We start from the raw sequence: 57,671 nt of genomic DNA, 5'->3' as shown, positions 1-57,671 counted from the left end.
TCTACACGCGCGTGCCCGGCCTGCCGCCCGTCCTCACGGCGGGTTCGCACGAACTGCAACTGGCCGACGAGAGCGGCGCGCAGGTATTCGAGCCGATGACCGACGCGACGCTCTACACGGCCCACAACGCGATCGATTTCTACTGCTGGAGCGACGCACGCTGCTGCCGGCCGGCCGGCACGGTGTCGGCGACGCTCGCCGGGCATCTGCCGAATCTGCAAGCGGGCGACATCCTGCTGTTCCAGGAAGTGCTGGGCCCGGACACGGGCGAGCGCGCCGACGCGGACCCCGCCCATCGGTGCGCCGTGCGTCTCTCGGCGGTGAACGCCGCGGACGGCAGCGGCAATCCGCTCGTCGATCCGCTGCCGAACGGCGATGGCAGCTTCAATCAGATCACCGAGATCCAGTGGCAGGCGGAGGATGCGCTGCCGTTTCCGCTTTGCCTGTCGTCGGTGACCGACGCCGCGCACGGCGCGGTGCCGCTCGCCAATGTCAGTATCGCGCTCGGCAACATCGTGCTGGCCGATCATGGCCGCAGCATCGAGGGCGAGGACCTCGGGATCGTGCCCGAGCCCACGCTCGCCCTTGCGCAAGGCGGCGGCGACCGCTGCGCGCCGGTGACGCCGGCGATGCTGCCGCCGCGCTTCTCGCCCGTGCTCGCGAATGCGCCGCTCACCCAGGCCGCGCCGCTCGCAGTCGATGTCGATGCGCTCACGAAAGTCTGGCGACTCCACGCGGGGCTGCCGGCCAGCGCGGCGATGACCTGGAGCGCGCACGACGCCCGCCCCGCGATCGCGCTAGACGAGTCGCTCGGCACCGAGCACATCGCCTGGGAACCGGAGCCCGACCTGCTGGAAAGCAGCGCGCAGGCCACCGACTTCGTCGTCGAGACCGAATACGACGGCAGCGCGACCTTGCGCTTCGGCGACGACACCAACGGCCGCCGTCCGCCCTCCGGCGCCCGGTTCACCGCCGGCTACCGGGTCGGCAACGGCAGCATGGGCAACGTGGGCGCCGCGACGCTTTTCCATGTGCTGGCATCCGATGCGCGGATCACCGGCGTCGTCAATCCGCTGCCCGCGAGCGGGGGAGAGGACCCGGAGAGCGCGGACCAGATCAGGCGCCGCGCCCCCGAGGCGTACCGGACGCAGGAGCGCTGCGTGACGGCGGCGGACTACGAGGCCCGCGCGGGCATGTATCCCGGTGTCCAGCGCGCCGCCGCGACGTTCCGCTGGACCGGCTCGTGGTACACGGTGTTCATCACGATCGATCCGGTCGGCGGCGGCGCGCCGTCGCCGTCGCTCCTGTCCGGCCTTGGCGCCTATCTCGAGTCTTACCGCATGGCGGGCTACGACCTGCAGCTCGAAGCGCCGGTCTATGTCTCTCTCGAACTCGGTCTTCTGGTCTGCGTCGAGCCCGACTATTTCCGCAGCGACGTCGAAGCGGCGCTGATGGATGCGCTCGGCGCGCGGCCGCTCCCCGACGGCCGTCGCGGCCTCTTCGATCCCGACAACTTCAGCTTCGGACAAACGGTCTACCTGAGCCCGATCTACGCGGCGGCGCGCAGCGTGCCCGGCGTGGCCTCGGTGCGGGTCACGACCTTCCAGCGCCAGGGAATCGACGACGGCCAGTATCTGGCGCGCGGCGAGATGACACTCGGCCGTCTGGAGATCGCGCGCCTCGACAATGATCCGAACTTCCCCGAGAACGGCGTTCTCACGCTCGAAATGTGCGGAGGCAAATGATGGGATGCCTGGGAACCGCCCAATGCACTTGCGGCTGCTGCGCGGGCATCGCGCAGGAGACGCCCGAACCGGTGGTCAATCGCGCGGGCCTGTCGGAGATCGCTTACCGCGTCGGCGACCATGGGCGCTTTCTCGCGAGCATGCAGGCACGGCTGTCGAGCTCGGACTATCCGGCGCTCGCACGGCTCAGCTCGCGACAGAGCGACGACTTCAGCATGGCGCTGCTCGACTCGGCCGCTGTGATGTTCGATGTGTTGACGTTCTATCAGGAGCGGCTCGCCAACGAGAGTTATCTGCGCACCGCGCAGCAGCGCCGCTCGGTGCTGGAGCTCGGCGCGCTGGTCGGCTATCGGCTCAATCCCGGTGTCGCGGCGCAGGCCCGGCTTGCGTTTTCGCTCAAGCCGCAGGCAGCGGCCATCGTGATTCCGTCCGGCACGCAGGTGCAAAGCGTGCCGGGGCCCGGCCAGAAGGCGCAGACCTTCGAGACCATCGCGGACCTGGCCGCGCGGCCCGAGTGGTCGGCACTGGCCGCGCAAACCAGCCAGGGCTGGCAGCCCGCGCGCGGCGACACCAGCCTCTATCTCGCCGGCATCTCGACCCAGGTCAACCCCGGCGACGTGATCCTGATCGTGGGCGCCGAGCGGATCGGCCACCCGAACAACGAGAACTGGGACGCGCGCGTCGTCACCACGGTCGCCGCCGATCCCGTCAACGCTCGCACCTTCATCGCGTGGAACGAAGGACTGGGCGCGCCGAGCGGAACGGTCGGACCGACGCAGCTCGATCCCAAGTGCTTCGTGTTCCGCCAGCGGGCCGCGCTGTTCGGCTACAACGCCGTCGATCCCAACCTGCTCGCGACCACGGACGCCGCCGGAAAGCCCACGCCCATCACGCATCAACTGGTTTCCGACGGTTCGACGCCTCCCGTCTGGACGTGGGCGAACTTCAAGCTGGGCTCGACCATCGACCTCGACAGCGCCTATCCCAAGGTCACGCAGGGAAGCTGGGTCCTGCTCGAAAACGCCGAAACCTTCAGCGCCAGCCGTTCGCTGCAGGGCCGCGTCATGCTGTATTTCGCGCAGGCGGTCGCGCAGGTCGCGCGCAGCAACTTCGGCCTCTCGGCCAAGATCACTTCGGTGGCGCCCGACACCACTGCGTTCTTCTCCGATTTCGTGTTGCCTTCGACGGCCGCGTTCGCGCAGAGCGAACTGCTCGCGGTGGCGCCGCAGCCGCTCTTCGATCCGCTCTACGGCGCATCGCTCGCGTTTCAGACGCGTGTCGATGGCCTCGCGCCGGAGCAGGCGCTGGCGATCCAGGGCCAGCGCCAGAAGATCCGCATCCGCGCAGGCGTCACCGGCGTGCAGCTGGTCACGGACACGGGCGCGGTCCGCACGCTCGCGCCCTACGACATCCTGACCGTCGCGGCGCCGGTCGATTACCTCGACGCGGGCACGCCGGCTGCGCTCGATCCCGCCGGTTTCGGCGCCGCGCTGACGCCCGGCGCGGCGAGCCTTGCGCTCATCGTCGAGGCCGAGGACCGCGACGGAACCCGAGGCGTGCTCACCGACAGCGGGACGTCCGCGCCTTCCGTGTCCTCGGCCTCGCTCGAACGGGTTCCCGCCGACAAGAAGGACCCGATGGTGCAGGAGATCGCGCTGATCGCCACGGGCGCGGCCGCGGTCACGACCGACCGGGACCGGACCACCGTCGCGCTGGCCAGGAACCTCGGCTATTGCTACGACCGCGCCACGGTGACGGTGAATGCCAATGTCGCCATGGCCACGCAAGGCGCTTCGACCACCGCGATCCTCGGCTCGGGTTCGGCGTCCACGCCCAACCAGCGCTTCACGCTCGCGTCCTCGCCGCTCACCTACCTCAGCGCGAGCACGCCGTCCGGCGCGGTCTCGACCTTGCAGGTGCGGGTCGACGACCTGCTCTGGACGCCGGTCGCGAGCCTCTACGGCGCGGCGCCCACCGCTCGCGCCTACAGCGCGCCCGTGAACGACGACGGATCGACCACCGTGGTGTTCGGCGATGGCGTCGAAGGGGCGCGGCTGCCGAGCGGGCAGAACAACGTGCGCGCGTCGTTCCGGGTGGGCCTCGGCGTCGCGGGCAACGTCGCGGCCGGCGCGATCTCGAACCTGATCGACCGCCCGCTCGGCGTGACCGGCGTCACCAATCCCGAGGCGGCGAGCGGCGGCCAGGACCCGCAGTCGATCGCCGATGCGCGCCAGAACGTGCCGCTCACCGCTTTGACTCTCGATCGGGCGGTCTCCTTGCTGGACTACCGGAACTACGCGGCCTCGTTCGCCGGGGTCGCCAAGGCGCTCGCAAGCTGGACGCCGAATGGCCCGGGCAAGGGCATCGCCATCACCATCGCCGGCGTGAACGGCGCGACGGTCGATCCGGACAGCGATACGTATGGACATCTGCTCCAGTCGCTGCGCACCTATGGCGATCCGTTCGTGCCGATCACGCTCAGCTCGTACGCGCCGGCCACCTTCACGATGCGGATCGCCCTGAAGATCGCCGCCGACGCCGATGCGGCGGCCGTGCAGGCCGCGGTCGAAGCGGCGCTGCGCAGCCGCTATTCGTTCGCGAACCGGAGCTTCGGCCAGCCGGTGTCGATCGACGAGATCGATGCGCTGGTGCAGCCGATCCCCGGCGTGGTCGCGCTCGAAGTGCGGCAGCTTCGCCGCCTGGGTGCGGCGACCGGCTGGCTGCCGCGGTTGCAGTTCGGGCGGCCGTTCCAGATCACCGCGGACGCCGACGAAATCCTGACCCTCGACCCCGCGCCTCTCGCGTTCGGAGCGCTGCCATGACACTGCCCGTCGATCAAGTCTTCGAGCTGCTCCCGGCCTGGTTCCGCTCGCGCGACAGCGGACTCGTCGCGGGCGTCGCGCTGCTCACGGCGGCGGAGCAGGCCGAGCTCACGGCACTGCTCGCCGTCGTCAATCCCGATCTGATGCAGCAGGCGCGCCTCGACTACCTCGTCGCCAAGCGCGATCGCGGGCCGCTCGCGTCGCTGCTCGCGGTCATCGGCGAGCAGGTGCTGGTGATCGAGGAGAACCTCAGGCAGCGCTACGACGACCAGTTCATCGAAACCTGCGCGAACTGGGTGATCCCATACATCGGCGACGTGATCGGCTACCAGGGCGTGCATGCGGTCGCGCCGGACGTGTCGAGCACGCGGGCCGAAGTCGGGCACACGATCTCGTTTCGCCGGCGCAAGGGGACCGCCGCCATGCTCGAAGAGCTCGCGCGCGACGTCACCGGCTGGGGCGCCTGCGCGGTCGAGTTCTTCCAGCGCCTGGGCGACACCCAGCACCTGAATCACTTGCGCCCGCAGTGCCTCTACGCGCCGGACATGCGCCAATGGGAGCCGCTCTACTACATCGGCGGCGCGTTCGACACGCTTTCGCACACGGTGGACGTGCGCCGCATCGCGAGCGGGCGCGGACGCTTCAACATCCCGAACATCGGCATTTTCCTCTGGCGGCTGAACCCGTTCGCGGCCACCGCGGTCGTGCCGCGTGCCGATCCGGCGGCGCCGTGGCGCTTCTGGATGAGTCCGCTCGGCAACGACATGCCGCTGTTCAACAATCCGCAGACCGAGGAGCCGGTCACGCATCTGGCGCGGCCGATCGACGTGCCCGATCCGATCGGCCTGCGCGTCATGGACGCCCATCTGCCCGACTACTACGGCCAGAGCGTGCAGGTGCTGGTCAACGGAGCCGCCGTCGATCCGGCCGAGGTGCGGGTCTGCAACCTGAAGGACGATGCGCCCGCCTGGCTCAGCCAGCCCGGCGACGGGAAGATCGTGATCGATCCGCGCTCGGGCCGGCTCGTGCTGCCGACCAGCATCGCGCCGGGGGCGGGCGACGCGGTCACGGTCAGCTTCCATCGCGGCTTCAGCGCGGCCATGGGCGGCGGCGAATATGCCCGCGCGGCGAGCTTCGCGGTGGCGCCGAACGCGGGCGGTCCGGTGCAGCGCGTGCCGGCCGACCAGCCGACGATCCAGGGCGCGTTGAACGCGCTGGGCGGCGCGGGCGTCGTCGAGATCGCGGACAACGGCACCTATGCGGAGGCGCTGTCCATCGACGCCTCGGTCGCCAACGCGACGCTCGAACTGCGCGCCGCCGACGGCTTCATGCCGACACTGCTGCTGCAAGCCGGACTCGACGTGCGCGGCGCGGCTCACACGACGGTCGCGCTCAACGGCCTGCAGATCGCGCAAGCCCCGATCCGGGTGCCGGCCGCGCCCGACGCGAGCGGTCGGCCGAACCAGCTGAGCGCGCTCAGGATCACGCACTGCACGCTGGTGCCCGGCGGCGCGATCGACCGCAACAACCAGCCGACCGATCCTGCGGCGGCTTCGCTGGTGGTCGAGCTGCCGGACACGGCGCTGACCCTCGCGCAATCGATCTCGGGCGCCATCCGCTCGGACCCGTCCACGAGCACCACGGCGAGCGACAGCATCATCGATGCGACCGTGTTCACCAGCGTGGCCTATGCGGGCCTCGATGCGGCTTCCGCCGGCGGCACTCTGAGCCTGGACGCGGTGACCGTCATCGGGAAGATCAATGCGAAGGTCATGAAGCGGATATCGAACTCGGTGCTGCTCGCCGCGCTGTCCCCCGCCGACACCTGGACGGCACCCGTGCTCGCCGAGCGCCGCCAGCTCGGCTGCGTGCGCTTCACCTACCTGCCCGTCACGTCGCGCGTGCCGTCGCGCTATCGCTGCCAGCCGCCGCTGCCCGGCGAGAATGTCGCGGCGCATTGCGTCGTGGCGAACGAAGGGCTCCCGGTCTGTCTCGGTCCGCGCTTCACCAGCCTGCGCTTCGGCACGCCCGGCTATGCCCAGATGGAGCCCGTCACCGCCGATGCGATCCGCCGCGGCGCGAGCGACGAAGGCGAGATGGGCGCCTTCCATCAGCTTTATCAGCCGCAGCGCGAGGCCAACCTGCGCGTGCGACTCGTCGAGTACCTGCGTGTGGGGCTCGCGGCCGGAATCTTCTATGAGACATGAGGCGATCGCCCGGCCCGACGATGTGCGGCGCGCCGCCTGTGAGCGTTGAGAGGAACTGTCATGAGCTTCGATGCTAGCCGCTTCACCTTCGACCCCTGGAACGACTACGCCGGCGTCGTCATGCAGCAGGGACGCGTGCAACTCGACGAGGACTGGAACGAATGGGTCGCGGAGGTCATGCGCCGCATCCGGACCGGGACCGCCGACATGCTCGGCACCGCGGCCGTGCCGCGCGCCACGACGCCCAACGGGTTCGACATCACGCCGTCGGCGAGTGCGTCGGGCGCCTTCACGCTGACGATCGGGCGCGGGCGCATGTACGTGGACGGCCTGCTCGCCGAGAACCATGGCCTGCCGGCGCCGAGTCCGCTGAAATGGACCGACGGCAGCCAGAGCGCGCCGACGGCGCCCGCGCGGCTGTGGGACCCGGTGCTCGACGAGCTCACCGGCACCACCGACGTGCCGTACGACCAGCAGCCGTACTACTTCGCACCGATGCAGGCCGCGCTGCCGACGACACCCGGGCCCCACATCGTGTACGTCGATGTCTGGCAGCGCGAGCTGACCCATCTGCAGGCGCCCGATCTCGTCGAGAAGGCGGTCAACGTCGATACCACCGAACGCCTGCAGACCGTCTGGCAGGTCAAGGTGCTGGCGGACACCGGCGCGGGCACGGCCTGCGGCGCGGACCTTGGCGCTCTCCTGAACGCGGCCGGGATTCACCCGTCGGCTGCGCGCCTGACGAACGACGCGATCGACGTGCCGCTGCCGACCGACCCTTGCCAGATTCCGTCGGCAAGCGGCTTCAAGGGTCTGGAAAACCAGCTCTACCGTGTCGAGATCCATCAGGACGGCGCGCAGGCGGGCGGCGCCAGCTTCAAGTGGTCGCGTGACAACGCCACCGTCGCCACCCTCGTGCTCCAGATCACCGCCACCGATACGCTGGTGGTGCAGAGCGTCGGCCGCGACGATGTGCTGCGCTTCAATCCGCTCGACTGGATCGAGATCACCGACGACTGGCAGGAGCTCAACGGCCGGCCGGGCGAGATCCACCAGATCAAGTCGATCGAGGACGCGACGCGCACCATCACGCTGCAAACCCCGCTCGCCTCGCCCGCCAGCTATCCGGTCGATGCCCAGGGCAACACCGATGCGGCGCGCCACACGCGCATCCGTCGCTGGGACCAGTCCGGCAAGGTCCTGGCCGCCGATGGCGCGACCGTCTACTGGGACCTGGACAGTCCGGCCTCGGCGACGGTGCCGGCCGGGACCATCCCCTTGCCGCCCGCGGGCACCGAGGTGATGCTCGAGAACGGCGTGCTGGTCAGCTTCTCGCTCGACGCCGCGATTCCCGGCGGAACCTATGCGGCCCGGGACTTCTGGTGCTTCGCCGCGCGCACCGCCGACGGCACGGTCGAAAAGCTCGTGGCGGCGCCGCCGCGCGGCATTCACCATCACTACGCGCAACTGGCCGTGGTGACCTTTCCGGACGGCGTCTCGGACTGCCGCACCTTGTGGCCGCCGCTGCCCGGCGGCGGCGCGGGCTGCTGTTGCGACGTCACCATCGGCCCGGCGGACCTCAAGGGCGACGCGAGCCTGCAATCGATCATCAACGGGCTCAAGAGCAAGCGCGGCAGCGCAATTTGCCTCGAGGCGGGGGAGTACCCCCTCACGGGGCCGATCGTGCTGACCGGGGCCCATTCCGGGCTGTCGATCAAGGGTTGCGGCGACGACGTCGTCCTGTCGGTACGCAAGGGCTCGGAAGGGGCGTTTCAGGACGGCGTCATCGTCATCGTGGGCGCGAGCGATGTGCGGCTCTCGAAGCTGCGGATCGAGATTCCCGAAGTACCTTTCGTGTCGCCCAAGAAGACCTTCGCGGGATTGCCGCTCGCGGCCCTGCCGCCTGACGTGAGCTCGGTCATCGGGCAACTGGTCGTTTCGATCGGCGTGCGCGCGATCAACAGCACTGAGCTGACCATCAGGGACTGCCTGTTCGAGTTCGGCAACTTCGGCAAGGACATTCCCAACAAGGCCGGATTCGGTGTCGGCGTGTTCGGCGGCGGCAGCAACGACGGCCTGATTCTCGAGGGCAACACCTTCAGCGGCGCGGGTCCGTTCCTCGCGGGCTACCTGCTGGCGCCCGCCGTGCAATTCAATCCGCCCGGCAAGGAGAAGCCGACGGCGCGTCCGCCGATCCGGCTGCCGGGCGGCATCAACCGGTTTCCGCTGGCCGACCTGGCGGTGGCGACTTCGGCTAACACCGATGCAAAGGGCGCAAAGACCGCGAAAGCCGCCGATCAGGCGTCGCTGGCGGCCGTCACGCGGACCACCGGCGTGCTGCGCGCGATCGACGGGCTGCGCACCCTCGCCATCTTCGCGCCGCAGACCCAGAATCTGGCCGCGGCCGGCGGGCAGGTGCTGGCGCCGAGCCTGATGTCGGCCTCGATCCGGGACAACGATTTCTCGGGGCTGGATACCGCCGCGCTCATCCTGGCGCAAGCCGGCGCCATGGACTTCTCGGCCAATCAGGTCGATGCCGGCGGCGGGCTCTGGATCGTCGATCCGCAGGACCAGCTCGTGTTCGCCTACGACACCACCATGCTGCTAGGCAGCCTCGTGGCCTGTGCCTACCCGCTGCCCATTGAGCAGGGCATCGGCGACATTGCCGTCACCGCCGTGAAGGCGGCGTCGCCGCCGGTGCGCATCTATGCCGGCGCGAAGAGCTTCACCGACAGCGCGGGCGACGTGTGGACGCCCGACGCCAACGCCGCCGGGGTCGCCGTATCGGGAGGCAGTCTGAACCGGCCGGCCAACCCGGCGGCGATCGCCAACGCGCTGCCCGCCGCGTCGGATCAGGCGCTCTACCAGAGCGAGCGCTTCGGCAGCTTCAGCTACACCTTCTCGAATCTGCCCGAGGGCTACTATCAGGTGCGGCTCAAGTTCGCGGAGATCGCCGACAACAAGCCGGGGCAGCGCGTCCTCGATGTCTCGATCAACGACGATCAGGTGCTGACCAACTTCGACGTGTTCGCCGGTGCCGGCGGCGCGAACATTGCCGACGACCAGACCTTCGGCGGCATCGTGCCGTCCTCGGGCAAGATCGTGATCGATTTCAAGGGTGCGGGCAGCCCCGACCCGAACGCGAAGATCGGCGCCGTCGAGGTCGCTTCGCAGCTCTATCAGTTTCCGGATTCGCTCAACGAGATCGGGCAGTTCCTGGTGCAACTGACGACGCTCGGCGCCCAGCCCTTCGCCGGGGCGTCCGGACCGGCGCCGGACGTGCGCGTCGACGCGAATCACATGAGCGGTCTGGACACCGCCGGGCTCCTGATTTTCAGCTCGCCGGACCCTGCCCTGCAGGGCTCGGTGACGATGAACGGCAATGTCGTGCGCCTCGCGGCCGCGCGCGGCCAAGGCACGTTCTCCTTCTTCGTGTCGACGACCTGCCTCCTCGGGACGAAGATCGCCACCGTGACCGGCAACCAGCTGTTGAACGCGAACCTCGAAGGCCTGGGCCTCCTGATAGCGATGGCGGACCAGCAGTTCCCCAAGGCCGCGATCACTGGCAACGTGCTGAACGGGCGCTGCATGCTGCCGGCACGCAATCTGGGCACTGCCGTGCCGCCGCCGATGAACAGCTGGGAGTTCATGAACACACTGTTCTGAGCCGGGCACATCGCACCGGGATGCGGCCATGCAAGCGTTCGAACACGCCAGCCGGTCCGAAGGGGAAGCCGGGCGCGCGCCCGAGGCGCGCCAGTGCGAGGCGCCCGGGCGTGCCGTCGAGGGCCGGGCGGCCGCGAGCGCCGGGCCCGGCCGCGCGGCGGGTGAGGGCGGCGCGGCGGGCGCGCCGTGCGAAGGCGGCGCTGCGAATGCGGGCGCGGCGCGCGCCGCGTTCAGTCTCGCGCGCGTGCCGATTGCGCCCGGACAACGCGCCCTCGACGCGGAGGCCGAGGAGGCCGAGCGGCTCGCTCCGCGCGTCGCGCGCGTGACGGCCGAGATGTCGCGCGCCTTCGGACTGGACTTCTCGAAGGTGCGCATCCGCCACGATGCCGCCGCGGCACGCATGGCGGAAACCCGCGGCGCCCTGGCGCTGACCGATGGCCGCGAGATCCTCTTCGCCCGCCATGCGTTCGCTCCCGGCACGACCTGGGGCGATCGCATCATCGCGCACGAGTTCGCCCACGTCGCCCAGGCCATGGGCGGCACGAAGCGCGCCGGACGGCTGCGCGTGCGCGGCAGCACAGTAGCCGCGCTTGGCGCATTGCATTTCGACGGCGCACGTCAGGCGGCGTCCGGAAGCGCGCTGCGCGACATCGAGGAGGAAGCCGACCGCGCGGCGCAGGCGTACCTCGACGGCGGCGAGCCCGAGGTCGAGGCCGCCGCGCTCGACGCGCACGGCGCGCGCAAGGCGGCGTCGGAACCGTCCGCGCCGGCGAAAGCCCCGAAAATTCCGGCGCCGCCGCTTGGTGTGTGGATTCGCGTTGCCAACGGCGAGACGTTCTTCTATCTGTTCAACCCCGCCGACCTGTCGAGCAAAAGCGCGGAGCAGGCGGCCCGATGGGTTTACGAGGTCTATGCCGCCCAGGTGTTCGGCGTCGGCCGTCAGCTTGCGGACAAAAGCGCCGACGCCCAGAACGTGCGCTTAAAGAGCGGCGGGCGGGCTCCGGCTGACTACGCGCCCGACGAGGGCTTCTGGGTGCGAATCGAGCCGGGCTTGCACGAGGATACCGTCAAGTACTTCGCAGCGATCGGGATCCATCCCAAACTCAGTCCGACGAAGGTCGCGACGGTATACGACGAGCTCGGCAAGGGAAGCACCGGCGGCGCGGGCGAGAGCGGCGACGACACCGGCGCCGGCACCGAGCCGAAGTCCGACGATACCGCGGGCGGCAAGGCGCGCCAGAAGGAACAGGACTCGCCCGAACTCAGGAAGGCGCGTGACCTGCTTCAGCTGCTTCGCACGAAGTACCCGGAGATGTTCACCGCTATCAAGTCGGAAGACCTGACGGAACTCGACCTGCTCAAGTTCATCGCCCAGAACCCGACGCTCTTCGAGAACCTGCCGAAGATACCGATCGGCGCGACGCCGACCGCGGACCTGTCGAAGTTCAAGCAATTCCTGGAGAAGTGGAAGGGCGCCCACCAGAACGAGCAGGGAACCGGCGACACGCCCGGCCAGGGCGGCGGCACCAATCCCGAAGGCGAAGCCGTCAAGATGATCCATCCGGACGGCGAGATCGCGCTCGACCCGTCGCTGGATGCCTCGAAGGGCGACAAGTTCATCACCGGCTCCACGGTGGAAGCCAGCATGAAATGGAAGGGCGAGGCCCTCGGCTGGATGGATGCGTTCCCGCACTGGGGCCAGTTCGACTGGCGCCTCGTCGATACGCTCAAGAACACGGTCGTCGACAAGCCGTTCCACATCGGCCTCGGCGTGGGCGCTGACAGCTGGAGCGTCGATGTACCGAAGGGGGGCGGCACGTATCAACTGCTGGTCACGATCCAGAGCCCGCATTTCTACGGCTTTTCGTTCACGCCGAAGCCGGTGCTCATGCCCACCGTCAACGAAGCGACCCGCGACAAGGATGTCTTCAACGCCTCGTTGGTCGGCGACGACGACAAGTTCCCGTTCGAGCGCGACGAGAGCGGCAAGCTCCACCTCAAGCCGGGACAGAAGGCGCTGTCGCTCGATGACGAGATCACGAGCCTCGACACGCAGATCGGTGCCATCCATGCGCTCGAGGGCAAGGGCAAGCTCACCGCCGAGAACGCGAAGAACTACGCCGAGTACTTCGAAAACGAGAAGAAGGCGCTGGAGGAACTCAAGACCAGGACCGAGGCGGCGAAGGGAACGTACTTCGTGCGCATGACCTTCGTGTCGCGCGAGAACTCGTCGACCATTCCGCAGATGCGGGTGTACATGGTCGAACTCGAAGACTCCGTGACGCTCGATGATGACGAACAGGGGACGGCGACCTTCAAGGTCATCCTCTACGACACGACGCTGAACCAGGAGAACTACACGCGGCATCCTGGTGAGGGCGAGACGCCCATTCGCAAGGGCCACGAGGCGCGGGCGCACCAGCAGGCCGAGCTGGACGCGGTCAAGGACATGGCGGAGCACTTCCACAGTCACAACGACTACCCGAAGGGCACCATCCACATGGCGGTGAAGCTGCTGCTCACCAACGGCGTCTTCGAGGACACGCGCAACACCAACAACTGGAAGAAGCCGGCCGAAGCGGCCATCGGCTATATCGGCATGGCGGCCGGGATCGCGCTCATCCTCGCCTCGCCGCTGGATCTGGGCGCCACCGCGGTTGCGGGCATTGCGCTGATCGGCGCGGCCTCGGGACTCATCAGCGCCGGGATCGCGCTGGAAGAGCAGTTCGCGAAGGAAGGCCGGATCAAGGTGGATTCGCGCCTCGCGCTGAATCTCGTGACGATCGCCACCTCGCTCGTCGGGCTGTCGGAGATTCGAGGTGCGTTCACCACGGTGCGCCAGTTGTCGAGAGGCGTCGCGTTCGCGAAGATCGGCTTCAACCTCGGCGCGACCGGCATTCAGGCTGCAGTCGTCTATCAGCAGGTGCAGGACGAGCTCAATGCCCTCGAAGCCCAGTACAAGCCGCGGCTGCTCTCGATGGATCCGAACTCCGCCGAGTACAAGACGCTCGAGCGCGAGTACAAGTCCAAGGTCGCCCAGATCATGGGGGCGGCAGCGGCCAACGGAACCTTCATGCTGGTGGCGTTTGGGCAGGGTGTCCACGGGCTGGCGGAACTGCCGGCGCCGGGGATGATGTCCGGCAAGAACTTCAGCGTTCACGAAGACGTGATCGATCTGGTCCAGCAGTTCAGCGAGACCCGCGATCCGCGCCCGATCGAGAACCGGATCCAGTCCGGCGCGTCGACGCCGGACGAACTCAGCTATCTCAAGGAGGCGCTCGGCAAGATTCCCGCGAAGAAGGCGGGCGAGCTTCCGTCGACGCCCGAGCCCGCCAAGGGCAAACAGCCGGCGGCCGCCGCGGCGCCCGGAGCAGGCGCGGCGCCAGCCGCTCGGCCCGAGCCGCCGGCAGCGCCGCCGAAGCAGGAGCCTGCGCAGCCTTCGCAACCGGCACAGCAGGCGCAACCGGCGCAGCAGGCGGGCAAGCCTGCGGAACTGCCCGCCGAGCCGCTCAAGCACGAGGGCGCGGCGCCCGAGCCGCAGACGCAACAGCCAGCCGCGCCCGCTGAACAGAAGCCCGCGGCACCTTCGGCCGAAACGCCGCATGGTGCGCCGGCCGAGGAACCGTCGGCGGGCCATGCCGAAGCCCAGAAGAAGGCGGAACAACTGGCGCCCGAGGCAGAGGGAGAGGCGAAGGGAGAGGCGAAGGGAGAGGTAAAGGCAGCGCCCGAAGGCAAACCCGCCGAACCCGAAAAGCAGCCCGCCGAGACCCCTGAACCGGCGCCCGCGCCGCAACATCAGGCCGAAGCGCCCAAGCCCGAGACGCCGGAAGAACGCACAGCGCGGCAGACGGAGGCGGCGAAGCAAGCCTATCGGCTGGCGAAAAAGTCGAAATTCACCGAAGAGGAGTTCATCAAGCGCTATACCGATCCGGAGAACCCGAAGATCTTCGATCTGGAGTCACGCCATTGGGTCAACGAAAGCGCCGAGGGCAAGCCTTCCGACAAGATGGCGAGTACCAAGGGGGTCCTGGGGCAAGCGCGCGAGGATGCCCTCGATGCGGCCATGAGCAAGTTCACCGACATCGATTCCACTTCGAGCTTCAAGCCCTACTACGACATGCTCATGGAGGAGGGGCTCGCCACCGACGCCCATGTGAGGCGCGAGTTGCAGGCGCTGCTCGACGGCATCCCGAAGGGGAAGTCATACACGGTCGATACCATTCGCCATAACCTGAAGGCCAAATTCCGCCAGAAGATCGTTGACCGGATGTTCGTCAATGCAGAGGGCCACGCGCTCACGCCGCAGGAGAGCCATGCCGCGATGCGGCGCATGACCGAGGATCTGAACTCGTCGGACAAGGGCAATCTCACCGAGACCTGGATCGACGGCTATCGCAGCCTCGATCCCGACAACCCGAAGGGCGGCGCCGCCGAGCACGTCCAGTTGCCCGCCGAGGGCGCCGCCGCTCCCGAACAGGGTGTGCCGCCCAGGCGGACCACGGGGAAGCATGTGGAAGCCAGCAAGGGCGAGGGCGGCGCGGCGCCGTCGCAGGACCGCGTCCTCGACCGGGTCGAGTTCGATGAGCACAACGTCGGCACCATCAACGAGATCAAGTCCGGCGAAGGAAGGATGAACGAGCACGACCTGAGTCAGCACGCAGACAACATGGCGATGGTCAACAAGATGGGCGGGACGTCGGTCAATGTTCAGGATCAGCCCGTTGCATTGAAGGAAGTGAAGCTCACTTTCACGAGCCCCGAAGGGGCGAGCGCCAATGCCGACTGGATAGGCGACCAACTGTCGAGAAGTGGTAACCTCTCCGTCGAAGTCTTCAACAAGTCCGGCGAGCGGAAGGTGTTCACCAAGAGCAATGTCGGCAAGAATGCCAGCGAACTTCTCAAATTCCTGGGACCAGCCAAATGAAATACAGATTGGAGCTGGGCCTTGCGGGCCCGGATCTGACGGCCATTCTCGAAGCACTCGTCACGCAGGGATTGCCGCGCAAGGGCGAGCCCATCAGACTCACCGTCGATGCGTCGCCGAAGAAGCCGGCGGCGGACTGGCTCGCGCGCGGCCTGAAGTGCAAGGTCGAGTTCATGGCGCGATGGGATGACGCCTGGATCAGCATGGACCGGGACAGGGTCGTCAAGATCTCGATGGACGACTGCGAATTCGACCCGGCTGCGCTGCTGAAGATGATCGAGACGCTGCCCGTGACGCTCGTCTCGGCCGGCTCGATCCATGACGAATGGGAGGACGGAAGCCTCGGCGAGAAATACCTCGCACCCGGATTCGGCGACCTGCACTGGTCCCATGGCCCCTTCTGCGCATTCAAGGAAGCGGGGCACGAGCGGCTCGTGTCGCGCCGCTGGCTGGAATATGGTCCCTGGAAGCTGCTGCGGGGAAACGCCGACGTGAGCGTCGTGCAGTTTCACGAACTCGGCGCCGATGCGAAGACCGCCTTGCAGCAAGCGAGGCCGGGGCATGAGCGGATGGGCATCTCGCCGGCAGGCGGCTTCATTCAGCAACCGTTCCCCTATCGGTATGGACTGAAGGGGCGCTACCTGCCAGCGCTTCGGAAGCTCGATTTCGTGGTCAACGGCCGCCCGGTTCCTGAACTCGAAATGCTCGAGGCGGCCGCCTCGCGGCACGATCAGATTCTCGGCGCACAGAAGCCGATCGAATCCGTGGCCTACACATTTGTCGTCGAAGAGGAAGCCCGCGACCATTTGCACGAACTCTGGCTGCATGGCCTGGAATGCTGGGCCATCATCGAAGGAAAGGAAGCGCGGCTCGATGAGGATTACCATCCCGATGCATCGCCACCGGGTTGGGTGAAACAAGGCGCGTTCTGACCGGCCCCGATAGCGGTAGCCATATCTCAACGCTAGTCGCGAAGGATGCTCCGCTTGCATGATCGGTTGTCGAGGGTCGTTTGCTGTCCTTGCAACCGGAGCAGCCATTCGAACTAGCCTGCGCCCGACGTCGGCATTACTGGCCCTAACCGCCGTGGGCAGACGAACGCACCAGCGACTGCTTTCCGAAGACGGCTTCACAGGTGAAGGGCAAGGACTCGGTGTGGCCGTTCCACCCTAATACCTGCCGTTGGAACCACGACGATGCGACCGTCGGCAAAGGGGTCGTCAAGATTCATCCGCCGTTCCCGGAAGCCGACATCCGACCGCACAGCATCGTGAATGACAGCAACGAGGCGTCCTGCTGCCGCACGGCGGCTGAACGGCGAGCGTCGCCTATGGCCGATGAATTTCCTTCGAAGATGCATAAGCCGTCGGCAGGTCATTTGGCCTCGCGCTATCTTTTGATCGGTTTAGGGGATTTTCCACCCAGGGGCGATCGTCCTTTTCGTGCAAAATCTGGCGGTGCCGTCCTGCAGAGCCGCCTGCAGCAAGGCTCTGCAGTTCGGTGCCTTTCGCGCTATCTACGATTTTGCAAGCTGTTGATCCATTGGAATTTTCAGAATCAAAGCGCCAGATTTTGCACGAAAAGGACGATTACCCCGGGATGACGTCCTTGCCGAAGTCGGGACTCTTCAGGGCTCCCTCGAGCAGGTGATGCAGATACTACGCGTCGAACACGTAGATGCCCATGCACGCGAGCGACGCGTCGTCGTTGCCGGGCATCGCGGGCACTCGGCTGGTTTTTCGACGGAAGCGCTGATCTTGCGCGACTTGTCGATCGCCATCACGCCGAAGGCGGTCGCCTCGGCGCGCGGCACCTCGATGCAGCCGACGGTGCAGCCAGCGCGGGACTGCAAGTGGTCGAGCAGCACCAGCGAATAGTCCTGCTTGTGGATGTGATCGCCGGCCAGCACCAGTACGTACTCGGGGCGGTACGATCGGATGATGTCGAGGTTCTGGTAGATCGCGACGGCGGTGCCGCGATACCAGTGCTCCTCGCCGACGCGCTGCTGCGCGGGCAGCAGGTCGACTAACTCGTTCATCTCGCCGCGCAGGAAGCTCCAGCCGCGTTGCAGGTGCCGAAGGAGCGAATGCGACTTGTACTGCGTCAGCACAGCACGGCGCTGCGGCGCAGGCCGAAGTTCACGCAGTTGGAAATCGACGAGGCGGACTTTGCCGCCGAAGTAGACCGAGGGCTTCACGCGGCGGTCGGTCAACTGATACAGGCGCGAGCCGCGCCCGCCGGCGAGGACCACGGCGATGGTGTTGTTGCGGACTTCGCGGGCGCGGCGAGACTATCGACGACTCTGTTCATAGCGATCTCCTGATTCGGCGCTCTGATGGACGCGTGCGCGGCTCGATGCGTTTCGGTCGGTCAGGTCACGACGGTCGGCTCGGTCCTCCCGGTGCGAGCTGCGATGTCGGCGACGCGGCCGGCGATCGCGATCAGGTCAGCGAGCGCCGTCTGCGTGGGAATGTCGTGCTTCGTGAGATCGGCCTCGTATCTCTCCAGATACAGGCGCAGTGTCGCGCCCTCGGTGCCGGTACCGGACAGCCGGAACACGATCCGCGAGCCGTCCGCGAACACGATCCGCACGCCTTGCTGCTTCGACACCGACCCGTCGACCGGATCGGTGTACTCGAAGTCGTCGGCGAGTGCGACAGTGTAGCCGTCGAGGTCCCGGCCCGCGAGCGACGGCAGTTGCGCGCGCAAATGTTCCATCAGCGCGGCGGCCGCGGCGCTGTCGATCGCCTCGTAGTCGTGCCGCGAGTAGTAGTTGCGGCCGAAGCGCGCCCAGTGCTCGCGCACGAGCGTATCGACCGTCTTGCCGTTCGCCGCGAGGATGTTCAGCCAGAACAGCACCGCCCACAGCCCGTCCTTCTCGCGGATGTGGTTCGAGCCGGTGCCGTAGCTTTCCTCGCCGCACAGCGTCGCCATGCCAGCGTCGAGCAGGTTGCCGAAGAACTTCCAGCCGGTCGGCGTCTCGTAGCAGCGGATGCCGAGCGCGGCCGCGACGCGGTCCGCGGCGGTCGAGGTCGGCATCGATCGCGCGATGCCGACGAGGCCGTCCCGATAGCCGGGCGCGAGCGTCGCGTTCGCCGCGAGGATCGCGAGGCTGTCCGACGGCGCGACGCAGAAATCGCGGCCGACGATCATGTTGCGATCCGCGTCGCCGTCCGATGCCGCGCCGAAGTCCGGCGCCGCGGCGCCGCTCATATGCGCGATCAGGTCGGCCGCGTTCACCGGGTTCGGGTCCGGATGATGCCCGCCGAAATCCTCGAGCGGCTCGCCGTGTGTGACCGTGCCGGCCGGCGCGCTGAGCAGCCCTTCGAGGATCGTCTTCGCGTACGGGCCGCCGATCGCGCTCATCGCGTCGAAGCGCATCGTGAAGCCGCGCGCGAACAACGCGCGGATCGCGTCGAAGTCGAACAGGTCCTGCATCAGCGCCGCGTAGTCGGCGACCGGGTCGATCACGTCGATGGTCATGTTCTCGATCGCGTAGCGGCCGATCGTGTCGAGATCGACGTCCGGTGCGTCGCTGATCCGGTATTCGCGGATCGTGCCGGTCTTCGCGTAGATCGCGTCGGTGACCTTCTCGGGCGCGGGGCCGCCGTTGCCGACGTTGTACTTGATCCCGAAATCGCCGTCCGGGCCGCCGGGGTTGTGGCTCGCGGACAGCACGATCCCGCCGAATGCGCCGGCCTTGCGGATCACGCAGCTGATCGCCGGCGTCGAGAACAGACCGCCGCGGCCGACCATCACCCGGCCGAAGCCGTGCGCGGCCGCCATCTTCAGGATCGTCTGCACCGCGACGCGATTGTGGAAGCGGCCGTCGCCGCCCAGCACGAGCGTCTGGCCCTGGCTCCCTTCGAGCGAATCGAAGATCGACTGCACGAAATTCTCCAGATAGCTGGGCTCCCTGAAGATCGTCACCTTCTTGCGCAGTCCTGAGGTGCCTGGTTTCTGCCCGGGGATCGGCTGTGTCGAGATTGTCGTGGTCGCCATGTATGCTCCTTTTCCCGCGTCTTTCTTTATCGCCTGTCGTCGGGGCGCATGTGGCGCCGCCGTGCCTGTGTTTCGTTTTGTCTCGCCCTGTCGTTCGTCTCAGTGCGTTCCGTCCGTCAGCCAGCGTGCGTCCACCGTGAGTACCACGCTGTGCGCGGGAACCATCATCTCACGGGTTGCATCACGCGAGTGCGTTTGCGTATCTGCGTGCATGTGCTTGGCATGAGCGTCCGATGGTGTGCTATTAATCAGCACGCGCCACGTGTTCGCCGTCCCAACGCGTGCCAAGCGGGTAGGGCGCGCCGTCGGTCAGCGTGCCCACCAACGGCTCGTGCTTCGGGGGCACCTTCCGGCGAGCCGCCCTGAGCGCGGCCTCCCAACCTATTTTCCTTCGACATGGTTCGAGAGGTCCTTGTCACTCCGCGCTGCTCCTCGAAGGGTCGACGGTGCGAGTCCACGGTCGATTTTGAACCGCAGTCGTCGGCAGCGACCTTCCAAGCCGAACGCTATACCTAATTGTCATGGTCCGCCGGCAGCTGCGACAGAACCGATCTTATTGGGAGGCTGCCTCGCAACCGCAGGAATTGCGTATTGTGAAGGTGGGATCCAGCCGAATTATCACCGGTTTTCCTGTTGTGCCATCCATTCGGCTATTGAGTAAGGCCGCCGCCGTGGAGCCTATCGCGTGGCACGGCTGAACCATGGCAGTCAGGCGCGGCTCGAACGCGTCGGCCCAATCGAAATCGTCGAAGCCCGCTACGGCGACATCCGCCGACACGTGCATGCCACATCGGCGTGCCGCGAGCATGATGCCGATTGTCGTGAGGTTATTGCCGCCGATCAACGCGGTCACAGGGTTGGCCGATGTGAGCAGATGCGCCGCGGCATCGGTGGCGGTGGCAAGGTCGGTGTGGCCCATGGAAATCCGTTCTTCGTGGACCGCAAGCCCGCGGCTGCGCAATCCGTCGCGAAACCCTTCTGCGCGCTCCAGCGCGGTCGTGAAGTTGGCTTGACCTGCGAGGAAGCCGATCCGCTCGTGTCCATGATCGATCAGGTGGGTCACCATCGTCGCGAGAGACCGCCAGTTCTCGACTCCGACGCCGTCGAGGTCGACATCGGGGAGCCGGTCGACCATGACCGACGGGATACGTTGTTCGCACAGGTAAGTCAGTGCGCTGTTGTTGCAACCGCAAGATGGCGCGATGATGATCCCGTCGACCCGCCGCTTGTGAAGCGCAGCCACGATCTCGAGTTCCCGTTTGGGGTCGTCCTGCGTGTTCGCGAGCAGCACCATCATTCCGAGCTTTGCGCATTCCTCCTCGATGGCGTTGATGACGTCGGAAAAGTACCGATTTCTCGTGGACGAAATGGCAAGGCCGATCGTACTGGTGGTCGATCGCGCCAAGGCTCGCGCCACCGTGTTGGGTGTATAACCAAGCGCGCGAACGGCGTCGTGGACCGCTCGGGTCGTGTCGACGCTGACGAACCGTGTCCGGTTGAGGACGTGGGAAACGGTTGAGGTCGCGACCCCGGCGAGCCGCGCGACATCAGCGATAGTTGCCACTGCGTCCCCGCCACGGTCTGAAGTACGCGTAACTGGAACACATTTGTAATCCTTTGGTAAGCAGTTTTGAATGACTACATGCGTGCGCATTGCCAACCTCGACGCTTTCAGCATATGAGGGTAAACGACCCAAGGCAAGCGCTTGCGCAAGCGCTTGCCTGTGCCTAAGCTTCACTCGCGGCAGATAAGAACACGAATCCCCATTGATACGGGAGAAGACATGGAAGCGCACACCCGGCGGGCTAGGTCAGTCGCGCTATGACTGCGCTGCTGCTGGAACTGCGCGGCATCCAGAAGCGCTTTGGCGGTGTCCATGCGCTGAGGGGCGTCGACTTCGATCTCGCGGCGGGCGAGGTGCATGTCCTGCTCGGCGAAAACGGTGCGGGCAAATCGACGCTGATGGGGGTGTTGTCGGGCGCCGTCCTGCCCGACGCAGGGACCATCACGCTCGATGGTCGTCCCGTGAGTTTCGCGAGCCCTCGAGAGGCCCACGCCGCGGGCATCGTGATGATCCCGCAGGAACTCGACCTCGTGCCGGGCCTCGATATCGCGGGCAATCTGTTCCTCGGCAACGAGATCACCAGCAAAGGCGTGCTCGCGGCCGCCGACATGCGGCGCCATGCGCAGGACCTGCTGGCGCGCGCGGGCGTCTCGCTCGATGCGAGTCTGTCGGTCGCGAGTCTTCGCATGGGCGAGCGTCAGCTCGTCGCGATCGCCAAGGCGTTGTCGGCCAGGGCGCGCATCCTGATCATGGATGAGCCCACCGCGGCGCTCTCGGCCGTCGAGGCGGATCATCTCTTCACGGTCGTGAAGGAGCTTTCCGGGCGCGGTGTGGGGATCGTCTACATCTCGCACCGGCTCGAAGAAGTCACGCGCATCGCGCACCGGGTGACCGTGATGCGCGACGGCGCCGTCGTCGGGACCACGGCCCCCGACGCGCCGCAGGCCACGCTCGTCCAGTTGCTCGTCGGGCGTCCGTTTTCCGACCTCTTTCCGCCGCGCGCCGAGAACATCGGCGCGCCGATCCTGCGGCTTGAACACGCCGCATTCGATCCCGACATCGCGCGCGTCGGCTGGCAGGCCCCGCGCGACGTCACGCTGACGGTGCACGAAGGCGAGATCGTCGGCCTCGCCGGCCTGATGGGCGTTGGGCGCACGGAACTGCTCTCGACCCTGTACGGCTTCGGCACGAGCGGACGCTGGCGCGGCCTCGTCGAAGTGCGCGGCAAGCCGACGGTCCTGGGCGACATTGCGGCGGCGCGGCGCGCGGGAATCGCCTACGTTACCGACGACCGGCGCGGCACCGGTCTCATCCTCAATCACACGGTCGGGCAGAACGTCCTCATGTCGACGCTCAAGCGCGTCACGCCATTCGGTCTCGTGTCGCGCGCACTCGAGAAGCGCCACGTGACGCGCGCACTGAACGACTACGACGTGCGCCCGCGGCTCCCCGGCGCCAAGGTCGTGAACCTGTCGGGCGGCAACCAGCAGAAGGTCGTCTTTGCGAAGGAACTCATGAACGACCCCGGCCTGCTTCTGCTCGACGAACCGACGCGCGGCGTGGACGTCGGTGCCAAGGCTGAGATTTACCGGCGTCTGCGCGGCCTCGCGAAAGACGGCCTGGGTGTGCTCGTCGCGTCCTCTGAACTGCCCGAGCTCATCGGACTGTGCGACCGGATCGTCGTGATGCACGCCGGATGCACGATCCACGAATTCGGCCCGAATCCGGCCGAGGAAGCCGTGCGGCGCATCAGCGAAGGCGAGGGGATCGCCGCATGAGCACGACGCCGACTTCCACCGCCAAGGCCGTCGAAAGTCCGCGCAGCCTGCTCGCCTGGCTGGTGCGTTTCCAGAGCCTGCTTGGGCTCATTCTGGTGGTCGTGGCGGGCATCGTCTTTTCGCCGCGCCGGCATGGACACATCCTTTTTCTCGGCGCCGACAACGTCGCCAACATCATCCGCTCGATCTCCGAAACCGGCATCCTCGCGCTCGGCATGACCTTCGTCATCATCGCGGCCGGTATCGATCTGTCGGTCGGCGCCGTGCTGGGCCTTTGCTCGGTGCTGACCGCGACGCTGCTGGTCAACGAAGGATGGGGACTGTGGAGCACCTTGTCCCTCGTCATCGCGACCGGCGTGATCTTCGGCGCGGTCCAGGGACTGATCTCGGCCCGCCTGCGCATCCAGGCCTTCATCGTCACGCTGGCCGGGCTTCAGGCGGCGCGAGGCTTGTCGCTGATTGCGTCGAACAATGCGTTCATCAACATCAACTACGGCACCGGGCCTGGCAGCGCGCCACCGGCGTTCGGCGTGCTCGGCGAGCGGATCGGCGGCGTTTTTCCCGTCGCGACGCTCGTCTTCGTCGTGCTCGCGGTCGCTGCCGCATTCCTCCTCAACAACACGCGCTACGGACGCTACGTGGTCGCCGTCGGCGGCAACGAGAAGGCGGCGCGGCTGTCCGGCATTCCGGTCAACGCGATCAAGATCTCGGTCTACGCGCTGACGGGGTTCGCCTCCGCGATCGCAGGCATCGTTCACGCGGGGCAGTTCTCGTTCGGCAGCCCCAACGACGGCACCGGCTACGAGCTCAACGCGATCGCCGCGGTCGTGATCGGCGGCACGGACCTGTTCGGCGGCGCCGGTTCGATGGTGGGCACCATTGCGGGCGCGGTCATGCTCGGCGCACTCGCCAACATCCTGCAACTCAACGACGTCAGCGCCGCGATGCAACTGCTCGCGACCGGCGCGATCATCGTGATCGCCGCGGCCTTGCAGACCTACGTCGTGGGACGCGGCGGCGCGAAGCGGTGAACCCTCGCGCGCAACTCGGGGCGCGCGACGCATGCAAAACGAAAAGGAGACAGGCAAATGAAAAATCTTCCGAAAGCGACCCTGCTCGTTGCCGGCGTCGCGCTCGCCTCTGGTGCGTGGGCGGCGGGCGGCAAGCCGCTAGCGAAAGAGTGCGGGCCGAATAACGACTACGTGATCGGCTTCAGCCAGGCGAATTTCAAGGAGCCATACCGCGAGCACGTCAATCACGAGCTCGAACGCCTCGTGAAGAACTATCCGAAGTTCAAGCTCGTCATCGCGGACGGGCAGGCGAGCGTGAACACGCAGGTCTCGCAAGTCGAGAACTTCATGACGCAACGCGTCGACCTGCTGATGATCTCTCCGTTCGAGGCGGCGCCGCTCACGCCGTCCGTGTCGGCGGTCTACAAGGCAGGCGTCCCGGTGATCGAACTCGACCGCAAGACGACAGGGGAAAACTACACGGCCTTCGTCGGCGGCGACAACCGGGCGATCGCGAAGGAAGCAGGCGAATGGGCCGCGAAGACGCTGCTCCCCGAAGGCGGCGAGGCAGCCGTGCTGGAAGGGCTGCCGAGTTCTTCGCCCGCGATCGAACGGCTCGAAGGGTTCAAGGCGGGCATCGCCAGCAATCCGAAGATAAAGCTTGTCGCCGTGCAGCCGGTCAACTGGATGGAGGACCAGGCCGTCACGGTGTTCTCGGCGATGCTGCAGGCGCACCCCGACATCAAGCTCGTCTATACCAGCAACGATCTCGCGGCGGCAGGTGCTTACATCGCGGCCAAGCAGGCGGGCAAGACGGGGCAGGTGAAGATTATCGGCACCGACGGGCTGCCGGGACCGTCAGGCGGTATCCGCGCGGTCGCGGACGGTCAGTGGGCCGCTACGTTCACCTATCCGACGGGCGCCGCTCAGGCGCTCGAACTGGCCAAGAAAATCCTGATCGACTGTGCGACCGAGGTTCCGCGCAGCGTCATCGTGCCGACCCAGCGCATCGATCAGGCCAACGCGAAAACACTCTATGGGAAGGAGAAGTTCTAGTTCGGCGGGACTGCAAGAGAGCGCGTTGCCGGCAGCGTCTGCTTCCGGTAACGCTCAGCAATACCAGCACACAAGGCGTACAAACATGAGCAAGTCCACTGCGGCAACTACGGGCACGAAACCCCGGCCCGGATTCGCCGGGAATCTCCTGCGGTCGCGGGAGACGGGCATCATCGGTGCGCTTCTGATCATGGTCATTGCGCTGTCGATCTTTGCGCCCGACTTCGCGAGCGTCGACAACCTGCTCAACGACGCGCGCAACCTCGCGTTCATCGGGATCGTGGTGCTCGGCCAGGCCGCGGTGATGATCACCGGCGGGATCGACCTGTCGGTGGGCAGCGTATGGGGACTTGCAGCAGTCGCATCAGCCGCGATGATGCATGCGGGCATGGGCGTCGTGCCCGCCTGCGCGCTCACGCTTCTGATCGCGGCATCCGTTGGCCTCTTTAACGGCTTCTGCGTGACCAAGCTGCGCATGCTGCCCTTCGTGCCGACGCTCGCGACCATGAGCATCGCGCGCGCGCTCGCGCTCATCATCACCCGCGGCAAGGCAATCGACGGGTTCCGCCCCGACGGCGACGCCTTTTTCGCGCTCGGCGGCGGTGATTTTATCGGGCTGCCGGTGCCTTTCCTGATCTTCGTGGCGTTGTCGATCATCGCCGCGATCGTGTTGAAGCGCAGCGTCTTCGGCCGCCAGCTCTATGCGGTCGGCGGCAACGAGCGCGCCGCGATGCTCACCGGCCTCAACGTCGACCGGCTGAAGATGAGCGTCTATGTGATGTCTTCGGTCCTTGCCGGGCTCGCCGGCATCATCGAGGTCAGCTATCTCTCGTCCGCGATCTCGAACCAGGGGCTCGGCAAGGAACTGAGCGTGATCGCGGCGGCCGTCATCGGCGGCACCGCGCTTAGCGGCGGCGAGGGCACCGTGATCGGCGTGTTCATCGGCACGGTGATCCTTGAAGTGCTTCGCAACGGTCTCGTCCTGCTCGGCACCGACGCCTATTGGCAAGGAGTCTTCGTCGGTTCCGTGATCGTCCTTGCCGTATTCATCGACCAGCTCAGAAAGGGCGTCTGGCGACGTCGCTGAGTGTTCTGCCCATAACGACCCTTTGGAGAAAACAATGACACGCATCCTGCTCGGCGCCGTGACCGCCGCTGTTCTGTTCGGACTTGGGGTGGCTCCCCACGCACAGGCCGCCGATAAAAAAGTGTTCGCCGTCGTTCCGAAGGCGCTCGGCGTACCGTTCTATGCCGACGCGGAGAAAGGCTGCAAGGAAGAGGCCGCGAAAATCGGCGCGGAGTGTCTCTTCACCGGCCCGGCCCAGCTCGACGACGCTGAACAGGGCCGCATCGTGCGCGACCTCATCACCAAGAAGGTCGCGGGCATCGCGATAGCGCCGAACAATCCGGATTCGATCAGCGGCGTCATCAGCGCAGCGATGGCGAAGAACATCCCGGTCGTGACCTTCGACTCCGACGCACCGAAGACGAAGCGTGTCGCCTTCATCGGCACCAACAACGAAGCGGGGGGCGAGTCCGGCGGCGAGGCATTTGCCAAGGCGCTTCCGAAAGGCGGGAACTATGCTGTGATCACGGGCGGCCTGTCGGCGGCCAACCTCAACGATCGCATCAAGGGCTTCAAGTCGAAGCTCGGCGGCAACTTCAAGGAAGTATCCGGATCGCCTTTTCCCTGCAATGACGATTCGAGCACCGCGGTGCAGCTGATCCAGGACATCCTCGCCAAGAATCCCAATATCGACGGCATTTTCTTCGCGGGCGGATGGCCGATGTTCGCGCCGGAAGCCTACATGCGCGCGCTGAAGAACAAGGCGGCGGACCTCAAGGGCGGCAAGTTCGTGATCGTTTCATTCGACACCCTTCCCACGCAGATCAAGCTCCTGAAAGACGGCTATGCGACGACGCTCATCGGTCAGCGGCCGACGAAAATGGGCTCGGAATCCGTCGCCCAGTTGAACAAGATTCTGAAGGGCGAGAAGGTGCCACCGGTCACGGATACCGGCGTGGACATCGTAAATTCGTCGAACGTCGACAAGTTCACGGCCGGCAAGTAACCCCCGCGCGGGACGGAGTTCAATAAGGCCGTCCCGCGTCTTCCTTGCAACGAGTGCCGCCATGACCGTGCTTTTGAGCGTTGAACATGTTTCGAAGATATATCCCGGCGTCAAGGCGTTGCAGGATGTCTCCTTCGAAGTCGAGACGGGGACCGTGCATGCGGTCATGGGCGAGAACGGCGCCGGCAAGTCGACCCTGATGCAGGTGATCGCGGGCGCGCATTCGCCGACCTCCGGCCGACTGGTGTTCGACGGCCACGAACTGCAACTCTCCGGCACGCGCGACGCCGCCCGCCGGGGCATTTCGATCGTGTTCCAGGAGTTGATGCTCGCGCCGAACATGACGGTGGCGGAGAACATCTTCCTCGGCGCGGAGCCGCGCATGGGCCGCGTGCTGGTGGATCGCGGCGTGCTGATCGCGAAGGCGCGCGCGGCGATGGAACGGCTTGGCATCACGCTCGATCCCGACACGCGTCTCGGCGACCTGACGATCGCGCAGCAGCAACTGATCGAGATCTGCAAGGCATTGATCCACGAGCCGCGTCTCTTGATTCTCGACGAACCCACGTCGAGTCTTTCCGAGGCCGACTCGCTGACGCTCTTCAAGGTCGTGCACGACCTGCGTGCGCGAGGCGTCACGATCCTCTATATCTCGCATCGCATGCGCGAAGTGTTCGACAATTGCGATGCCGTGACCGTGCTGCGCGACGGCAAGCACGTGCGCACGGCGCGGCTCACGGACACCTCTCCGGACGAAGTGGTGCGTCTGATGGTGGGGCGCGACCTTGCCGAAGTGCGGCGCATCCGGCCCGAGCATGGCGACCAGCCGATCGTCCTCGCGGTGCAGGGCCTGGGCGACGACGAACGCTACCGCGATGTGTCCTTCGCATTGCGGCGTGGCGAGATCGTGGGTCTCGCGGGACTGGTTGGGGCCGGCCGCTCCGAGGTCGCGATGGGCATCTTCGGCGCGCCGCCGCCGACGGCCGGAACCGTGTCGGTGGAAGGCAAGCCCGTGAATGTCAGGAAGCCTCGCGATGCCATGAAGCTCGGCATCGGTCTGGTTCCCGAAGACCGCAAGGACCAGGGGCTCGTGCTCGGGATGTCGGTCGGCAGCAACCTGTCGCTCGCTGCGCTTGGCCTTGGCCGGCTCTCGACCGCGAGCGTGATTCGGCCGCTGCGCGAGTCGCGCATGATCGAAGGCTACGTGGGGCGCTTCCAGATCAAGACGCCGGCGGTCGAGCAACTCGTCGGCCTGCTGAGCGGTGGCAACCAGCAGAAGGTAGTGCTCGCGAAATGGCTCGCCTCGAAGCCGCGCGTGCTGATCGTTGATGAGCCGACACGGGGCGTGGATGTCGGAACGAAGGCGGAAATCTACGCGCTTATGCGCGAGCTCGCTCATGACGGCCTCGCGATTCTGGTGATCTCGAGCGACTTGCCCGAAATACTGACGATCTCGGATCGCATTCTCGTGATGCGAGCGGGCCATCTTGCGGGAGAAATCAGCTTCGATGATGCCTCCGAGGAGCGCATCATGTCGCTCGCCGCCCTCGAACGTGCCGATCCGGCGCATCCCGCGGCCAAGCCTACGGGGTTCGTCGCGTAGCGACCGAAGAACCCCCATCGAACGTCCGCAATGGCCGATTATGCCAAGCCGTTGGTTGCGGATAGTGGTTTCGGCAGCCGGGACCTCCCGATGAGCACAGTATGTGGCGGCATGGTGATTTCTACGGATGCGGCAGATCAGACATTGGGCTTGGTCGCGCGCAAACTGGTTGACGTCGTAACTGTTCCCTGAAGTGGAATCGTTACATCAGATCACCGCTGAATTTATGCGGACGCCGCATCATTCCACGCGCATGTCGCTGACGAGTTGCGTACGATGCGTATCTGCGCTGTACGAGGCCTGGCAGCCAACAACGCAAGGATCGCCAGCGGCACAATTCTGACGGTTGTGGGGAGCGCTGACACACAGATTCAGACGGTTTGGGATGCGATGTCGATATCACGGGGCCGGCTTCGCTGGTGGAAGCGTTTCCGACCGCATTGAACTACCTGGGTAGCACGCGGCTCAATTCCGGACGGGCATGCCGGGATCGGTGCTGGCAGCGAAATTGGCCTTTTTCGACCAGAGTCATCTGGCGCGGTACTTCAAGCGCGTTTGCGGCATGACGCCGAGTTCTTGCCTACAAAGCGCGCGTGCAATCGGCGCAATCGGCCCCGCCCAAGGTTCAGCCGAATACGAGACCACACTGCTTCAGCGCCGCGCGCAAACCAAGGTTCGGATACGTGCGATCGACGATGCGCAGGTCGTTGCGCATTTCTTCGATTATCCAGTCGCATATTTCGGTGACGATGGGCCGCGTCGGCCGGTTCGCGGGCCACATGAGACAGCAGCGGCGGCTTGTCGTGATCAATTCGGCTTCGGCGGGCATCAGCGCGGCTTGCGCGAGCCAGTGCGACACCACATTCACCCAGCCAAGCGCGATGCCCTGGCCAAGCAGCGCAGCCTGTACGACGATCGCGTAATCGTTGAAGCTCAGCATGCCGGCGACATGCCGCCCGTGTCCGGCGAACGCCGCGAACCGGTCGTGCCAGCCGCGCTCTTCATCGTCCATCACGATCACTGTGTCGCCGTGTTCGCGATGCGCATCGGTTTGCGACATCTCGTGATAACGCTGATTGCACACCGGCAACAGCGTTTCAGGCATGACCAACACGCTGTTCTCGTCGATATCGTCTTCGCGCAGAAAGCGCATGCCCAGATCGACATCGACGAGCGGCCCGCCAATGCGCCCGGAAATCAGCTGAAAACGCAGATCGACGGACGGAAACGCCTGATTCAAACGGCTCATGCGCGGCATCAGCCAATGCGTCGTAAAGCCCGTCGACACCGACAGCGTGACCGATTCCACGCCCGTCGAGCGTGCCTCGATTTCGCGGATCGCACTCTCGATGCCGCTAAACCCTTCCGAAATCTTCCGGTACAGGATCTTGCCGTTTTCGGTCAGCTCGATGCCGCCGCGCACGCGCTCGAACAGCCGCACGCCGATATGGTCTTCCATGCGCGCGAGCATGCGGCTCACAGCGGGCTGGCTGACATACAGTTCTTGTGCGGCGCGCGTGAAGTTGCCGCAGCGTGCGGCCGCCTCGAACACGAACAGCGCGTTGGCGCTGGGCAGTTTCTTGCGAAGGTTTGGCATGACCTGATGTTATGCCTGATCCAACAATTTGGGAATTGCCGCCAAAAACATTGCGACTTATATTTTCTTCAACGCAGGCTTTTTACAGCGAGACAATCGTCATGGACGCACGAGCGAAAACGGGAGTTTCCATCCGATCGGCAGCGAAGCGCTACGGTCCGGTGGTCGCGCTGGACGACGTTTCACTCGACATCCTGCCGGGCGAATTCGTGTCGCTACTCGGGCCGTCGGGGTCGGGCAAGACGACGCTGCTCGGCATCCTCGGCGGCTTCGTTCAGCCGAGTTCTGGTACGGTCTGGGTCGGCGAACGCGACATTACATTTGCGCCGCCACACAAGCGCAACATAGGCATCGTGTTTCAGAACTACGCGCTCTTTCCGCACATGACGGTTGGCGAGAACGTCGCCTTTCCGCTGCGCGCGCGGCGCGAGCCGAAAGCCGGTTGGGCGAAGAAAGTCGCCGATGCACTCGCGATGGTCGAATTGAGCGGCTACGAAGGGCGCGGCATCAGCCAGTTGTCGGGCGGCCAGCGCCAGCGCGTCGCGCTGGCACGCGCGATGGTGTTCGAGCCGCAACTCATTTTGATGGACGAGCCGCTCTCCGCGCTCGACAAGCAGTTGCGCGAAACCATGCAGATCGAATTGCGCCGCTTGCATCGCAAGCTGGGCGCGACGATCGTCTATGTCACGCACGATCAACGCGAGGCGCTCACGATGAGCGATCGCGTCGCGGTGTTGAAGAACGGCAAGCTCGTGCAGATCGATACGCCGGAGCGTCTGTATGACCGGCCGTGCGATGCGTTTGTCGCGAGCTTTATCGGCGAAGCGACGCTGCTCGGCGTGAGCCGCGCGGGCGACGATGCCGTCAAGCTCGGCGAAACCCTGCTGCGCACGGCGCATCCGCTGCCGCGCGGCGACAAGCTCCTGCTTGCCGTGCAGACCGAAAAGCTCGTGATCGACGGCAACGATGCGCAGGCGAATGTAAATCGCCTGTCGTGCCGCGTCACGGAGGTGTTGTACCAGGGCGAGAGCCTGCGCGTGTTCGCGACGCTCGCGGACGGCACAGCCATCAGCCTGAGACAACCTGGCAACTACGAAGCGCGCAAGCGCATTCCCGAACCGGGGGCGCTCATGACGGTCGTGCTCGATCCGCTCGACACCATCGTCGTGCCCGCCTGATTTCACTCGCCGCCCGAGTATGGGCAATTCGCTTTCTGATTCACGCAACCGCAAAGGATGAAGCAATGAAGCTCACCGATTTCAAGGTCCTGACGTTCGATGTCGTCGGCACGCTGATCAACTTCGAAAAGGGCGTGCTCGCGTCCGTGCGACGCTTGGGCGGCGCGGCAGCGAAAGACCTGACCGACGAACAGATTTTCGAACCGTACATGCGCGGCCGCGCAGCCTATCCAGGCCGTTCGAGCCAAGAAATGGCGAACGTGTATCTGGCGCTCGCGAAAGAACTGGGCTTGCCCGACGACGCGCAATCGGCCGCTGCATTTCAGCGCGACGTGCTCGAATGGCCCGCGTTCGAAGACTCGGTGGCTGCACTGAAGCGCCTGCGCAAGCACTATCGGCTGGTGGCGATGACGAATGCGGACCGCGTCGCATTGTCGGCGTATGCGCATACGCTATGCGATCCGTTCGACGACACCGTCTGCTGCGATGAAACCGGCGTCGCGAAACCCGATCCGCAATTCTTCGCCTACAACCGTGGACGTCAGGCGGCATTCGGTTTCAAGTTCGGCGAGATTCTGCATACGGCACAAAGCCAGTATCACGACATCGGCATTGCGACGAAGCTAGGGTATGCAACATGCTGGATCGAGCGTCGGCAGGGCTTGAAGGGATTCGGCGCGACGCCTGTGCCCGAAGCCGTGACCACGCCGACGTTCAAATTCGCGACGCTCGCCGCGCTCGCGGACGCCGTCGAAGCAGAAGCACGCGCGGCCTGACCATGCTCGCGCCGACCACACCGTTGCGCCCGCAACCCGATTCGCTCTGGCGGGCGATGGCCGCCAGAGCGCCCGTGACGCACGCGCCCGTCAGCACAGGCACGCCGCTCAATCGCGATCTGTCCGTCGATGTGGCGGTGATCGGCGCAGGTTATTCGGGGCTGGCGGCGGCGTATGCGTTGCAAAAGCGCGGGGTCGATTGTGCGGTGTTCGACGCGAATCCGGTGGGTTGGGGCGCAAGCGGCCGCAATGGCGGCGTGGTGTCGTCGAAGTTCAGGCTGTCCTTTCCGACGATCGAACGCATGCATGGTCTCGACACCGCGAAGCGCATGCATCGTCTCGCACACGACGGCGTGCGCGTGGTCGAATCGCTCATCGACGAATTCAAGCTGGAGCGCGCGCAGTTCGAGCATACGGGCAGCCTGCGCTGCGCGCATACCGAGCGCGCGTTCGCCGCGATTCGCGCCGAAGCCGACTGGGTCCGCACGGCGCTCGGCGATTCTTCGATGACGGTGCAAACGCGTGAAGAAGTGACGCACGAGACGGGATCGACGGGATTTATCGGCGGCGTGTTGAGCGCGGACGCGGGCACGATCTTGCCGCTCGAATATGTGCGCGGCCTCGCGCGCGGACTCACGGCGCGGCGTGTGCCGATTTACGAATCGACGCCCATCGTCGAGATGACGCGCGCGCGCACCGGCCCTGGCGTGACGTTGCGCGCGCCCGGCGGCACGGTGCGCGCGAAGCAGGTGATCGTCGCGACGAATGCGTATTCCGGACTGACGTCCGCGACCGCGCCGTATCAGCGCGAACTCGTGCCGTTTCGCAGCGCGATGATTGCGACCGAGCGTCTGTCACCGGAACTCGATGCGAAACTGATGGTGCAACGGCGCAGCTATACGGAAACGCGCCGCATGATGAAGTGGTTTCGCAAGGTCGATGGACGCATGTTGTTTGGCGGCCGCGATGCGTTCGGCAAGGAAGGTCAGGACACCGGCTTCGATGCGTTGCAGCGCGCGATGGCCGCGCTCTTTCCCGATCTGGCGGGCGTGCGAGTCGAGTATCGCTGGTCGGGTTATGTCGGCATGACCTTCAATGCATTGCCGCATATCGGGCGCAGTGACGACACAACGACCTTTTGTCTGGGGTATAACGGTGCGGGTATCGCGATGGCGAGCCTGCTCGGCCAGCATGCGGCCGCGCTTGCGCTCGGCGAGACGCCCGAGCTTGCACTGCTTGCGCAGCAGGGCTTGCGGCCGGTACCGTTTCATTCGTTGCGCGCGCCGGGTGTCCGGCTCGTAGCTGCGTGGTATCAGTTTCTCGACGCCGTGGGTGCATGATGACGACAGCCAAACGGATTCTCGAAGGACACACGTTGATGCCAGCTTCCCCAATCGATCCGTCGGTGCGTCATCAGCAGCGTGAAGATCGCGCGATGCTGATGTTGCTCGCGCCCGCGCTGTTCGTGATCGTCGTGTTGCTGGTGGTGCCGCTTGCATGGCTGTCGTGGCAGTCGATCTGGCACGACGGCGGCTTCACACTCGCGAACTATCAGCGCATGTTCACCGGCACGTATCTCGACACGTTTCTGCTGACGTTCAAACTGAGCTTCATCGTGACGGCGATCACGTTACTGCTGGGGTATCCGGTTGCGTATTTCGCGGCGTCGCTGCCGCCCAAGCTTAGCGCGCTGATTCTCGGCATGGTGATTCTGCCGTTCTGGACGAGCGTGCTCGTGCGGACTTACGCGTGGCTCGTGTTGCTGCAACGTACGGGCCTTGTCAACAAGGCGCTGGTGGCGAGCGGCCTGATCGATCATCCCATACAACTCGCGTACAACCAGTTCGGCACGATCATCGCGATGGTGCATATCCTGCTGCCGTTCATGGTGCTGCCGCTCTATTCGGCGATGCAGAAGATTCCGTCGAACCTGTCGCAAGCGGGCGCGAGTCTTGGCGGCTCTCCGCTGCATGTGTTCTGGCGCGTGTTTTTGCCGCTGTCGATGAGCGGCGTCGTCGCGGGCGTCACGCTTGTCTTCATTCTGTGCCTCGGCTTTTACATCACGCCTGAGCTGATGGGCGGCGGCAAGTCGATCATGGTGTCGATGGTCGTGAGCCGCAACGTCGAGATTTACAACAGCTGGGGCGCGGCGAGTGCGGTGAGCGTCGTGCTGCTGATCTGTGTGTTCGCGATCTTCTACGCCGCGAGCCGCGTGATTCCACTTGAAAAGACGCTGGGCGCGAAATGAACAAGATCTCGTTCGGAAAGGTCGTTCTTGGTGCGGGGGTCGTGCTGATCCTCGTCTTCCTGATGCTGCCGATTCTGATCGTCGTGCCGCTGTCGTTCTCCGACACGCGTTTCATGACATTCCCGCCGCCCGCGTATTCACTGCGCTGGTATCACTCGTTCTTCGATAATCCCGCGTGGATCGACGCCGCACGCACGACGCTGATTGCGTCGGTCAGCGCCGCAATCATCGCGACGCCGCTCGGCATCGCCGCAGCCTACGCATTGCAGCACGGCACGCACTGGATCATGCGTTATCTGCGGACGCTGCTCATGTTGCCGTTGATGGTGCCGATCATCATCGTCGCGGTCGGCGTGTTCTTTGTGTATTCGCAGGCGGGTTATGTGAACACGCTCGGCGGGCTGATCGTCGCCGATACGATGCTCGGCTTGCCGTACGTGCTGATTTCGGTTGGCGCGGATCTGCGCACGTTCGACCGTACGCAGGAGATGGTCGCGCGCAGTCTCGGCATGAACCGCTTTCGCAGTTTCCTGACCGTGACGCTGCCGCAGATCAAGGCGAGCGTCATCTCGGGCGCGGTGTTCGTGTTCATTCAGGCGCTCGATGAAACGGTTGTCGCGCTCTTCATTTCGGGCGGATCGAACCAGACGCTGACGCGTCGCATGTTCGTCACGTTGCGCGACGAAATCGATCCGACCATCGCCGCCATCAGCACGATGTTGACGGCGCTCACGCTGTGTCTGGTGATGATCGTCGTCGTGACCCGGCGTTCGTCGATGACGCGCGCCTGATTCCATTCGAACGGAAGACCGCATGAGCAATGCATTGAAGTTTTATATCGACGGAGCGTGGGTCGAGCCGTCCGGCGACGCGCGTCTGCCCGTGATCGATCCGTGCACGGAAGAAGCCTTCGCCGAAATCGCGCTCGGCAACGAGCAGGACGTCAACCGCGCGGTTGCGGCTGCAAAACGCGCGTTCGTCACGTTCTCGCAGACCACGCCCGCCGAACGTCTCGCATTGATTCGCCGCATTCTCGCTGTCTATCTCGAACGCTACGACGAGATGGCCGCGGTGATCTCCCGTGAGATCGGCGCACCGAAGGCGCTGTCGCACGCGTGGCAGGCGGGGCTCGGCAAGCGGCATCTGGAAGAACTGCTGCGCACTTGCGAGACGTTCGCGTGGCAGCGCAAGAAAGGCACGACACTGATCAATCATGAAGCGGTGGGCGTCGTCGCGCTGATCACGCCCTGGAACTGGCCGATCAACCAGATCGTGTGCAAGGTCGCGCCCGCCATCGCAGCGGGTTGCACGATGGTGCTCAAGCCGAGCGAAGTTTCGCCGCTCAATGCCGTTCTGTTCGCCGAGATTGCCGACGCCGCGGGCGTGCCGCCTGGTGTGTTCAATCTCGTGAACGGCGACGGGCCGACCGTCGGCGTGGCGCTGTGCCGTCATCCCGGTGTGGACATGGTGTCGTTCACCGGATCGACGCGCGCGGGCATCGAGATCGCGACGCTCGCCGCGCCGACCGTGAAGCGCGTGCATCAGGAACTGGGCGGCAAGTCGGCGAACATTCTGCTCGACGATGTGGACTTCGAAGCCGCTGTCACGGCGGGCGTCAATTCGTGTTTCGGCAACAGCGGCCAGTCGTGCAATGCACCGACGCGGATGCTCGTGCCCGCGCAGCGTCATGACGAAGCGGTCGAGATTGCCCGGCGCGCGGCGCAAGCGCAGCGCGTCGGTCCCGCCGACGATGCGCGCACGACGATGGGGCCGGTTGTCAGCGCAATCCAGTTCGAGCGTGTGCAGCGGCTGATCGCACTTGGCATCGACGAAGGCGCGCAAGTCGTGGCGGGCGGCACCGGCCGGCCCGAAGGTCTGGCGCGCGGCTATTACGTGCAGCCGACGGTGTTCGCGAACGTGAATCCTTCGATGACCATCGCCCGCGAAGAGATCTTCGGCCCGGTGCTCGCGATAATGCCGTATCGCGACGAAGCAGATGCCATCGACATCGCCAACGACACGCCGTTCGGCCTCGCCGCCTACGTGCAATCGCGCGACGCCGCGCGGGCTCGACGCGTCGCGTTCCAGTTGCGCGCGGGCAGCGTGTACGTGAACTACCCGTCGTGGGATGCGGGCGCGCCGTTTGGCGGCTACAAGCAGTCGGGCAACGGCCGCGAATACGGCGAGTGGGGCCTCGAAGCGTTTCTCGAAGTGAAAAGCATCGTCGGTTACGGCGACTGACGCGCTTCGCCACGCAGCAGATCGGCGATCCGCTCGGCGATCATGATCGTCGGGAGATTGGTGTTCGCGCACGGAATGGACGGCATCAGCGACGCGTCGCAGACGTACAGCCGTTCGACGCCATAGACAGCACCGAGCGCATCGGTGACGGCTAGCGGATCGTCGGGCGCGCCCATCTTGCAGGTGCCGGACGGATGCCACGTGCCGCCCACCGAGCGCGTGACGAATTGCGTCATCGCGCGATCATCGCTGAGCAGTTCCTGCAACGACACGCCGCGCGTGACGACACGACGGACTAGCCAGCCGCGCAACGGACCGGCGATATCGAGCAATGCGCTCAAGGCGCCGCGCTGGAACGCGTTCCACGCGCCGGGCACGGCAATGGTGGCGACGCGCGGCGAATAGCTCGATGCAAAGAGCGTGTCGCGATGCGAGGCCATCGACGCATCCGCGAGCGTGTCGGCGCCGAAGCGCAGCGCGAGCTTCAGCCGCTCCAGATCGCGCGCGTCGGACAGCATGTCGAAATCGACGTCGGGTTCATCGAATGGGTTGGCCGACTTCAATTTCAGCCGTCCGCGCGAGTACGATTTGTTGACCCAGAAGAAGATCGTCCCGAGCCGATAACCGACCGAATGCCAGCCGGAACGCGACAGAATCGCGCCGTGCATGTCGCCGGGGAGGGTGCCGGGCAAGCCCGACGAAAAGCGCACGATCGCCTGTTCATGATGCTCGTCGGGAAACGGCGTGCGCGCGCTGCGCGGCAAAAACGCAGACACCGCAATGGAAGGATGTTCCATCAGATTGCGGCCCACGCCTTCACGATGCGCGCGAACTTCGATGCCGAGCGCGGCGAGATCGCCAGCGGGGCCGATGCCGCTTATTAGCAGCAACGCGGGACTATGAATCGCGCCCGCGCACACGATCACATGTTCAGCGCGCAGTTCGACGTGCAGGCCGTCACGATCGATCATGCGCGCGCCAACCGCTCGCGTGCCTTCGAACAGAATGCGTTCGACCACCATCTCAGTGCGGATCGTCAGATTGGTACGCGCGCGCACGTTATCGTCGAGATAGCAGACGGAAGTGGGAATACGCTCGCCAGCCGCGCTCACGCCGATCGAGCCGACGAACGTGCCGTCTTCCCATGGGCCATTTTGATCCGCGCGTCGCGCATGGCCGCGCTTGTCGAGTGTATCGAGCACTGCGCGCACGAACGGCGAAATACGCGCCCACGCGGTGCGCTGAATGCGCAGCGGCCCGCTTTTGCCGTGCAGCTCGCCGTCGAAATCGCAATCCGTTTCGAGCTTGCGAAAGTACGGCAGACACGCTTGCCAGTTCCAGCCGTGCGCGCCGAGTTGTTCCCACTCGTCGTAATCGGCGGGCGCGCCGCGATTCGCCATCAGCGCATTGATCGCTGAGCCGCCGCCGAGCAGCCGCGCCTGTTCATAGCGACGCGTCGCCGCAGGCGCGCTCATGCGCGCCTTGAGTTGCTGCCATATGTTCGTCGTGTCGAGATATGCGCGTCCCGGATAGCGGCTGCGAATCGCCGCAGGCATCGTGCGTTGCGAGATGTCGCGGCCCGCCTCGACGAGGTACACCGTCTTGCCGGCATCTTCGGACAGACGCGCTGTCAGCACGCAGCCGGCCGATCCGCCGCCGAGAATCAGATAGTCGATCACGTTGAATAAGCGAAGGCGAAGGCTGTTCGTTCACACGTGTGTTCACACTTTCGTTCGAACGTCACGAATGTATCGCGTCCTGGCGCGCTAAACGAAAAGCGCCCGCGAAGTACGGAGTTCGCGCGGGCGCTGCGAGAGGCGTGCACCGTTACTGCATGGTTACTGCATGAACTTCAGCCAGCGCGCTTTGGCCTGAATGCCGGCGTCGGATGCCCACCAGTCTTCCGACATCAGCGCCTGTTTCGCGGCATTTTCCGGCGAGCTCGGCAATTCGCTCGCGCGTTTCGGCGTGATCTTGCCCGTCTTGAACGCGGCGGGATTGCCCGGACCGTAGTCGATATAAAGCGGCAGATTGGCCTGCAACTCGGGCGACACCGCTGCGTTGACGAACTTGATCGCGTCGGGAAGATTCGGCGCATTCTTCAGCACACAAAGCTGCGTGTTTTGCAGAATGCCGTCGTTAAATGTGAAGTCGACATTGGGATCGTCCTTGCGCACGGCGCTCACGCGGCCGTTCCAGATCATCGTCATGTCCACTTCGCCGTCGTGCAGCAACTGCGCCGATTGGCCGCCCGACGTCCACCACACCGTAATGTCCGGCTTGATCTGCTGCAGCTTCTTGAACGCGCGATCTACGTCGAGTGGGTAGAGCTTATCGCGCGCCACACCGTCGGCGAGCAGCGCGGCTTCGAGCACCGTTTGCGGATCGTTGCGCAGTGCGCGCGTGCCGGGGAACGCCTTCACGTTCCAGAAATCGGCCCAGCTCTGCGGCACTTTCTTCAGCGTCTTCTTGTTGTAGCCGATGACAGTCGAATAGAACTCGTAGGCAACCGAATATGGCGTGCGATATTGCTCCGGCATCGACGCCGCATTCGGAATTTTCGTGAAGTCGAGCTTTTCGAGCAGACCTTCGCGGCCGCCGCGCAGACAGTTCGACGTTGGCGTATCCACGACGTCCCAGATCGGTTTGCCCGTTGCCGCCTGCGCCTTGATCTGCGGCCATGCATCAGGAATGCTGTCCTGATTGATCGTGATGCCGAGCTCCTTCGCGGCGGGATCGAGGATCGCCTTGGTCTGGGCTTCCTGATACGTGCCCCCTTGCGAGACGAAAGTGATTTTTCCTGCCGCGAGAGCAGGCGCCACGCTGGCGAAGCTCGCCGCGAGAGTTATGGCAATCGAACCCAACCTAGGCATTTTGATCACAACTTTCCTCGACACAGTTCAAGCGGAAAACATCTTCCAGGTCATGCTGTTGCGCCTTCAGCTTGCCGCCGAAGGAAAACAGCGCAGAGTTGATACAAAATATAGTGAGTCAATTTAGGCGGAGCAACGTCGGAATTGTTTGAGTGGTCATGACATGGCGTTATGTCTGACGTTTTCTCCGGCGGTTAATCCGAACGTGACCCGATTGCTCTTCGGGAGTCGGCCTACAGAGTCGGCCTAAAGGCTGATTATTAATAAGTCCACCGCAGAGCGACTTTGAACTTTATGGGTCGCAGTCTATAGAGAAAGCAGAGCCAGCTGAAACAGCAACACTGGCGGTGGCAGCCGATCAAAGCGCAGATTCGAGACCCACCGCAAACGCACGCGGCGCGATGAGGTTCTCGATACGATGAACGCGATCGTGCCGTGGGCCGAGTTGCGCGGGGTGGTCGAGCCGCAATACCCGAGGGCGGCGATGGCCGTCCGCCGATTGTCACGTGAGTTCATCCTTGGTGGCAGGCGACGGTTTGGAGTCGGCGCCGTCGTGGTGATGACGAGCGACTCGAACAATCCGCCTTGGCAGTTGCCCGGGATGCGGAACGCCGAGCAGCTACACGACGAGCTGAAGCGGGCCGCGGTCGTAGCGTTTCCACTGAATGAGAGCGCACATGAGTCGGAAGAGTTCATACGCGATAGTCATTCTCGCCGTGTTTTCGGGCTTTTCGAACGCGCAATCACGGATCATCGAGGTCGTGTCCGCGACGTATGGCGTGAACTGCGGCGCGCGCGGAGGCAATGCCACACGCGATTTCATGCGTCAATGCAATGGCCGCAGCAGATGCGAATACGTGCCGAGCACGAAACGTATCAGCGTCCCGGCGCGCTTTTGCCGCAAAGATCACCGCGCCGACTGGCGCTGCACTGACACTGAATGGCATTTCGCGAGGCTCAGCCCCGAAGCGGGCGCGGGCAGCACGCTTGTACTGAGTGTTCAAGACGCGGGCGGCGACTCGGCTTTAATGGATCGCAGATTCGCAATTGTCGATCGAAAACGAGTCCATTCTGCGTTCTGCGGCAGGATCAACGCACGCGCCGCGCCGGCGAAACCGGCCCGAATGATGACGGTGGCGCCGCGCGCATTCTAAGGTGTAAAAAAGCTCTATCGGGTCGAGTTGCGTGATCCGCGCGCGGGACGGAAGGCGCGCGGGGGATGGCAGACACGTCAGTGCGTCGACAACTCGTGCATGGGCGACGCGATCCTCGATCCAGGTCTAAAAATCGCCACGTAGTAACGGTATCCTTCGTCGAGATGCACTTCGAACGCAAATCCCCGCTGCAGCATTGCATCGAACTCGGCGCGACTTATCTTCATGACGTAGCTGTGCTCGGTCGCCACCAGACGCCATCCTCCCTGAGCCTCATCCACCAGCTTCGCGCTGAACCATTTTCCGGGGTCCGCGTGCCCTGACGGATAGTGATGGCCGTCATACTCGAGTTGCCAGGCACCGTCGAGGAGGACCCAGACGTCGCCGGACGAGTCTGGATTTTGTGTCACGACTGTATTGGCTTCTGCCTCCCATTCGCGCGAATGGTTGATGGTCCAGCGCAACTGCTCCGTGTCCAGGCCCGTGAAGAACGGCGTGTTCCTGAGTAGATACAGATAGGTCGTCGATGCTTTCATCGTCTTGCTCTCCTGTTCCGCCTGGCCGGGTTGGCCGCACGCGGCGCACAAAACGAGCAACGCAAGCCAGGCGCCGCGAACGACACGCTTCGCATTCGTCACGTTTTCACTTTCGCTTCGAGCAGGTCGCCCATGCCGATGCGCTGCGCGAATTCGATGCGCACCCGCTCCGATACCTCAAGGACCTGCGCCGCGCCGTCGCCGACAAAATCGATGACGGAACGCATCGGGCGCATCCCTCTTTTGAGCCCGACGATCCTCACGACTTCGTCTGCGACCGCCCTCGGATCGGCGTCGGGAGGCGTCAGCGCGGTCAGACGCTCGCCGATCTGGTCCATCACGCCGTCGTAGCGGGCATAGGCGGCGGCCGTCGTGGTGTCGGCGGGTTTGCCGGCGCTCGGGAAGTGATCGGTGCCGCTCGTGAACGCGCCCGGCACGACGATCGACGTCTCCACGCCGAAGCGCGCAAGCTCGTACGAGAGTGTGACGGCGAGCGAATCCATCGCGGCCTTGGCCGCGCCATACGGACCCATGAATGGCGGGAAGCCGCCCTTAGTCGTGGTGCTGCTGATCCACAGCACGAGCCCCGACTCTTGCCGGCGCATATACGGCAGCACCGCCCGGTTGACCCGCTGCGCGCCGAAAAGATTGGTGTCGAACACCTTCATCATTTCTTCAGCCGTGAAGGCTTCGCTCGGACCGACCACCAGATGTCCGGCGTTCTGCATCACGACATCGATGCGCCCCTGTTCGCCGATGATCGCGGCGGCGGCTGCATCGGCTGAGCGCTGCGACAGCACGTCGAGTTCCAGCGGATGCAACTGGATGTCCTTCGCCGCCGCGAGTGCACGCAGTTCGTCGGCGCGGCCACGGTTGCGGCCATCGATGTCGCGCATCGTCGCATACACGTTGTGGCCGGCTTCCGCGAGCGCCTGCGCACTCAGTTTGCCGATCCCCGTACCCGCGCCCGTCACCATAATCACTGACTTCATGGCCGTTCTCCGTTTTTTCAGGGTTCAGCTCAGGCGACGCCGCCGTTGGTCCGCAGGATCTGGCCGTTGACCCAAGCCGCATCGGGGCTGGCGAGGAACGACACGACCGACGCGATGTCCTCGGGTTGGCCGAGGCGCTGCAACGGCGGCATCTTCGCGAACGTCTGGATCTGTTCCTCGGTCTTGCCGTCGAGGAACAGCGAAGTCGCGATCGGACCCGGCGCCACCGCGTTCACCGTGATGTTGCGTCCGCGCAGTTCCTTGGCGAACACATGCGTGAACGCTTCGACGGCGGCCTTCGTCGCGTTGTAGATCGCGTAGCCGGGCATGTTCAGCGCGAGCGTCGTGCTTGAGAAGTTGATGATCCGGCCACCTTCATTCATCCTCGCCGCCGCCTCGCGCAGCGTGTTGAAGGTGCCGCGAACGTTGATGTCGAAGGTCTGCTCGTAGAGGGCATCGGAGGTGTCGGCGAGCGGGACCGTTTTAAGCACGCCGGCGTTGTTCACCAGCACGTCGACTTTGCCAAGTTGCTGTTCGGTCGCCTCGAACATCGCGCGCACTTCGTCCGCGTTCGAAACATCGGCCTTCACTGCCATGGCCTTCGTGCCTTGCGCGACGAGTTCGGCGACCAGCGCGTCGGCTTCTTTCGAACTCGACGCGTAGTTGATCGCAACGGCGAAGCCGTCATTCGCGAGACGCCGCGCGACGGCCGCTCCGATGCCGCGCGAGGCACCGGTGACGATGGCTACCTGGCTGTTGTTGACTGTGTTCATGATTCGCTCCGTTCGGGTGATGAGTGGATGAACGAATCATGGATCATTCTGACAACAAGATAATCACGCCGAGTTCGGCAATATCTGTCCATTTACTTAAACAATCGGCGGCAGGTCGCTGCCGGAGAAACTCTAGAGCTCCATCGGCTTCACGGCCTTCCCGCATTCGCGGAAAAAAGCTGCAACGCATTTCCTCTTGCGATAGCTTCGTGTTCGTCCGCAGTGAGCCCCTCGAGCCGCCTGAAATTCGCAACGTTCGCCGCCACGTTCCCTGCCGGCTGAAACGGCGAATCCGTGCCGAACAGAATCTGCGATACCGGCGCGAGGGTTCGCAGCAGATCGAAGCTTTGCTGATTCGCGGACATCGCGAGATCGTAGTAAAGCGCCTTGAATTCGGCGAGTACTTCCTCGGCGTCCTTGGGATAGGGCTTCATGATCGGCATCGGTGCAAGCAGCGCGATGCGCTGGGCGATCGCAGGCAGGACGCCGCCCGCGTGCGGCAGGATGAACTTCACGTCAGGGCAGCGCTTGAACGTATTCGAGAACAGCAGATCGATGACGGTGCGCGCCGTATCGCACGGAAACTCGAAGAGCGGCGCGGGACGCCCAAGGCCGATCGCGTCGAAGCAGGCTGGCGCGGTCGGATGAAGGAAGACGACGGCGTGCCGCTCGTTGAGCGCGTCGAAGATCGGGGCGAGCGCCGGGTCGCCGAGATACTTGCCGTCGGTATTGGTTTCGATCACCACGCCGTCGAGCCCGAGTTCGTCGAAGGCGTGATCGATCTCCGCAAGCGATTCGTCGACATGCGGCAGTGGCAAGGTCGCGAACCCGCCAAAGCGTCCGGGATGGGCACGGATCGTCTGCGCGATGTCCTCGTTGATCGTGCGCGCGAGCCGCACGCGGTCGGATCGCGCATCCAGAAAACCGACGCTCGGCGAGGACACCGAGAGCATCATCGTGTCGATTTCGCCCTCGTTCATGATCGCGATGGCTTTCTCGGCGGACCATTCGGGGATCGGATAGCCGCCGTCCAGCGTGACGAGGCCCGCGTCCGCGAGCGCCTGGCGATAAGCAGGCGGCAGGCAATGCGCATGAATGTCAATGAGGCCGCAGGTGCAGCGATAGGGTGAAGTCATGGCCGGATTCTCACGGAATGGGTCGTGGGCTCACGCGAGTTGCGGGAGATCTTCGGTCGGGTGCGGCAGCGGCGCCTGGCGTTCGAGCTGGATCTCGCCCGGCAGCCAGTCGTAGCCGCCGCCGTCGCGCCGCAGGTGTCCGCGACCGGGGAACGGAAAGTGATACGAGAGCACTTCATGCTCTTCGCGGCAGATCCAGTCGAGCACGGAGAGGCGCGTCGCCGCCGCCGCGCCGCTGTCGTAGTCGAAGCGAAACGCCCATTCGGGCCGCTGCAGCAGCAACACCTGGTGATGGCAGAGATCGCCCCAGCAGACGAGCGTTTTTCCGCGGCTCGTGATCTCGTAGATCATGTGGCCTGGGCTGTGGCCGGGTGTCGCTTGGGCCCGCACGCCCGGCACGATTTCCTTGCCGTCTTCCACGATCATGAGGGTGTCGAGATAGGGCGCGAGATTCTTCCTGGCACCGAGGAAGTGATCCTTCATGTGCTCGCTCATCGACTCCTTGATGTTGTCGAGGTTTGTCCAGTAGTCGAGGTCCGCGCGGCTGACGGCGACACGCGCGTTTGGAAAGAGCTTGCGGTCGTCGTCGTCGACGAGTCCCCAGCAATGGTCGGGATGCGTATGCGTGAGCGCAACGATATCGATCGCGGCCGGATCGATGCCCGCCGCCTTCATGTTGACGATCGCCTGCCCGGTGTCCGGGCCGAAGGTCTTCACCCCGAACGCCTGGTTGATGCCCACGCCGGTGTCGAACAGGATCAATTGCGCACCGGTATTCACGAGCAGCACGTTCTGGTTCAGCGCGATGCTTTCCGTCGGCAGGAAGTGATGCGCGAGCAACTGGTCGAGATCGTCGACATCGGCTTCGGGAAACGTGTCGCGCGGCGGTCCCATGTGCAGCAGTCCGTCGGTCACGACCGTGCATTCGAATGCACCGTGCATGAACCGGGTCCACCCGGTTTGAAGTTCGTTTCTGAATTCGGCGCTCATGATGTGTCTCCTTCTCGTGTTTTCCTGATGCGGCGGCACGCCATGCCGCCGCGCCTCAAATCGGGTAGGCCGCCGCTTGCGTGGCGACCGTGATCCAGCGCAGTTCGGTGAATTCCGCGATGCCGGCCTTGCCGCCGAAGCGCCCGTAGCCGCTCGACCCGGTGCCCCCGAACGGCATTTGCGGCTCGTCGCTGACAGTCGCGCCGTTGATATGGCAGATGCCGGAGCGGATCTGTTTCGTCACCGCGAGTGCGCGCGCCATGTCGCGGCTGAACACGGCGGCGGACAGGCCGTATTCCGTATAGTTCGCGACGCGGACTGCTTCGCGGTCGTCCGCGACGCGCGTGATGCAGACGATCGGCCCGAAGGTTTCCTCGTGATAGACGCGCATGTCCGGGGTCACGCCGTCGAGCACGGTGGCCGGCATCAGCGCATCGCGCGCCTTGCCACCCGCGATCAGGCGAGCGCCTCTCGCGAGCGCATCATCGATCAGCGCGTTGATGCGCTCGCCCGTCGCGCGTTCGGCGAGTGCGCCGAGTTGCGCGGAGGTGCTGCGCGGATCGCCGAGCGTGAGGCTGCGCGCCTTGTTCGCGAGTTGGCTGGCGAAAGCTTCGGCCACACCGTGCGCGATCACGATCCGCTCCGTCGACATGCAGATCTGGCCTTGATTAAAGAACGCGCCGAACGCGGCCGCCTCGACCGCGCGATCGAGGTCGGCGTCATCGAGCACGACGAGCGGCGATTTTCCGCCCAGTTCGAGCAGCACCGGTTTCAAGTGCTGCGCGGCCTTTTGCGCAATGATCTGTCCGACGCGCGTCGAACCGGTGAAATTGATTCGGCGCACGTTCTTGTGCCCGATCAGCGCGCTTGTCACCGCGTCGGCATCCGCGGGCGCATGCGTGAGCACATTGACGATGCCCTCGCCGAGCCCCGCCTCGATCAGCACTTCGCCGATCTTGCAGTGCGTGGCCGGACATACTTCCGATGCCTTCAGGATGACCGTGTTGCCGCAGGCGAGCGCCATCGCGATCGCGCGGGTGCCGAGCACGATCGGCGCGTTCCACGGCGCAATGCCGAGCACGACGCCGGCAGGCTGGCGCACGGCCATGGCGAGGCGTGCGCCTTCGTCCGACGGAATCACTTCGCCACCGATCTGAGTGGTCATGCAGCCGGCTTCGCGCAGGATCGCGGCGGCCGCGAATACGTTATGTTCGGCCCACATGCGCGTGGCGCCCGTTTCCTCGGTCATGATCTCGACGAAGGCGTCGCGGCCGCGTTCCATCAGGTCGGCGGCGCGCAGCAGCTTCTTGCGGCGCTCACCGGGGCCGGTTTCCGACCAGCGCGCAAACGCGGCCGCCGCCGCGTCGGCGGCGGCGAGCGCATCGGCGGCGGTCGCGGCGGCGGCGCGCGTGACCGGCTCATTCGACAAGGGATTGATGCGCTCGAACGTGGCGTTCGATTGCGCGGGCCGGTTCTGTCCTGCAATGGAAAGGTGTGAGGTTCGCACCGTTGTCTCCGTGGCGATGGTTTTGGTTACACGAACTCTAGGACGATTACGTGCTGCGCACTTGCCTGAGAGAGAACTGCGTGCTCAGGCTGGCCGATACCGCAGCCGAAGCTCCGGCACTTCACTGTCGGGCAAGACTGCGGCGCAACGACCCGTTAGATTCAGGCTCACGGACGCCGGGTTGCCCGGCGCCAGACCCTGTTAAAACATGAAGGAGATCGGCATGAGCATGAGCAACAGAACCGTCGTAGTGACGGGCGCGGCTTCGGGAATCGGCGCGGCCTGCGCCGCGATGCTCAAGGCGCAGGGCGCCCGGGTGATCGGCGTGGACCGCAATGAGCCGGCGGCGGGAACCGTCGATCGATTCGTGCAGGCGGACTTGTCCGATGCGGCATCGATCGATGCCGCCGCAGGTCGTATCGATTCGGGTGTCGAGGCGCTGTGCAATATCGCGGGCCTGCCGCCGACCAAGGGTCGTACACCCGTCTTGCAGGTCAATTTCGTCGGCTTGCGGCGGTTCACCGAGGCTTTGCTGCCGAAGCTCGCCGACGGCGCCGCGATCGTCAATCTGGGTTCGCTTGCGGGCTTCGGCTGGCAGGCGAATTCGGGCGAGGTGAGGGCGCTGCTGGAGGTGAACCGCCTCGAAGACGTGGAAGCCTTCTGCGAGAAACACGCCATCGACGACGCCCGCTCATATTTTCTGTCGAAGGAAGCCCTGATCGTCTGGACGATGCAGATGCGCTGGCAATGGCGTGCTCGCGCGATCCGGATGAACGCGGTGAGTCCGGGACCGGTGGAGACGCCGATCCATCAGGACTTCCTGCAAACGCTCGGAGAGCGCGCGGCAGAGGACATGCGCCTGATGGAACGCGCCGGCCGCCCCGGCGATATCGCGCCGCTCGTGACATTCCTGTGCGGCGACGAGAGCCGCTGGATTCAGGGCGCCAACATCCCGTGCGACGGCGGGATGGCGGCGCATCTGCTGTGTCAGTCGATCGGTCTGGGCTGAAGCGCGCCCGCGCGGTATTCGCGAGGCGTCGCACCGAACGCCTCCTTGAACGTGCGGCTGAAATGATTGGGGCTGACGAAGCCCCATTTCATCGCGACCTCGGTGATCGAACGCGCCCGCAGCGCGGGATTACCGAGGTCCGCGCAGATGTTGGTCAACCGCAGTTGCAGGATGTATTTCGCGAGCGTGCTGTCTTCGCTGTCGAACACCATGTGCAGATAGCGCTTCGAGCAGTTGAGTCCGTGCGCGATGCGCGCGACGCTCAGCTCGGGGTCGGTCAGATGCTCGCGCACGAAGTCGACGATGCGTGATCTCAGCACGGTCGGAAGCGGCCGCTCTTGAGCATCGGCTACGTGTTCGGCAATCGCTATCTGCAGCAGATGCGCGAGTTTGTCGTCGAGGCTTGCGTTTGGCGGTTCGGCGCGCGCGAGCGTGTCGAGCGCATCGATCAGGAACTCGCGCAACATCCGGCCCGCGCCCGCCCGTGAGCCGAGCGCATGCACGAGCACATGACGCTCGCGCGGATGCAGGGACACGAGATGCTGCGGCAGCACGGCAATCGCCAGGTCGACGTTGCCGGGCGCAGTCATCAGATAGGGCTTGCTGGTGTCGTAGATCGCCCAGTCGCCTGGTCCAAGCCGCGCCTTCAGGCCGTCCTGTTCGAATTCCGAATGACCGCTCAGTTGCACGGCGACCTTGTAGTTGCGCCGGTTGCCGCCCGGCGAACGCGGCGTGTTGGCGGCGCGGTGCGCTTGCGCTGAGAGCCGGCAAAACTGGACTTCGCCCACGGTGCAATGGCGGATCGAGCCGGCGAAGGCGCTGCGGCCATAGGTATCGATGCGCAGGCCGCCGAAGCGCTCGGCGAGCGCCTGCGACCATATCGCGGATTGGGCGGCTGGGTCCACCCTGGACGTGGAGACGATTTGCATTTCGCTCATCCTTGTTCGTGGGTTGGTATTTTAGCGAGGAAATCAGCCTGGCGCGTCAAGCGAAACTCAGAACATGGTCGCGATTCCAACTCGCCCAAGCATCTGATTCGGCGAACTCGACGGAACGAAGAGCCCGTTGATCCATGCGCCCACCGGCCCATTGCCCCCGATGGCGTGCTGATAAATCCCCTCGGCATAGACGCTGGTCCGCTTCGATAGCGAGTACATCAGCGTGGCCGTCACTTCATGCGCCTTGTTATCCGACAACTGCGCATTGCCCTTCATGAACTGGTAGTTCGCCCCGATTGACCATGCGGGCTCGAAGTGCCAGTTCACGCCCGCCTGGTAAGCGCTCACCTGCCCCCCGGTGAGCGTATTACGCGTATTGGTATAGAGCAGATTGACAAGCACCTTGCCGAAGTCGTAACGCGTGCCGATGCCCCAGTTCCTGATGCCGTCATGTCCGTTGTCAAGCTGCGCGTACTTGACCTCGGTATAGGCCGCCGCAATGCCAAACGATCCTGTCACATACTGCATCCCCGCGCTGACCGTATTGTTCGCCGAGAACGAGCCGGCGACGTTGCCGAAACCGTACATCGCGCCAAAGGTCAGGCCGTCGTAATCGACGGACTTGTACTTGACCGAACTGGCAACGCGCGACGATCCGCCCACGCGGTCGAAGTCCCACGAGCCAGTCGGGTTATTGGGCACGCCAAGCGCGGCGAACGGCCCCTGGCGAAAGTCGTAGAAGCCGCCGATGTAATACGCGCTGTCGTATTCGAGCAGTTCACTCGTCATGAAGTCGTACTGCGTGCCAAGCGTGAGCTTGCCGAGCCGGTCGCTTTCCAGTCCGACCATCGCCGTGCGGTTGAAGATCGCGCCGGCGCCGGGAATTGTCGAGCCGTTCGCAAGGCTGTATTGCGATACCAGCTCGAAGACCGCTCGCGTGCCCGCGCCGAGGTCCTCCCGTCCGCGAAAGCCCAGCAGGTTCGGATAGAAATTGCCGTCGTCGAAAAGCGTGTTGCTGTGTCCACCTGAATTGCTGACGTAGGTCACGCCCGCATCCATCAGGCCGAAAATCGTCACGCTGCTTTGTGCCATGGCTGCCGGGCTCGCGAGTAGCGCACTCGCTGCGGCTAGATAGAGTCGTCTGTTCACGGAGATAGATTCCCTTGAGTCGGTAAGTTCGCGCGGCCGGTTCAGTGCAGCGCCATGGATGGGTCGGCCGCGTCGAGCGACGGCCCCGAGCGCTGCATCAGCAACATCGCGACTCCGGCGAGTAGCGCGGGTACGCCGATCAGCCCGAAGGTCTGCGCGACGCCGTGGCCGCCCGCCACCAGCGCGCCGACGAGAAGTGGTCCGGTCGCGCCACCCAGGCGCCCCGCTGCCAGCGCCCAGCCGACACCCGTCGACCGGATCGCGGTCGGATAGCCCATCGCGGCAATGGCGATCAACCCCGACGTCGCGCCGCCGACGAAAAGTCCCGCAAGGCCGGAGCAAATCGAGCAGAGCGTGGTGTCTGGCGCGGCGACGCCGGTGGCGGCCACCACGAGCGCACCCGTGGCGAGCACCGCGGCGAGGAAGCGGTACGTGCCGAGCTTCTCCATCAGCTTGCCGGCCGCCGCCACGCCGATCATTCCGCCCACGTTGTTCCAGGCCATCACGATCGACGCATCGGCCACCGACATGCCTACCGAGCGCAATAGCGTGCTGGTCCAGGCGAGCACGGCGATCAGCGCGAGAAAGTTGAGGAACATCGCGAGCCACAGCAGCGACGTGAACGACGACCGCCCGTCCCTGAAGAGAAGCGACAAGGGCAGGCCACGCGTCTCTACTTCGTGCGTGACGTAGCGCACGCCGTTGGTGGCCGTATCGCGCATGCCGAGCCGCGCGAGGATGCGTTCCGTGCGGCGGCCCTGACGGCCCGTCGAAAGCAGGAAGCGGATCGACTCCGGCACCAGCAGCACGACCAGGAGCGCGGCGAGCACCGGCACGCCGCCGCTGACATAGAACATGGCCTTCCAGCCATAGGCCGGAATCAACTGGCTGCCGAGGAAGCCCGCGATCACGCCGCCCGCCGGAATCGCGGCCCACAGCAGGGCCGCGACGCGCGCCCTGAGACGCTCGGCCACGTATTCGGTGGTGAGGCTCACGAAGCAGGGCGCAGCGCCGCCCAGCCCGATGCCGGTCACGACGCGCAACAGCAGCAGCGACGGAAAGCTCGCGGCATGCACGGTCGCCAGCGACGCGCAGCCGAACAGCAGCGTGCAGAAGACGAGGATTGTCTTGCGTCCGAGCCGGTCGGCGAGCGGGCCGAACGCAAGCGCACCGAGCATGAAGCCGAATTCCGATCCCGCGAACACGGGCCCGAGTTGCGCGGCGCCGAGTTTCAGGTCGGCGGCGATCAGCGGGGCGGAGAGCCCCATCGTCTGGATGTTCGCGCCGTCCATCAGCGCGATCAGGAAGCAGACGGCAAAGACGAGCAATTGGAAAGCGCCGAACGGGCGCGCGTCGATGATGTCATCGACCAGTACGGTTTTCATCGGAATCTCCTGGAAGGGCGGATGTTGCGAAGGTATGGAGCGAAGCTATGAAGCGGCCTTGTTGAAACTCGCGATCAGCACCGCACCGGCTGCGACGAGCCCCGGCACGACGCCCGCGAGGAAAATGTGCCTGGCGTCCCAGTGATGCAGCAGCATCAGGGCGCCCGCGGCCGGTCCAAGCACGGAGCCGATGCGCCCCACGCCGAGCGCCCAGCCGACGCCCGTCGCGCGCATCGAGGTCGGATAGAGTTCGGCGGCAAGTGAGTTGAGGCCGGCCTGCGCGCCCTGGACCGCGGCGCCCGCGCCGAAGGTGGCGGCGATGAGGACGGCCTCGCTCATCGGCAGGACCGCGAGCATGACGACGAGCACCGCATAGACGAGGAATTCGGCGAGCAGCACGGGCGCCACACCGTGACGGTTCATCAGCCACCCTTGCACAAGCGATCCCACAATCCCGCCGACACTGAACGCCGTGATCCCCTCGATGCCGAATGCCACGGAGTGCCCGTTGAGCACGAGGACGGCGGGCAGCCAGCTGATGATGAAATACAGCACCAGCAGGTTCATGAAGTACGGGATCCAGAGCAAAACCGTCTTCGAGGCGCGTCCCTCGGTGAAGAGGTGCCGCACGGGAATGCCGCTGTATTGCCGTTCGGCGTCCACGAACGTGATGGATCGAGAATGCAGCCCAGGAGCGATGCGCAGCATCGTTTGCCGGACCTGAGCGGGATCGTGGCCTCGCGCGATCAGGTATTTGACCGACTCCGGCATCCAGCCGAGCACCACCAGCGCTACGGCGGCCGGCAGCGCGCCGCCGACGTAGAACACCGCGTGCCATCCGTACACCGGCAGCAGCGCGGCGCTGATCAGGCCACCCGCCACCGCGCCCGCCGGCATGCCGCAGAAGAGGAGCGTCACGCAGACGCGCGCATGACGGCGCGGCGAAAACTCCGACGCGAGCGCGACCACGTTCGGCATCGCGCCGCCGAGCCCGATGCCCGTCAGGAAGCGCAACAAGAGCAATTCAGGCAGCGTCGCGGCGAACGCCGTCAGGAAGGCGCACGCGCCAAAGCCGAGCGTCGAGAGCACCAAGAGCTTCTTGCGTCCGAAGCGGTCGGCGAGCGGGCCGAGGGTGATCGCACCGGCCATCAGGCCAAGCAGCCCGGCCGTGAACACCGGGCCGAATTGCGTGAGCGCGATACCGAGCGATTTCGAGATTGCTGGGGCGAGAAAGCCGATGGCCTGTGTGTCGAAGCCGTCGAGCACGGCGACGAGCATGCACAGACCCACCGTGCCGATCTGCAAGCGCGACATCGGACGCGCGTCGATCACGTCGCCGACGCGGACGAGCGTGCCCGGCTGGCCGTCCACAACGACGGCGGCGCGCTCCTGCAGCGCGCTTTCGTGCGCCATGCCGTGTGCATCGATTGAAGTGTTCATGACCGTGTCTCCTGTGGGCGGACGGTATGTTCATGTGTCGGGAGTGGCCTTCTTGTGCATTCATAATCGTCAAAAAAAGATAAAGTAAAAATACTCGTTAACACTTAATTATCAAAATACGATAAAAAAGTTGACTTAGATCGTAGATCAACTATGCTTCGGATCACCCCCAAGACACCCGGAGACAGGCATGAAATTCATCAGCTTTTTGAGAGAAGGCCGCGCGACGTACGGCTTCGTGGACGGCGATACGGTGATCGACCTCGCGCCGTTCGCGGCAAAGGCGGGCGCCACGCTCAAGGCGGCGCTCGAACGCGGCGCGCTGAAGGAGGCGGCGCAATGGGCGCAGACAGATGGCGTACGGATCGCGCTCGCAGACGTCGAATTGCTGCCGGTGATCCCGGACCCCGGGAAGATCCTGTGCGTCGGCATCAACTATCTGTCGCACGTGAAGGAGACCGGCCGCGAGATCCCGAAGCACCCGATGATCTTTACGCGCTGGGCCGATTCCCAGACGCCTCACGGCGGGCCGATCGTGCGGCCGGCGGTATCCGAGAAGCTCGACTTCGAGGGCGAACTCGCGGTGATCATCGGCAGGACGGCGCGGCATGTGAGCCGTGGCGACGCGCTCGACTTCGTCGCCGGCTATGCCTGCTACAACGACGGCAGCGTGCGCGACTGGCAGAAACACACGATCCAGTTCATCCCTGGCAAGAACTTCCCGTCGACCGGCGGCTTCGGCCCCTGCCTCGTCACCGCCGACGAAGTGGGCGATCCGTCGGGTCTCGCGCTGACCACGCGGCTGAACGGCGCGGTCGTGCAGCAGGCGAACACCGACGACCTGATCTTCAGCGTCGCGCATCTGATCGAGTACTGCTCGACCTTCACGGAACTGCATGCGGGCGACGTCATCATCACGGGCACGACGGGCGGCGCCGGCGCGTTTCGCGAGCCGCCGCTGTGGATGAAGGCGGGTGACGTGGTGGAAGTGGAAATTTCGAAGCTCGGCGTATTGCGCAACGTCGTCGTGGACGAAGCCGCCCGCGCCACGCTGGACGTGGCCTGACCGCCGCGCCGCACGAAAGGAGACGCAAAGTGAACCATTCCACCTTCCAAACGGACGTGCTGATCGTCGGCGGCGGGCCGACGGGCCTCACGCTCGCGAACCTGCTCGGCTGCGCCAACGTGCCGTTCCTCCTGATCGACCGCAAGCCTTCGACGATCGCCGAGCCGCGCGCCGTCTCGATTGACGACGAATCGCTGCGTACCATGCAGGCGCTCGGCCTCGCGAGCGAAGTGCTGCGCGACGTGGTGCCGGGTTATGGCGTGCATTACCTGACGCGGCAGGGCGGACGTTGTTTCGGCCGCGTCGAGCCGACCGCGAGCGAATACGGCTTTCCGCGCCGCAACGCGTTTCGCCAGCCGCTCTTCGAGGCGACGTTGCGCCGTGGCCTCGATCGCTTCGACGCCAGCCAGACGCGCTTCGCGCACACGCTCGAAACCTTCGAGCAGGACGACGACGGCGTGACGGCGTCGGTGTCCGACGCGCAAGGCCGGCGCTTCGACGTGCGGGCGCGCTACCTCGTCGCCTGCGACGGCGGCCGCAGTCCGGTGCGCGAGAGGCTCGGCGTCAGGATGGCGGGCTCGACTTTCAAGTCGCGCTGGCTCGTGATCGATACGCAGCACGACAGCGACTCGTTCTCGCAGATGCGCGTCTATTGCGACGCGCGGAGGCCGGTCGTCGACGTGCCCGGTCCGCATGACACGCGGCGCTTCGAGATCCTCGTCCATCCGCACGAATCCGCCGATGAGATGCTGGACCCTGCGCGCATCCGCGAATTGCTGCGGCCGTTTCGCGGCGAGAGCGAGACCGACATCATCCGCAAGACGGTCTACACGTTCCATGCGCGCGTAGCCGAGCGCTGGCAGACGGGCCGCGTCTTCCTCGCGGGCGACGCCGCGCACCTGACGCCGCCGTATGCCGGCCAGGGCATGAACAGCGGCGTGCGCGATGCGTTCAATCTCGGCTGGAAACTTGCGGCGGTGCTCAAGGGTACGTTGCCGGGCGCGGTGCTTGACACGTACGAAGTCGAGCGGCGCCAGCACGCGTGGGCGCTGATCCGTCTCGCGCTCAATCTCGGGATCGTGATGGCGCCGTCGTCGCGGACGAGTGCCTATGCGTGGCAGACGTTCTTCAGGTTCGCGAACCGCTTCGCTCCGTTGCGCGAATTTTTCACGCAGATGAAGTTCAAGCCGAAGCCGCGCTTCTCGGAAGGGCTGCTCGGCCCGCGCGACGATCTCGGCCGCCAGAGCCTGCGCGGGCGCATGTTTCCACAGCCCGTCGTGACGCTTGCAAGCGGCGAGGAAAGCCTGCTCGACGATGTGATTGGCCAGCGCTTTGCGTTGATCCGGTACGGCGCGGGCACGGACGGCGATCTGTCTTCACTCGACGATCCGCTTTGGAACGCCCTCGACGCGGTCCGCGTGCAGATCCTGCCCGCCGGCGACAGCACCCCGCAGTCACGCCCCGATTCGCCGCGCCTCCATACCGTGCGCGATCGCGACGGCGTGCTCGCCGGCCCGCTCGCCGCGCATGCCGGACGCATCCTGCTGATGCGCCCCGACCGCTATATCGCAGGGACCTTCCGGCCGCGCGACGAAGAGCGCTTTGCGTCCGCGTACGCGACGCGGCTCGGCATCGGCCGGAGCGCCACCCCGCGCCGCGCCGCCGACTCCCTGCCACCAAGCACCATCTCGACCCAGCACAACTGACCCGGAGCCGACCATGCCCCGCACCTTGCAAGCCGACACGCCCGCGCATCTGCATCACCTCCATGTGGTGAGCCACGATCCTGAGCGTCTTGCAGCGTTCTACATGAAGCAGATGGACTTGCGACCGCTCGCGTCCGCCGATTCCCGGATCGTCCTCGCCGGGCCGGGGAGGGCGGTCGAAATCAGCGATGCGAACGATGGCCTGCCGCCCTATAGCGGATACGCGGTCGATTCGCACGCGCAGCTCATGAACTTGAAGGAGCGTCTGGAGCGCTCGGATATCGAATGCGCGGCGGCCGCCAGCGAGCTTTATCAGCCGGGCGCCTTCAGCGTCGCCGATCCGCAGGGGCGGCGCGTCGCCTTCGGCGTATCGGCGCTCGACAAGGCCGCTAGCGGCGCGCCCGGCCGGCTCCAGCACACCGTCTACCAGACGACTGAACTCGAGCGCGTGGTGCGCTTCTACGTCGAGCAAGTTGGCTTCGCGATTTCGGACGAAGTCGTCGACGAGAACGGCGTGCCGACGGTCGTCTTCATGCGTTCAGACGACGAACACCACAGCCTCGCGTTCTTTCGCGGCAGCCGCAACGAGTGGGATCACCACTGCTACGAAACGCGCGAGTGGAACGATATCCGGGACTGGGGCGACCGCTTCGCGGCGGCCGAAGTCCCGATCTTCTTCGGACCGGGCCGGCATGGTCCCGGCAACAACCTCTTTTTCATGGTCACCGATCCCGACGGCAACCGGCTGGAATTCTCGGCGGAACTTGAGCACGTTACTGCCGGTGCCGCGCCTGGCGTGTGGCCGCATGGCGAGCGCACGCTCAATTCCTGGGGACGCGCATGGGTGCGGAGCTGAGGTTGCGCGGGGCGGCGTCGCGCTTCGTCGCGAGGCTCGATGAAAATGGCTTTCCTTTTTATCCCCTGATGAGAAAATACAGCGACAACAACTGAATTCTTCTCATCGGGAATCCATGGCCGCGTCGGACCGCTCACTGTCACTGCTTGGACTGTTCACGCTCGAGCGTCCCGAATGGACGGCCGAAGAGGTCATGTCGGCGCTCGATGTGTCGATCGCGACGGCCTACCGGTATCTGTCCGCGCTTGAAGAGGCGGGGTTGATCGCCACGACGCGCCCGGGCCGCTATGGGCTCGGGCCAGCAATCATCCAGCTCGACCGCCAGTTGCAGCTTACCGATCCGCTGCTCGGTGCCGCACGTCCCGTAATGGCCGATCTCGCCACCTATGCCCCGCCTGGCTCGGTCGTGCTGTTGTGCAGGCCGGTCGGCGACCGCGTGCTGTGCATCCATCAGGCGACGACCATCGGCACGCCGCCTGCGGTGAGCTACGAACGCGGCCGCCCGATGCCGCTTCTGTACGGCGCGACGTCCAAGATACTGCTCGCCTATTACGCGCCCCGACGCCTCAAGACGTTGTTCGACACGCATGCACGCGAGATCGAGCGCGCCGGTCTCGGGGCGACGCTCGAAGCGTTTCGGGCGAAGATGGTCGAGTGGAGAAAGGCGGGCAGTCTCGTAACGCGCGGCGAAGTCGATGCGGGCTCGGTCGGCATCGCCGCGCCGATCCTCGACCCGGACCGGCTCGGTCTCGGGAGCGTGAGCTATGTTGTTTCGAACAAGACGGAGGATCGCACCATCACGCGGCTTGCGGCGCTCGCTGTCGCGGGCGCGCGGGAGATAGAAGGCAGTTTGAGGGGCGGGTAGAACGCCCAGTCTCGGGGAAGAACTGGACGGGTACAACGGGCCGCCGCCCCACGAGGTTCACAAATGCGTATGCCTAGGCGGGAGATACGAAACCCATCTCGAAATCAAACCCGCATAAGCCGATCCCCTCACCACAATCTTCGTGCTGCCGGTTTGGAGCAAGTTGCCTTGCACTCGCGCAGGGGGACTTAGCCACACCTCGAAGACGTTAGGAGGACCCGGGTCCGAGACGATAGATACCGACATTTGCGGCGTAGCGTTGAGCAGGGCTCAAAAGAAAACGCCCGCGCTATTCACGCAGGCGTTTCCGTGGCCCCACTACCGCGCCCCCACGAACGATTTCTCGTCCGCTTCTGCTTCAGGGCCGGCTTCCGCGCGCGGCTCCCTTTCAGTATAGAACGCGCAGCGCGATATCCAAGTCGACAAAACTAGCGTTCGGATGACACGGTTCGCAGTTGGATCGGCCCGGCGGAACTGAAGATTTTTCCTAAAAACAACCAAGCGAGATATATTTATCTCAAATGGATTACATAGACTGCCTGACTGTTACGTGGAAAGTGTCTTGACCGCTGTGAGGAAAGCCGGCCATGCCGTTCACTCAGACAAAACCTGCAACCGCTTTGCACCGGTTCAATGTGGGTTAAAATGTCGAAAAATATGCGCATGATTATCGACAAGGAGGTGGTATGGCTCATGCAACCGCGACAACGCCGCGCAAGGCAACCAACGTAACCCTGGCGCTCGACGTCTACGAACGTGCCAAAGATCTTGGGATCAACTTTTCGCGCACCTGTGAACAGGCGCTG

42 protein-coding genes and 2 pseudogenes (1 of these 44 running past the window's edge) are annotated in these 57,671 nt (G+C 65.1%); 28 read left to right on the top strand and 16 right to left on the bottom strand.

Going from position 1 to position 57,671, the window contains the following annotated elements; genetic code table 11:
- The 7 genes from AWB68_RS14360 to AWB68_RS46480 all read left to right on the top strand — a co-directional run.
- Window positions 1–1,745, top strand: the 3' portion of a protein-coding gene (locus AWB68_RS14360) for a putative baseplate assembly protein (protein WP_087645024.1). It extends 859 nt beyond the left edge of the window; only the last 1,745 of its 2,604 coding nucleotides appear in the window; its start codon lies off the left edge, out of view; it ends in the stop codon at window positions 1,743–1,745.
- On the top strand, window positions 1,745–4,567 hold the full coding sequence (locus tag AWB68_RS14355) for a putative baseplate assembly protein (protein WP_160110014.1): 2,823 nt from the start codon (window positions 1,745–1,747) through the stop codon (window positions 4,565–4,567). The genes AWB68_RS14360 and AWB68_RS14355 overlap by 1 nt, the downstream gene beginning before the upstream one ends.
- The gene (locus AWB68_RS48205) at window positions 4,564–6,774 is read left to right on the top strand and encodes a hypothetical protein (RefSeq protein WP_087645022.1); all 2,211 of its coding nucleotides are present in this window, start codon (window positions 4,564–4,566) and stop codon (window positions 6,772–6,774) included. Before AWB68_RS14355 ends, AWB68_RS48205 begins: the two co-directional genes overlap by 4 nt.
- Window positions 6,775–6,834: 60 nt before the next feature.
- Window positions 6,835–10,440: a DUF6519 domain-containing protein gene (locus tag AWB68_RS14345; RefSeq protein WP_087645021.1), complete on the top strand. Its 3,606-nt coding sequence runs from the start codon at window positions 6,835–6,837 to the stop codon at window positions 10,438–10,440.
- 28 nt (window positions 10,441–10,468) lie between these two features.
- Window positions 10,469–15,364, top strand: coding sequence for an eCIS core domain-containing protein (locus AWB68_RS14340; protein WP_087645020.1), 4,896 nt, complete (start codon window positions 10,469–10,471; stop codon window positions 15,362–15,364).
- Window positions 15,361–16,296, top strand: a complete 936-nt coding sequence (locus AWB68_RS14335) for a hypothetical protein (RefSeq protein ID WP_125482937.1) — start codon at window positions 15,361–15,363, stop codon at window positions 16,294–16,296. Before AWB68_RS14340 ends, AWB68_RS14335 begins: the two co-directional genes overlap by 4 nt.
- A 203-nt stretch (window positions 16,297–16,499) precedes the next feature.
- Complete coding sequence (locus AWB68_RS46480) at window positions 16,500–16,967, top strand: hypothetical protein (RefSeq protein WP_125482936.1); 468 nt, start codon at window positions 16,500–16,502, stop codon at window positions 16,965–16,967.
- On the opposite strand, the pseudogene AWB68_RS14330 reads toward AWB68_RS46480, so the two are convergent.
- The 3 genes and pseudogenes from AWB68_RS14330 to AWB68_RS14320 form a co-directional block, all read right to left on the bottom strand.
- Window positions 16,960–17,621 (bottom strand): annotated as a pseudogene (locus AWB68_RS14330) (sugar phosphate nucleotidyltransferase); the annotation flags it as partial. The gene AWB68_RS46480 and the pseudogene AWB68_RS14330 sit on opposite strands and share 8 nt — an antisense overlap.
- A gap of 113 nt (window positions 17,622–17,734) precedes the next feature.
- The gene (locus AWB68_RS14325) at window positions 17,735–19,366 is read right to left on the bottom strand and encodes an alpha-D-glucose phosphate-specific phosphoglucomutase (RefSeq protein ID WP_087645018.1); all 1,632 of its coding nucleotides are present in this window, start codon (window positions 19,364–19,366) and stop codon (window positions 17,735–17,737) included.
- Window positions 19,367–19,919: 553 nt separating this feature from the next.
- Window positions 19,920–20,930, bottom strand: coding sequence for a LacI family DNA-binding transcriptional regulator (locus AWB68_RS14320; protein ID WP_087645017.1), 1,011 nt, complete (start codon window positions 20,928–20,930; stop codon window positions 19,920–19,922).
- Window positions 20,931–21,188: 258 nt separating this feature from the next.
- On the opposite strand from AWB68_RS14320, the gene AWB68_RS14315 reads away from it, so the two are divergent.
- The 7 genes from AWB68_RS14315 to AWB68_RS48200 all read left to right on the top strand — a co-directional run bounded on the left by AWB68_RS14315 (window position 21,189) and on the right by AWB68_RS48200 (window position 28,642).
- A complete protein-coding gene (locus tag AWB68_RS14315; protein ID WP_087645016.1) occupies window positions 21,189–22,709 on the top strand; it encodes a sugar ABC transporter ATP-binding protein in 1,521 nt (506 codons plus the stop codon).
- Window positions 22,706–23,740 carry an ABC transporter permease gene (locus AWB68_RS14310; protein WP_087645015.1) on the top strand — a complete coding sequence of 345 codons (1,035 nt, stop codon included), beginning with the start codon at window positions 22,706–22,708 and terminating at the stop codon, window positions 23,738–23,740. Before AWB68_RS14315 ends, AWB68_RS14310 begins: the two co-directional genes overlap by 4 nt.
- A 57-nt stretch (window positions 23,741–23,797) precedes the next feature.
- Entirely contained in the window at window positions 23,798–24,775 is a 978-nt protein-coding gene (locus tag AWB68_RS14305; RefSeq protein WP_087645014.1) for a substrate-binding domain-containing protein, read from the top strand.
- Window positions 24,776–24,860: 85 nt separating this feature from the next.
- The gene (locus AWB68_RS14300; RefSeq protein ID WP_160110013.1) at window positions 24,861–25,862 is read left to right on the top strand and encodes an ABC transporter permease; all 1,002 of its coding nucleotides are present in this window, start codon (window positions 24,861–24,863) and stop codon (window positions 25,860–25,862) included.
- A gap of 34 nt (window positions 25,863–25,896) precedes the next feature.
- The gene (locus AWB68_RS14295) at window positions 25,897–26,847 is read left to right on the top strand and encodes a sugar-binding protein (RefSeq protein ID WP_087645012.1); all 951 of its coding nucleotides are present in this window, start codon (window positions 25,897–25,899) and stop codon (window positions 26,845–26,847) included.
- A gap of 61 nt (window positions 26,848–26,908) precedes the next feature.
- Window positions 26,909–28,450 (top strand): sugar ABC transporter ATP-binding protein, encoded by a 1,542-nt coding sequence (locus AWB68_RS14290; RefSeq protein WP_087645011.1) that lies wholly within the window; start codon window positions 26,909–26,911, stop codon window positions 28,448–28,450.
- Window positions 28,451–28,480: 30 nt separating this feature from the next.
- Window positions 28,481–28,642, top strand: a complete 162-nt coding sequence (locus AWB68_RS48200; RefSeq protein ID WP_160110012.1) for a hypothetical protein — start codon at window positions 28,481–28,483, stop codon at window positions 28,640–28,642.
- Window positions 28,643–29,075: 433 nt separating this feature from the next.
- Here AWB68_RS48200 and AWB68_RS14285 read toward each other — a convergent pair whose 3' ends face one another.
- Window positions 29,076–30,047, bottom strand: a complete 972-nt coding sequence (locus AWB68_RS14285) for a LysR family transcriptional regulator (protein WP_087645010.1) — start codon at window positions 30,045–30,047, stop codon at window positions 29,076–29,078.
- Between the two features lie 101 nt (window positions 30,048–30,148).
- Here AWB68_RS14285 and AWB68_RS14280 point away from each other — a divergent pair, with 101 nt between their 5' ends.
- The 6 genes from AWB68_RS14280 (at window position 30,149) to AWB68_RS14255 (ending at window position 36,490) form a co-directional block, all read left to right on the top strand.
- Window positions 30,149–31,225, top strand: coding sequence for an ABC transporter ATP-binding protein (locus tag AWB68_RS14280; protein ID WP_087645009.1), 1,077 nt, complete (start codon window positions 30,149–30,151; stop codon window positions 31,223–31,225).
- 65 nt (window positions 31,226–31,290) lie between these two features.
- A complete protein-coding gene (locus tag AWB68_RS14275) occupies window positions 31,291–32,001 on the top strand; it encodes an HAD-IA family hydrolase (RefSeq protein WP_087645008.1) in 711 nt (236 codons plus the stop codon).
- A gap of 2 nt (window positions 32,002–32,003) precedes the next feature.
- Window positions 32,004–33,341 (top strand): NAD(P)/FAD-dependent oxidoreductase, encoded by a 1,338-nt coding sequence (locus tag AWB68_RS14270; protein WP_087645007.1) that lies wholly within the window; start codon window positions 32,004–32,006, stop codon window positions 33,339–33,341.
- Window positions 33,338–34,249 (top strand): ABC transporter permease, encoded by a 912-nt coding sequence (locus tag AWB68_RS14265; RefSeq protein WP_087645006.1) that lies wholly within the window; start codon window positions 33,338–33,340, stop codon window positions 34,247–34,249. The genes AWB68_RS14270 and AWB68_RS14265 overlap by 4 nt, the downstream gene beginning before the upstream one ends.
- Window positions 34,246–35,040: an ABC transporter permease gene (locus AWB68_RS14260; RefSeq protein WP_087645005.1), complete on the top strand. Its 795-nt coding sequence runs from the start codon at window positions 34,246–34,248 to the stop codon at window positions 35,038–35,040. The genes AWB68_RS14265 and AWB68_RS14260 overlap by 4 nt, the downstream gene beginning before the upstream one ends.
- Before the next feature lie 22 nt (window positions 35,041–35,062).
- Window positions 35,063–36,490 carry an aldehyde dehydrogenase family protein gene (locus tag AWB68_RS14255; RefSeq protein ID WP_087645004.1) on the top strand — a complete coding sequence of 476 codons (1,428 nt, stop codon included), beginning with the start codon at window positions 35,063–35,065 and terminating at the stop codon, window positions 36,488–36,490.
- On the opposite strand, the gene AWB68_RS14250 is transcribed toward AWB68_RS14255, so the two are convergent.
- Both AWB68_RS14250 and AWB68_RS14245 read right to left on the bottom strand, forming a co-directional pair.
- Window positions 36,478–38,169: a GMC family oxidoreductase gene (locus AWB68_RS14250; RefSeq protein WP_087645003.1), complete on the bottom strand. Its 1,692-nt coding sequence runs from the start codon at window positions 38,167–38,169 to the stop codon at window positions 36,478–36,480. The two genes, AWB68_RS14255 and AWB68_RS14250, sit on opposite strands and share 13 nt — an antisense overlap.
- Before the next feature lie 159 nt (window positions 38,170–38,328).
- Window positions 38,329–39,363, bottom strand: a complete 1,035-nt coding sequence (locus AWB68_RS14245; RefSeq protein ID WP_087645046.1) for an ABC transporter substrate-binding protein — start codon at window positions 39,361–39,363, stop codon at window positions 38,329–38,331.
- Between AWB68_RS14245 and AWB68_RS48860 the strand changes: the two genes are divergently transcribed.
- Together AWB68_RS48860 and AWB68_RS51855 are read left to right on the top strand one after the other, a co-directional pair.
- The gene (locus tag AWB68_RS48860) at window positions 39,338–39,490 is read left to right on the top strand and encodes a hypothetical protein (protein ID WP_200828696.1); all 153 of its coding nucleotides are present in this window, start codon (window positions 39,338–39,340) and stop codon (window positions 39,488–39,490) included. The genes AWB68_RS14245 and AWB68_RS48860 overlap by 26 nt on opposite strands.
- Window positions 39,491–39,671: 181 nt before the next feature.
- A pseudogene (locus AWB68_RS51855) lies at window positions 39,672–39,864 on the top strand (hypothetical protein); the annotation flags it as partial.
- Window positions 39,865–40,594: 730 nt separating this feature from the next.
- Here AWB68_RS51855 and AWB68_RS14230 read toward each other — a convergent pair.
- From AWB68_RS14230 to AWB68_RS14205, 6 genes are all read right to left on the bottom strand, one after another.
- Complete coding sequence (locus AWB68_RS14230; RefSeq protein WP_235028330.1) at window positions 40,595–41,053, bottom strand: cyclic nucleotide-binding domain-containing protein; 459 nt, start codon at window positions 41,051–41,053, stop codon at window positions 40,595–40,597.
- Window positions 41,054–41,151: 98 nt separating this feature from the next.
- Window positions 41,152–42,045: an SDR family oxidoreductase gene (locus tag AWB68_RS14225; protein WP_087645001.1), complete on the bottom strand. Its 894-nt coding sequence runs from the start codon at window positions 42,043–42,045 to the stop codon at window positions 41,152–41,154.
- A 29-nt stretch (window positions 42,046–42,074) separates the two neighbouring features.
- A complete protein-coding gene (locus AWB68_RS14220) occupies window positions 42,075–42,818 on the bottom strand; it encodes an SDR family oxidoreductase (protein ID WP_087645000.1) in 744 nt (247 codons plus the stop codon).
- A gap of 149 nt (window positions 42,819–42,967) precedes the next feature.
- The gene (locus AWB68_RS14215; protein WP_087644999.1) at window positions 42,968–43,954 is read right to left on the bottom strand and encodes an amidohydrolase family protein; all 987 of its coding nucleotides are present in this window, start codon (window positions 43,952–43,954) and stop codon (window positions 42,968–42,970) included.
- 30 nt (window positions 43,955–43,984) lie between these two features.
- Window positions 43,985–44,944: an MBL fold metallo-hydrolase gene (locus tag AWB68_RS14210; RefSeq protein WP_087644998.1), complete on the bottom strand. Its 960-nt coding sequence runs from the start codon at window positions 44,942–44,944 to the stop codon at window positions 43,985–43,987.
- Between the two features lie 55 nt (window positions 44,945–44,999).
- On the bottom strand, window positions 45,000–46,451 hold the full coding sequence (locus AWB68_RS14205) for an aldehyde dehydrogenase (RefSeq protein WP_087644997.1): 1,452 nt from the start codon (window positions 46,449–46,451) through the stop codon (window positions 45,000–45,002).
- 229 nt (window positions 46,452–46,680) lie between these two features.
- On the opposite strand from AWB68_RS14205, the gene AWB68_RS14200 reads away from it, so the two are divergent.
- Complete coding sequence (locus AWB68_RS14200; protein ID WP_235028329.1) at window positions 46,681–47,460, top strand: coniferyl-alcohol dehydrogenase; 780 nt, start codon at window positions 46,681–46,683, stop codon at window positions 47,458–47,460.
- Here the strand turns inward: AWB68_RS14200 and AWB68_RS14195 are convergent.
- From AWB68_RS14195 to AWB68_RS14180, 4 genes are read right to left on the bottom strand one after another with little or no spacing between them, the layout of a single operon-like run.
- Complete coding sequence (locus AWB68_RS14195) at window positions 47,439–48,398, bottom strand: AraC-like ligand-binding domain-containing protein (protein WP_087644995.1); 960 nt, start codon at window positions 48,396–48,398, stop codon at window positions 47,439–47,441. The genes AWB68_RS14200 and AWB68_RS14195 overlap by 22 nt on opposite strands.
- Window positions 48,399–48,455: 57 nt before the next feature.
- Window positions 48,456–49,547 carry a porin gene (locus AWB68_RS14190; protein WP_268810925.1) on the bottom strand — a complete coding sequence of 364 codons (1,092 nt, stop codon included), beginning with the start codon at window positions 49,545–49,547 and terminating at the stop codon, window positions 48,456–48,458.
- 41 nt (window positions 49,548–49,588) lie between these two features.
- The gene (locus AWB68_RS14185; protein WP_087644993.1) at window positions 49,589–50,932 is read right to left on the bottom strand and encodes an MFS transporter; all 1,344 of its coding nucleotides are present in this window, start codon (window positions 50,930–50,932) and stop codon (window positions 49,589–49,591) included.
- A 45-nt stretch (window positions 50,933–50,977) separates the two neighbouring features.
- Window positions 50,978–52,372 (bottom strand): MFS transporter, encoded by a 1,395-nt coding sequence (locus AWB68_RS14180; protein ID WP_235028328.1) that lies wholly within the window; start codon window positions 52,370–52,372, stop codon window positions 50,978–50,980.
- A 190-nt stretch (window positions 52,373–52,562) separates the two neighbouring features.
- Here AWB68_RS14180 and AWB68_RS14175 point away from each other — a divergent pair, with 190 nt between their 5' ends.
- From AWB68_RS14175 to AWB68_RS51380, 5 genes are all read left to right on the top strand, one after another.
- Complete coding sequence (locus AWB68_RS14175) at window positions 52,563–53,438, top strand: fumarylacetoacetate hydrolase family protein (RefSeq protein ID WP_087644992.1); 876 nt, start codon at window positions 52,563–52,565, stop codon at window positions 53,436–53,438.
- A gap of 29 nt (window positions 53,439–53,467) precedes the next feature.
- Window positions 53,468–55,144, top strand: coding sequence for a bifunctional 3-(3-hydroxy-phenyl)propionate/3-hydroxycinnamic acid hydroxylase (locus tag AWB68_RS14170; RefSeq protein WP_087644991.1), 1,677 nt, complete (start codon window positions 53,468–53,470; stop codon window positions 55,142–55,144).
- A 13-nt stretch (window positions 55,145–55,157) separates the two neighbouring features.
- Entirely contained in the window at window positions 55,158–56,000 is an 843-nt protein-coding gene (locus tag AWB68_RS14165) for a VOC family protein (RefSeq protein WP_087644990.1), read from the top strand.
- A gap of 115 nt (window positions 56,001–56,115) precedes the next feature.
- Complete coding sequence (locus tag AWB68_RS14160; RefSeq protein ID WP_087644989.1) at window positions 56,116–56,865, top strand: IclR family transcriptional regulator; 750 nt, start codon at window positions 56,116–56,118, stop codon at window positions 56,863–56,865.
- Between the two features lie 686 nt (window positions 56,866–57,551).
- A partial coding sequence (locus tag AWB68_RS51380) for a type II toxin-antitoxin system CcdA family antitoxin (protein WP_200828694.1) occupies window positions 57,552–57,671 on the top strand: 120 nt, incomplete at its 3' end.

It is taken from the genome of Caballeronia choica (assembly GCF_001544535.1).
In the GTDB taxonomy this organism is placed as follows: Bacteria; Pseudomonadota; Gammaproteobacteria; order Burkholderiales; family Burkholderiaceae; genus Caballeronia; species Caballeronia choica.
Note: the sequence above shows the minus strand (reverse complement) of the source record. Positions and strands in the feature narration are given on the sequence as shown.

Coding starts and splice junctions, on each gene's coding strand:
- AWB68_RS14355 (WP_160110014.1), top strand. CDS start 1,745: ATGGGATGCCTGGGAACCGCCCAATGCACTTGCGGCTGCTGCGCGGGC.
- AWB68_RS48205 (WP_087645022.1), top strand. CDS start 4,564: ATGACACTGCCCGTCGATCAAGTCTTCGAGCTGCTCCCGGCCTGGTTC.
- AWB68_RS14345 (WP_087645021.1), top strand. CDS start 6,835: ATGAGCTTCGATGCTAGCCGCTTCACCTTCGACCCCTGGAACGACTAC.
- AWB68_RS14340 (WP_087645020.1), top strand. CDS start 10,469: ATGCAAGCGTTCGAACACGCCAGCCGGTCCGAAGGGGAAGCCGGGCGC.
- AWB68_RS14335 (WP_125482937.1), top strand. CDS start 15,361: ATGAAATACAGATTGGAGCTGGGCCTTGCGGGCCCGGATCTGACGGCC.
- AWB68_RS14325 (WP_087645018.1), bottom strand. CDS start 19,366: ATGGCGACCACGACAATCTCGACACAGCCGATCCCCGGGCAGAAACCA.
- AWB68_RS14315 (WP_087645016.1), top strand. CDS start 21,189: ATGACTGCGCTGCTGCTGGAACTGCGCGGCATCCAGAAGCGCTTTGGC.
- AWB68_RS14310 (WP_087645015.1), top strand. CDS start 22,706: ATGAGCACGACGCCGACTTCCACCGCCAAGGCCGTCGAAAGTCCGCGC.
- AWB68_RS14305 (WP_087645014.1), top strand. CDS start 23,798: ATGAAAAATCTTCCGAAAGCGACCCTGCTCGTTGCCGGCGTCGCGCTC.
- AWB68_RS14300 (WP_160110013.1), top strand. CDS start 24,861: ATGAGCAAGTCCACTGCGGCAACTACGGGCACGAAACCCCGGCCCGGA.
- AWB68_RS14295 (WP_087645012.1), top strand. CDS start 25,897: ATGACACGCATCCTGCTCGGCGCCGTGACCGCCGCTGTTCTGTTCGGA.
- AWB68_RS14290 (WP_087645011.1), top strand. CDS start 26,909: ATGACCGTGCTTTTGAGCGTTGAACATGTTTCGAAGATATATCCCGGC.
- AWB68_RS48200 (WP_160110012.1), top strand. CDS start 28,481: ATGGCCGATTATGCCAAGCCGTTGGTTGCGGATAGTGGTTTCGGCAGC.
- AWB68_RS14285 (WP_087645010.1), bottom strand. CDS start 30,047: ATGCCAAACCTTCGCAAGAAACTGCCCAGCGCCAACGCGCTGTTCGTG.
- AWB68_RS14280 (WP_087645009.1), top strand. CDS start 30,149: ATGGACGCACGAGCGAAAACGGGAGTTTCCATCCGATCGGCAGCGAAG.
- AWB68_RS14275 (WP_087645008.1), top strand. CDS start 31,291: ATGAAGCTCACCGATTTCAAGGTCCTGACGTTCGATGTCGTCGGCACG.
- AWB68_RS14270 (WP_087645007.1), top strand. CDS start 32,004: ATGCTCGCGCCGACCACACCGTTGCGCCCGCAACCCGATTCGCTCTGG.
- AWB68_RS14265 (WP_087645006.1), top strand. CDS start 33,338: ATGATGACGACAGCCAAACGGATTCTCGAAGGACACACGTTGATGCCA.
- AWB68_RS14260 (WP_087645005.1), top strand. CDS start 34,246: ATGAACAAGATCTCGTTCGGAAAGGTCGTTCTTGGTGCGGGGGTCGTG.
- AWB68_RS14255 (WP_087645004.1), top strand. CDS start 35,063: ATGAGCAATGCATTGAAGTTTTATATCGACGGAGCGTGGGTCGAGCCG.
- AWB68_RS48860 (WP_200828696.1), top strand. CDS start 39,338: ATGGCAATCGAACCCAACCTAGGCATTTTGATCACAACTTTCCTCGAC.
- AWB68_RS14245 (WP_087645046.1), bottom strand. CDS start 39,363: ATGCCTAGGTTGGGTTCGATTGCCATAACTCTCGCGGCGAGCTTCGCC.
- AWB68_RS14230 (WP_235028330.1), bottom strand. CDS start 41,053: ATGAAAGCATCGACGACCTATCTGTATCTACTCAGGAACACGCCGTTC.
- AWB68_RS14225 (WP_087645001.1), bottom strand. CDS start 42,045: ATGAAGTCAGTGATTATGGTGACGGGCGCGGGTACGGGGATCGGCAAA.
- AWB68_RS14220 (WP_087645000.1), bottom strand. CDS start 42,818: ATGAACACAGTCAACAACAGCCAGGTAGCCATCGTCACCGGTGCCTCG.
- AWB68_RS14215 (WP_087644999.1), bottom strand. CDS start 43,954: ATGACTTCACCCTATCGCTGCACCTGCGGCCTCATTGACATTCATGCG.
- AWB68_RS14210 (WP_087644998.1), bottom strand. CDS start 44,944: ATGAGCGCCGAATTCAGAAACGAACTTCAAACCGGGTGGACCCGGTTC.
- AWB68_RS14200 (WP_235028329.1), top strand. CDS start 46,681: ATGAGCAACAGAACCGTCGTAGTGACGGGCGCGGCTTCGGGAATCGGC.
- AWB68_RS14195 (WP_087644995.1), bottom strand. CDS start 48,398: ATGAGCGAAATGCAAATCGTCTCCACGTCCAGGGTGGACCCAGCCGCC.
- AWB68_RS14185 (WP_087644993.1), bottom strand. CDS start 50,932: ATGAAAACCGTACTGGTCGATGACATCATCGACGCGCGCCCGTTCGGC.
- AWB68_RS14180 (WP_235028328.1), bottom strand. CDS start 52,372: ATGAACACTTCAATCGATGCACACGGCATGGCGCACGAAAGCGCGCTG.
- AWB68_RS14175 (WP_087644992.1), top strand. CDS start 52,563: ATGAAATTCATCAGCTTTTTGAGAGAAGGCCGCGCGACGTACGGCTTC.
- AWB68_RS14165 (WP_087644990.1), top strand. CDS start 55,158: ATGCCCCGCACCTTGCAAGCCGACACGCCCGCGCATCTGCATCACCTC.
- AWB68_RS14160 (WP_087644989.1), top strand. CDS start 56,116: ATGGCCGCGTCGGACCGCTCACTGTCACTGCTTGGACTGTTCACGCTC.